Source organism: Kribbella sp. DT2 (genome assembly GCF_049844575.1).
Taxonomy (GTDB): Bacteria; Actinomycetota; Actinomycetes; order Propionibacteriales; family Kribbellaceae; genus Kribbella.
In genome coordinates this window covers 1,606,932-1,659,317 of record NZ_JBNCLH010000001.1, presented here as the reverse complement: position 1 = coordinate 1,659,317, position 52,386 = coordinate 1,606,932, and the positions used below count along the sequence as shown (strand labels likewise).

The following is a 52,386-nucleotide window of genomic DNA, read 5'->3' as shown; positions in this document are numbered from 1 at the left end:
GATCGGCCGCGGTTGCCCAGCCGCCCAAGCGGAGCAGCGCCTCGCCAGCAGATTCCATCCAGGGAATGGTGCCGAATCTGCCGGTCCCGTGCGCTGCGTTGTCCACAAGGTACCGAGCGACAGGATGTCTGCCCGCCAGCCGGATCTCGCAGGCGGGTGGTAGCAGCCCGGAGCGGCCGAACTGGAGACACTTCCTGTCGGTCGGTACCGAATCCCAGCGGTCAGAGCGAGCAGTTCACCAGAACCGGCTCGTTCACGAGCGTGATGCTGAAGGCGTGCTGGACCTGGGCCCGCACGTGGGCGGCCAGGGCCAGGAGCTCCTTCGCCGTCGCGTTGCCCTGGTTGGTGAGGGCCAAGGTGTGCTTCGAGGAGACCGCGGCGTTGCCGATCGCGAAGCCCTTGGAGATGCCGGCGTGCTCGATCAGCCAGGCGGCGCTGGTCTTGACGCGGCCGTCGGGCTGAGGCCACTGCGGCGCACCAGCCGGTACGTCGGCAGTGGCGTCGAGCAGCGGGTTCGTGAAGAACGACCCCGCGCTCCACGTGTCGTGGTCCTCGGCGTCGAGGACCATGCCCTTGCTGCCGCGCAGACCGAGCACGGCCTCGCGGACCGCCGTCATGGGGGCGCGCGCACCGGGCTCCACGTCGAGGACGCGGGCGAGCTCGGCGTACTCGATCGGGGCGGACAGGTTGCCGAGCTTCAGCTGGAAGGCGACCTCCAGCACGACGTACCGGCTGGGGTCGGCCTTGAAGCGGGAGGTGCGGTAGGCGAAGCCGCAGTCGGCGGCGAAGATCGTGCGGAGCTCGTTGTCGACGCGGTCCCAGACGCGGACCGACGCGATCGACTCCGACACCTCGTGGCCGTACGCGCCGACGTTCTGGACCGGCGTCGACCCGGTCAGGCCCGGGATGCCGGACATCGACTCCAGGCCGACCCACTCCTCGGCGATCGCGCGCTGGACGACGGCGTCCCAGTCCTCGCCGGCCTGCAGGTGGATCATCGCGCCGGAGCACGCGTCGGCGTCGACCTTGACGCCCTTGGTCGCGATCTTCACGACCGTGCCGCGGAAGCCCTCGTCGCCGATCACCACGTTGCTGCCACCGCTGAGCAGCAGGACCGGCTCCTTGGCCGCGTCCGCCGTCCGGACGGCGTCGACCAGCTCGGCCTCCGTCGTCACCTCGACCAGCTTGTCGGCCGGTCCACCGATCCGCAGCGTGGTCAGGTCGGCCAGCCGCAGGTCCGTCGTCTGCTGGGTGTTCACCGGACGCGCACGACCGCTCGCGCCCGGCCGAGGACTTTCTCCTCGCCGGCGAGCGCGGTGATGTCGATCTCGGCGAGACCGTCGGCGACCTTGTCGACCTTTGCCGAGAACGTCACGGTGGCGCCCTTGTCGTCATCCGGTACGACGATCGGCTTGGTGAAGCGGACGCCGTACTCGACCAGGTCGGTCGGGTCCTCCAGCCAGTCGGTCACGACCCGCGCGGCCGAGGCCATCGTCAGCATGCCGTGCGCGATCACGCCGGGCAGGCCGAGCGCGGCCGCCATCCGGTCGCTCCAGTGGATCGGGTTGAAGTCGCCGCCGGCGCCGGCGTACCGGATCAGGTCCTCGCGCCGGAAGGTGACGGTCAGCGCCGGCAGCTCGAAACCTGCTTCAACGGCATTCATGAGTCCGCCCGGTTGTGCGTGACGGTGGCGGTCGAGGTGACGAGCTGCTCGCCGTCGCCGCTGGTCAGGACGGTCTCGTACATGATCACCTCGACGTCACCTGCCTTGCGCACGGTGGTGATGGTCGCCGTGGCGCCCACCTCGTCACCGGCCTTGATCGGGCGGACGTAGTTGAACTTCTGCGCGCCGTGCACGGTCCGGTCCAGCCGCAGCCCGAGGTCGGGGTCGGCCAGCAGCAGGTCGAGGGCGGGCGCGCTCAGCACGAACGCGAACGTCGGCGGTGCCACCGCGTCGTCACCGGCGTACGCCGGGTTGGTGTCACCGATGGCGGCGGCGAACTCCTGGATCTTCTCCCGGCCGACCTGGTAGGTCTCGGCGGCCGTGTAGCTCCGGCCGACCATCGTGGCGTCGATCGTCATGTCCAGTAACCCTACTGGCAGTATGGGCGAGCGGGTGCCGCCACCCACTCCGCGAAGATCACTGGGGATCTGACGCAGGAAGGGCACGACTGTGACGGCAGTGGCGGCGTTGAGCCGGTACGCACCTCGTTACGCGCTCCGGATCGGAGTGCCGAGCGGGTCGGAGTGGTTGCGGGTCGACCACGTTCTCGAGCCGGACGGCCCTGAGCTGACCGAGCTGCTGAAGCGCGACCACGACGCCAGCGGGCACACGTCCGCCCACGCGAACGCGCTCAGCCTGATGTCGTTCTACGCCGGCCGCGCGCCCGCGACGGCGCTGCTGCTGTGGGCGCTGGAGGGCCGGGTGCTCGACATCCGGCCGGAGAACCTCTGGGTCCGGCCGCACGACGGCCACGGCCTGGCCGAGGTCGCCATCCGTTCCGCGACCTTCCTCCCGGGCGGCCTGCAGACCCTGTACGACGTGGTGCTGACGCAGCACCTGCTCCCGCTCTCGGCCGAGCTGCACCGCCGGACGCGAGCCGGGCTGCGGCAGCTGTACGGCGGGGTCGCCGCGGGCTGTGCGATGGGGTTCTGCGCGGCGACGCGCGAGGAGGAGACGGTGTCGCCCGGGTTCCTGCTGGAGCGGTGGCAGACGTTCGTCGCGAAGGCGCCGGGTGGGCTGGCCAGGCTCGGGGAGGTCACCGAGGCCGGCGGGAAGCTCGTCTACCTGCGGAACACGTGCTGTCTGTACTACACGAGCGACAAGGGCGCGGACACGGTGTGCGGCTCGTGCTGCCTGACGCCGCGGGCGGACCGGCTGGCGGCGTACGAAGCCGGGCGCCCGATCATCACCGTTTGAGGGCACAGCGAAGGGGCCGCTCTGGTGTCCAGAGCGGCCCCGACGCGAAGTCTGCTGAAGGTCAGCGGGTCTCGCGGTGGTCGGTGTGGTCGTTGCAACGAGCGCAGTACTTCTTCATCTCCAGGCGGTCCGGGTCGTTGCGCCGGTTCTTCTTGGTGATGTAGTTGCGCTCTTTGCAGACGGTGCACGCCAGCGTGATCTTCGGGCGGATGTCCGTTGACTTGGCCACTGCTGCCTCTTCTTCTCAGGAGCGCGTCCCGGTCGGGCCGCGCTCACACATTGCCGTTTGGTGGGTAGCGGGGGCGGGAGTCGAACCCGCGACACCACGATTATGAGCCGTGTGCTCTAACCACCTGAGCTACCCCGCCAGAGAGTCCGTCACCCCACCCGGCGAACCGGGTGGTGCAGCGTTTCTCAGAGCCCCTTTACGGAATCGAACCGTAGACCTTCTCCTTACCATGGAGACGCTCTGCCGACTGAGCTAAAGGGGCGGGCCGAGGAGAGAGATTACACGGTCCGTGGCCCCGATGTGAAATCGAGCCCCGGCCAGGTCTTCGCCCTCTGTCCGACCAGAGAATCATACCGGTTCCCGGGAGTGCTTCCGACCACTTTTCTCAGCTCCACACCCGGCTCGGGTAGGTCGCCCGCAGGACCGGCAGCACGTCCGTGACGAAGGTCTCGACGGACGTCCGGTTCTCCGCGTCCGGCAGGCCCGGGACCTCCAGCGAGACGCCGGACAGCTCGTGCCCGAACGCCTCCTGGTACCGCCCGAGCTTGTCGATCACCTCCTCCGGCGACCCGACCAGCACGGACCCGTCGGCCAGGAACTCCTCCAGCGTCCGGAACGGCAACTGGTTGTGCTTGGCACCCGGTGACTCCATGAACGCGTCGAACACCGGCCGGTACCCCTCGACCGCGTGCTGCGAGTTCTTCCGGACGTAGAGCCCGTTGAACCCAGCGCCCACCACCGCGTCGGCGGGGTCGTGCCCGTACGCCGCCCAGCGCTCCCGGTAGTGCCGGATCAACCCGGCGTACTTCTCCATCGGGTGGAAGCCGTTCGCGGAGAACAGCGGCTCGCCCCACTTGGCTGCCAGCTCGGTGGACTCCGTGGAGCTGGCTGAGCCGTGCCAGATCGGGATGCTCGGTTGCTGGAGCGGTCTGGGCTGCGTGGTCGCGTCGACCAGCTCCGGCCGGTACTGCCCGCTCCAGCTGACCCCCGTCTCCCGCAGCAGTCGCCGGAGCAGCTCGTACTTCTCTCTGTTGCGGTCCCACTGCCCGTCGAGGTCGTAGCCGAACAGGGCGTTCTGGTCCGGGTCGTTGCCCTTGCCGATGATGATGTCCAGCCGCCCACCGGACAGCTGGTCCAGCGTGGCGTAGTCCTCAGCGACCCGCACCGGGTCCAGCAGCGACAGCACGGTCACTGTCGTCAGCAGCCGGATGCGGCTGGTCGCCGCGGCGATGTAGGCGAGCACCACCGGCGGCGACGACGAGATGAAGAGCTGCGCGTGCCGCTCCCCCACGCCGTACCCGTCGAAGCCCAGCTCCTCGGCCCACTGCGCCTGCTGGACCACGTGCTGGAACCGCTCGTACGTCGTGAGTTGCCGGCCGGTGACCGGGTCGGGTGAGTTGTCGATCAGCGTGTACGTGCAGAACTTCACCGCGGCCTCTTCTCTCCCGCGGTGACGGGCAGGGCCAGCCGGTTGCCGAGGGCGGGTGCCGGACAGATGCCGTGGGCGGTGAACGCCGACGGCGGGTTGATGGCTCGGTTGAAGTCGACCAGGACCGAGCCGTCGGGCTGCAGCTCTCCGACGGTCAGCGTGCGCCAGCGAGCGGTCTCGTCACCGTTCGTCTCGTCGTGGAAGGCCAGGTTGAGCCTGCCGTCCCCACCGGCGGTCACGGCCAGCTCGTACGCCGTACCGCCGAGTGCCAGGTGGACCGCACCGACCATCTTCACCTTGGCGCGCAGGTCGGAGCGGGCTGTGTCCACCTCGGCGTGCTCGACCTGGCTGTACGGCGTGTAGTGGCCGGTGATCACCCAGGCTGGGTCGACCGGGTAGGTCGGTACTCCGCTGAAGCTCGCCCTGGTCGCTGCAGCCGGGTCACGCTGCCGGAGCGCGTACCGGCCGTCCCTGACCAGCAGCTCGACCAGCACCTCGCCGTACAGGAGCCAGCTGAGTGAGGCGCCCTCCGGTACGCCGGCTGACGTCGTACCGACCAGGGGCTCGTTGTGGAGGGTCAGCTCGCCACCTGCACGGACATGCGCCTGGCCGTCCTTCACCCACCAGGTCCCCGGTAGGCCGGGGATGCGAGTTGGGGTGTCGGTCAGCCAGTCGAAGGCGGAGACCGTGAGCCAGCCGTACTTGGTGGCCAGCTCCTGCTCACGGGTGGTGTGCCAGTCCTCCTGGGTGGTCACGGTCATGAGGCCAGCTCCTGCCGGGAGTCGCCGCCGTCGGCCGCCTGCCCTCCGGCTGCGCCGGCTTCCCTGCGCGCGACCTCTTCTCTTACCAGGGGGATCACGTAGCGGCCGAAGTCGATCGCGTCGTCGTAGATGTCGTAGCCGCGGGCGGAGAAGATCCGGACGCCGAGGTCGTAGTAGTCGAGCAGCGCGGCGGCGACCGTCTCCGGCGTACCGACCAGGGCGGTCGAGTTGCCGCCTCCGCCGGTCAGGCCGGTGGGTGCGGTCCAGAGGGCCCGGTCGTGCCGCTCGCCCGCGTCGACCGCCGCGAGCAGGCGGCGCGAGCCGGCGTTCTCGGGGGTCTTGCCCGGATCGCGGCGACGGTACGTCGTACCGGCCTGGACGTCCTTGATCCGGCCGAGGATGCTCTCCGCCTTCTCCCAGGCAAGCTCCTCGGTCGGCGCCAGGATCGGCCGGAACGCGATCTGGATCGTGGGGCGATCGGACCGCCCGGCCTTCGCGGCCTCGGCGTCGATCGTGGCCAGCTGCTCCTTGGTGCCGGCCAGCGGCTCGCCCCAGAGCGCGAAGATGTCCGCCTCCGCGGCGCCGACGGCGTACGCCGCGGCCGACGAACCGCCGAAGGAGATCCGCGGCCGCGGCTGCTGCAGCGGCTTGATGTCGGCCACGAACTGCTCGAACCGGTAGTGCTGACCGGCGAAGTCGAACCGCTCGTCCGACGTCCAGGCCTGCTTGAGGATCTGGATGAACTCGCGCGTCCGCCCGTACCGGTCGTCCTTGGGCAGGAAGTCGCCCTCGGCCGCCTGGTCCGCGGTCGAGCCGCCGGTGATCACGTGCACCTCGAACCGGCCGTCGCTGATGTGGTCGAGCGTCGCGAACGTCTTCGCGGTCAGCGTCGGGTAGGCGACATTGGGCCGGTGGGCGACGACCAGGTTGATCCGCTCGGTCCGGGTGGCGACGTACGCCGCGACCGTCGACGGGTCGGGCGCACCGGAGTGGTAGGCGAACAGGATCCGGTCCCAGCCGTTGTCCTCGTGGGCGCGGGCGAGTTTGCCGGTGTACTCGAGGTCGAGCGGGCCGCCGGTCCGCGGGGTGACCTCGCTGGCCGGGTTCGTCCCGGCGATACCGAGGAACTCAACTGCCATGGTGACCTGCTTTCGTCGAGGTGGTCAGGAGCTGGAGCAGGCGCCGGGCGACCGCGTCGTTCTGGCGGAAGCCGGGGCCGTTGAAGTACGGACGGGAGAACCCGGACGACCCTGCCGAGCCGGAGACCGACGGGCCGAGCAGGAAGAGCTCGTCGTGCACCGAACCGTCGGCGCGGATCGCCCGGCACTGGCTGTCGGCCTTGAGCTGACCGCCGCCGAGGCTCGTACCGTCTCCGGCGATCAGCTCGTCCGCCGCGAGCAGGCCGGTGTCGAGCAGACCCGTCAGCAGCGGATCGGTCGAAGCCAGTACGTCGGGACGCGGGAGCCGGGCCTCGACGAACGCGCGGGCGCGGATCTCGCCGGGCACGGCCGGGCTGCTCCCGACGAACTGGTCGTTGTCGAGGGCAACTGTCAGGTCGGGGCCGGCGAACCTGATCAGGCCGGCGCGGTGGAGGGCGAGCAACTCCTCCAGCCGGCGCGGCGGTGGGCCGCTGGCGACGAAGGAGAAGAACCCGTGCCAGTCGGTCTCGACGTGCCGGACGCGGTCCTCGTCGGACAGCCTGCCCTCGGTGATCGCGACCGAGAGCACGCTGTAGACGCTGAGCAGGGCGTTGAACACGGCGAGATCGGGCGAGTGCTGCGGGTCGGCCCTGCGCAGCAGGTCGTTCTCGATCAGCTGTACGACGGTCTGGTCGAGCTGCGCGCGGCCGGTGAACCCGACGCCGGCGAGCGGGCGGTCGACGGCGGCGAGGTCGAAGTGGTCGGCCTCGGCCGGGACGGCTTGGGCGGCCGCCCTACGGAATGCTTCGTCGGTCGGGACGGTGCGGTCGAGGACGGTGAAGAACTCTTCCCAGGTCCAGGTGGTTCGCTCGGGGTGGGCGGCGAAGAGCTGGCGGTAATGCGCGTAGGTCAGCTCCTTGTCGATGAGCGGGCGGATCTGTTGCGTGTAGTCGAGAACGCCGTCACCGAGCTGTTCCAGGGCTTCCTTGGTGAGGTAGCGCGTGGGGACCGGGGTGGTTCCGGCGACGGTGTAGCCGAGCTTCGCGTGGTACGGGACGCCGCGGCGGGAGCCGGCGTACAGGATCGGTTCGTCGCCGCTGGGGTGGTAGGTGAGCAGGCCGGAGCACTCGTCGTACCAGCCGCCTCGGCCTTCGGTCAGGAGCACCAACAGGTCGATGAACGCCTGGCCGAGTCCGCGGACGATGACGTTCTCGCCTGGCTTCAGGTCGGACAGGTCCACGTCGGCCGTGTAGCCCGGGCCGAGGTACGTCAGCCCGCGCTCCTCCGCGACGTTGCCCCAAGCAACCTCTTCCTCGGTCGGTCGTCGATCCAGATAGCCGAGCGCAAGCACCACAAGATCCGCCTGGATCTCCTGCCCCGACTCCAGCCGTACGACGTGCTCCTCGCTCAAGTCGACAGCCCGCTCGAGGTGCGTCTCCACGGTCACGGTGCCCGGCAGTGACTTCACCACCCGGTCCCACACCCAGGCCAGGTACTCCGCCTGCACCAACCGAGGCGGAAAGTCCATCGCCCCCGGCGGCTCGATCCCCGCCTCCTCCAGCACGGTGGCGCCCGCCCCCACCACCCACTGATCCAACGCGGGCCCCGCCACCACCGGCCCCTCGCACTCCACCGACTCGTCGGTGAAGATCGTGACGTCCGAGGCCATCGAGTTCATCCACAACAACCGCGACTGCGCCCGCCGCCAGATCCTGCCTCCACCCGCCGGATACGGATCCACCACGTGCACCCGCACCGGCCGGCTCCCCAACAGCTCGTCAGCACTGGCCGCAAACCGCTCCAACACCCCCACCGCCCGAGGCCCACCCCCAACAAACACAACAGTTGCAGGGGTGGCTGTCGAACTCAGCACGTCCAACGGAGCTGTGGTCGTCATCTGCTCAGCCCCAGGTGGTCTCGGAGCGTGCTTCCTTCGTACGTCGTACGGAAGACTCCTCGTTCCCTCAGGAGTGGGACGACCTGGTCCACGAAATCGTCCAGGCCTCCCGGCGTCAGGTGAGGGACCAGCACGAAGCCGTCCGCAGCGTTTTCCTGGACGTGGTGGTTCATCGCCTCGGCGACCGTGGTGGGGCTGCCGACGAAGGTCTGGCGGTTCTGCTGGTTGATGACTGTTTGCCTCAGGGACCACCCGTTGGCAGCAGCCTGGGCTCTCCACTCGGCGACGATCGGGGCCGGATCGTTGTAGCCGACTCGCCCCTGGGTGACGTTCGAGCCGACGACAGGATCTTCGACCGGAAGCGGCCCGTCCGGGTCGTACGTCGAGAGGTCCCGGCCCCACAGCAGCTCCGCCAGGACGATCGCGGTGGGGCCGGAGACCTGTTGTTCGCGGATGTGTTGGGCCTTGTCGATCGCCTCGGGGTCGGTGTCCGCGACGACGACCGTGACCGCGGGCATGATCTTCAGCGAGTCCTCGGACCGGCCGTGCCGGGGCAGCCGGGACTTGACGTCCTTGTAGAAGGTCTGACCGGCCTCGAAAGCACCATGCCGGCTGAAGATCACATCAGCACCAGCGGCAGCGAAGTCCCGGCCGGCCTCGCTGTCGCCGGCCTGGATGACGACCGGATGCCCCTGCGGCGACCGCGGCAGCCCGAAGCGCCCCCGGATCGTGAAGTGGTCGCCGTCGTCCGTGAAGGCCCCAGCGCCTTCACGGGCGAAGACCCCGGCGTCCTGCGCAAGCACCAAGTCGTCGTCACTCCACGCGTCCCACAACGAGCGAACGATCCGTAGCGACTCCTCCGCCCGGACGTACCGATCGGCCTTGTCGAGGTACCCGCCGCGCCGGAAGTTCTCCCCCGTGAACGCGTCCCACGACGTGACCACGTTCCACGCCGCGCGCCCGCCCGACACGTGGTCCAGCGTCGCCAGCCGCTTGGCCAGCTCGTACGGCTCGTTGAACGTCGAGTTCACCGTCGCCGCCAGCCCGAGGTGCGTGGTGACGGCCGCCAGCGCGCTCAGCACGGTCAGCGACTCCGGGCGCCCGACCACGTCGAGATCGTGGATCCGCCCCTTCACCTCCCGCAGCCGCAACCCCTCGGCCAGGAAGAAGAAGTCGAACGTCCCGCGCTCAGCCGTCTCGGCCAGGTGCCGGAACGACGAGAAGTCGATCTGCGACCGCGACTCCGGGTCCGACCACACGGTCGTGTTGTTCACTCCCGGGAAGTGCGCCGCGAGATGGATCTGCTTGGTCATCGCCGGCTCCCCTCATAACGGTTGGCCGGCCGAGGCAGCCCAAGCCGGCTCCGCAGACTCCCCGGCCGAGCAGCACCGACGAGCTTGCGCTCCCGCAGCAACGGCAGCAGCGCGTCAGCGATCAGCGGTACGTCGAGCTCGAGCGACGCCGGCCGCAGGTGCACCCCATCGATCCCGGCCGCCGCCCACTGCTCGATCAGCTCCGCCAACCGTGCCACTCCCCCGATGTGGTCCAGCTCCTCAGCCCCATCAGCACGCCGTACGGCGGAAGTCGTGTCCTCGTCCAGCAGCACGCTCACCGACAGCAGCACCCGCCCCGCCCCAGCAGCCCGTACGGCGGCCACCCGCGCCTCCACATCAGTTGCCCCCGGCAACATCACGAGATCCACGTCCCCGACGGCCTGCACCGCCTCCGGGGACGAGACCCGTACCGCCGTCACCGGATGCCCCTGCGGCGGCCGCGGCACGATCGACGGTCCCTTCACCGAGAACGACGGGCTCTCGAAGTCGACGTAGTGGATCCGTTCCCGGTCCACGAACCGCCCGCTCGGCGCGTCCCGGATGATCGCGTCGTCCTCCCACGAGTCCCACAGCCGGCGGCTCACGTCGACGACGTACCGGGCCTCGCGCCAGGTGTCCGCCTCCGGCGCCGGCGACCGCCGTCCGATCACCGCGGCCGCCTCCGCCGAGGACGACACGTCGACCAGCCATCCCGCCCGGCCGTTCGACACCCAGTCCAGCGTCGCCACCGACGCCTGGACGTGGAACGGCTCGGTGTGCGTCACGGTGATCGTCGGCACCAGCCCGATCCGCTCGGTCGCCGGCGCGATCCGCGCCGCCAGCCCCAACGCGTCGAGCCGCACGCTCACCCGCTCGGGCCCGTCCGCGGGCGCCTCCAACGCATCGGCGAACGTCGCGAGATCGACACCCGCCGCCTCCGCGCGCTGCACCGCATGCAGCGCCAGCTCCCCGGTGAGGATCGCCGATGGATCCACCTCGGCACCACGCCAGGCTGCCGGATGCCCGCCGGCGCCATCGATCTCAAGAGCAGTGATCAGAAAGCTCATGACGCCACCTGCAGCCGGAGCCCCAGATCCTTCACGAACGGCAACGGCCCGATCGACTCCGGATCCGCCTCGACGTCGAACCGCGGCTCGAACCCCACCGACAGGTACAGCGCCGCCGCCTCAGGCTGCCGCGGCCCGGTCGTCAGGTACAGCTTCCGGTAGCCGAGCTCAGCCGCCGCCCGTTCCAACTCTTCCAGCACCCGCCGTCCCAATCCCTGCCGCCGATGCAGGTGCGAGGTCCACATCCGCTTCACCTCCGCCGTCTCGTCGTCGTACCGCCGGATCGCCCCACCCGCGACGGTCTGCCCGCCGTACCGCAGCAGCACGAACGCGCCGCCCTGCTCGCGGTGGAAGTCCGACGCGGGGACCTCGGTGAGCTGCGTGTTCTCGTTCGTCTGCCCGTACCGGGTGCTGTACTCGACGACCAGGTCCGCCAGCAGCGGCGCCGCCTCGGGATCCTCGGGTCGCGCCAGCACGGTCTCCAGCGCGGCGGTCTGGATCGGCGCGCTCTCCACGACGGTCGAGCCTTCGACCGTGGACAGGAACGCCTCGGTCACCTGGTAGAGCGGCGCGGACGCGGCCTGGTCGAGCAGCAGCCCGCCCCCGTCGTACAGACGAACGTGCGACGACAGCACGAACCACCCCTGGCCGATCGCCCCCGCGCCCAGGCTGGTCAGCACCGGCCGCAGCGCGTAGTCGATCACCAGCACGTGCGCCGGCGTACCGCCTGTTGCCAACGGCAACACCGTCTTGCCCCGCAGCGCGTACTGCGGCAGCAGGTCCAGGAAGACCTTCAGCAACCCCGAGTACGCCGCCTTGTAGACCGGAGTCGTCACCACCACGGCGTCAGCCGCAGCCAGTACGTCGATCGCGGTCTGGATCACAGGATCGTCGGCGCGCCCGCGCAGCAGCGGCTCGGCCGGGAGGTCGCGCAGCACGATCGGCGTCACCGTGTGCCCGTGGCTCAGCAGCCGCTTGGTCACGTACGACAGCACCGCGTCGGTGCGGGAAACCTCGGAGGGACTGCTCGAAATGGTTGCAATGGTCGCCATTCAAAAGCCCTTCTACTTCTGCCCAGTTGTTGATTGCGCCGTCTTGGGCAGCCCGGGCGGATTCACCAGCGATTTCTGCACGGCCTCGGCCTGCAGGCCCCACCGGGCCAGGACCTTCCCGTAGCTGCCGTCGGCGATCGCCGCGTTCAGCGCGTCGGCCAGCGGCTCGGCCAGCCCGGCGTCCTTCTTCGTGGTGATCCCGACCAGGCCCTGCACCGGGTAGCTGGACGAGACCGTGCCGACGATCTCGGTCTTGCCGGCCGTCGCCACGTGGTACGTCGACGTCGGGTTCGGCCCGAGGTACAGGTCGATCCTGCCCGACTCCAGAGCGAGGTAGTAGTCGGTCGCCGACTGGTAGTACTTCGGCGTCGCGGGCTTCAGCCCGGCCGCGACGTTCTGCTTGTTCCAGTCGAGCAGGATCGCCTCCTGCAGCGTGCCCGAGCTGACCGCGACCGTCCTGCCGGCGATGTCCGCGGGTCCCTTGACGGTCAGGCCCGAGCCCTTCTTCGCCTCGAAGGCGTGCAGCCCCAGCCGGTACGTCGCGAAGTCGTACTTCTCCTTGCGCAGCTCGGACACCCCGATGTTCGAGATGCCGGCGGTGTACTTGCCGGAGTCCAGGCCGAGGAACAGGTTCTCCCAGCTGGTGGTCTGGATCTCCGGCCGCAGGCCGAGCACGCCGGCGACCAGGTAGGCGATGTCGATGTCGACACCGATCGGTGTCTTGTTGTCGTCGGCGGTGAACCCGAGCGGCGGCAGCCCGCCACCGGCCGTACCGCTGCCGACCACCAGCTTGCCGCTCTCGCGGACCGCGGCCGGAAGCTCGGCGGCGATGCTGTCCACCTTCGCCGAGGTCACGCGCTCCTGGTTCGCCGAGGTGTCGAACTTGACCGCCGCGGCTCCCCCTTCGCCCGGCGGCCCGGCGGCCGGCTCGGTGACCGGGTCCGCACAGCCCGCCAGCACGAGCAGGGCGGCGACAGCAACGATTGCTCTGTTCTTCATGGAGGTTCCTCAGCTAGTCAGCGGGAGGCCGGGCGGATTGAGCTCGGACTTGGCGATCGCCTCGGTCGAGACGTTCCAGCGCTCCAGGACCTTGGCGTAGCTGCCATCGGCGATCACCGCGTTCAACGCGGCCTGGTACGCCGGCGCAAGGCCGCTGTCCTTCTTGGTCGTCGCGGCGATCAGCCCCTGCAGCGACGGACCGGCGCCGGAGAACTTGCCGATCGTCTCGGTCTGACCGCCGGTCTTCACGTGGTACGCGATCGACGGGTTCGGCCCGAGAAAGGCGTTGATCCGGCCGGAGCTCAGCGCCAGGTAGGTGTCCGGCTGGTTGTTGAAGTACTTGATCGTGGCCGCCGGCAACCCGGCCTTGACGTTCGCGTCGTTCCAGTCGACCAGGATCTTCTCCTGGTTCGTGCCCGAGCCGACCGCGATCGTCTTGCCGGCCACGTCCTTGCCCTCGGTGACTTTCCAGTCGCCGCCCTTCTTCGCCTCGAACGCGATGTCGTCCTTGCGGTACGTCGCGAAGTCGTATTTCTGCTTGCGCTTCTCGGTCACCGTGATGTTGGAGAAGCCCGCGTCGTACTTGGCCGAGTCGAGCCCGATGAAGAGGTTCTCCCAGCTGGTCACCTGGATCTCCGGCGTCAGCCCGAGCGCCCCCGCGACCAGGTGGGCGATGTCGACCTCGATACCGATCGCTGTCTTGTTGTCGTCGGCCAGGAACCCGAGCGGCGGATTGCCGCTGCCGAAACCGGCGCCGACGATCAGCGTGCCGCGCTCCCGGATCTTCGCCGGGACCAGCGCGGCGGCGGCGTCGTTCTTGGTGGTGGTGACGCGCTGCTGGTCGACGGAGGTGTTCACTCCGGAGACCGCGGCGTTCTCGGTCTGCGGATCGGCGCCGCACCCGGCGACCAGGACAGTGGCGGCCGCGACCGCCGCGAGCAGGAGTCTCATCACAGGACCTTGGAGATGAAGGCGCGGGTGCGCTCGTGGGTGGGGTTGTCCAGCACGTCGTACGGCGGTCCGGACTCGACGATCACGCCGGCGTCCATGAACACCACGGTGTCGGCGATCTCCCGGGCGAACCCGATCTCGTGGGTGACGACGACCATCGTCGAGCCGTCGCGGGCGAGCTCCTTGATCACGTCGAGGACCTCGCCGACCAGCTCCGGGTCGAGCGCGCTGGTCGGTTCGTCGAACAGCAGCACCTTCGGTCGCAGCGCGAGCGCGCGGGCGATCGCGACCCGCTGCTGCTGGCCGCCGGACAGCTGCCGGGGATAGACGTCGGCCTTGTCGCCGACGCCGACCCGCTCGAGCAGCTTGCGCGCCTCGGGCTCGACGTCGCGGCGCTTGCGGCGTTGCGCCGCGACCGGTGCCTCGACGACGTTCTGCAGCGCGGTGAGGTGCCCGAACAGGTTGAAGTTCTGGAAGACGAAGCCGACCTGGGAGCGCTGGTGCAGGATCTCGCGCTCGCGCAGCTCGTGCAGCTTGTTGCCGCGGCGGCGGTAACCGATCAGCTCGCCGTCGATCCGGACCAGGCCGCGGTCCACCTTCTCCAGGTGGTTGATCGACCGCAGCAGCGTCGACTTGCCCGAGCCGGACGGGCCGAGGATCACCGTGACGGTGCCGGCCTTCACCTCCAGGTCGACGCCCTTGAGCACCTCGAGCGTTCCGAACGACTTGTGCACACCCTTGAGATCCACCATCACGGTCATCCGCCGGCCCCCGATCGCGCCGTGGCCTTGACCGTCAGGCCCTGCCAGGTACGCCGGACGCGCTGGATCGGCGTCGGCGGCAGCTCACGCTGGGTGCCGCGGGCGAAGTGCCGCTCGACGTAGAACTGGACGACCGACAGCAGCGTGGTCAGCACGATGTACCAGACCGTTGCCACCATCAACAAAGGGACGACCCGGCTGTTGCGGCCGTAGATCACCTGGACCTGGTAGAAGAGCTCGGGGATCGCCATCACCGAGACGATCGACGTGCCCTTGAACAGGCTGATCACCTCGTTCGCGCCGTTCGGCAGGATCGCCCGCATCGCCTGCGGCAGCACGATCCGGAAGAACTGCCGCAGCCGCGGGATGCCGAGCGCGGCGGCCGCCTCGGTCTGGCCCTGGTCGACCGAGAGGATGCCGCCGCGGATGATCTCGGCGGCGTACGCGGCCTGGTGCAGCGCCAGCCCCAGGACGGCGGCACCGAGCGGGCCGAACAGGTTGTTGGTACTGAAGTGCACGAACTCCGGGCCGAACGGGACGCCCAGGCTGAGCTCGTTGTACAGGTAGGCCAGGTTGAACCAGAACAGCAGCTGCACGATCAGCGGGATCGAGCGGAACGCCCAGATGTAGCCCCAGGCAACTACTTGCAGGAACGGGCTGCCGGACAACCGCATCGCGGCGACGACGCCACCGAGCGCGAAGCCGAGCACCGTGCCGTACACGGTCAGCTGGATCGTCACCCACAGGGCGGACAGCACCGTCCGGGTGGTGAAGAACGCGAAGAAGGTCGGCCAGTCCCAGCCGGGGTTGGTGATCAGGCCGTGCACGAACATCGCCAGCAGCGTCAGGACGACGGCGACACCGACCCAGCGCCAGGGGTGCCGGTGGCCGACCACCGGCAGGTCGGCGTCGGCCAGGAGGCCGGAGTCAGGGGGATCGGCCGCGCGGGCCGACGTCAACGGGCTCAGGGACACGGTCTACTCCAGGGCGGTGGGCAGGCGGCAACGGGCGCGCGCCCGGTCTTCGGACACAGCGCGGCAGACGTCCCCGTAGAGAGGACGCCGTGAGGTTCGTCGGCTTCGTCAGACCAGTATCGAATGTGAAGTAAGTCGGTCGACTAACTTCTCATATCGTGGACGCGCTATAGCCGATCCTGCGGCCTGCTGAGCGCCATGACGGCCGTGATGCTAGTCACTAAGATTTTCAACTACTCGACCGTCGGTTTCACGCTCAGAGGCGACGCGCGGGCGACCATCACTCACTCTGCGTAGCCGAAATCAGTGATCCGGTCGCAATGTGCGTTTGAGGCGTTCGTGATCTCGTCGTTATGGTCGATGGGCTGCCACGGGCTCCGTGGTGGCGAGCTGCTGCGGGTATCCGTGGCGGCGACTCGACTTGGAAGGCCCCTCCCCGTGTCCCCTCACCATGACGTGCCGGAAGCAGAACGGCCGGCACCTCGTCGCCCGGCCGCTCCCCGTCGGGTGGCCAAGCACCGTTCCGCCCGGCGAAGTCCGGTTCGTGGCTTGCAGCGCCCCGGGCGTGCCGTGCAGCTGGTCGGCCTGACCGCCGCACTGGCCGCCGCGGCCGGCACCGCCGCCGCCGGCCTCGCGGCCCCGACGAGCCCGGCGTCGGCCGGCAGCTCGCTCAACCCGGCGCAGGCAGAAGCCCTCAGCGCCGCTCGGATCGAGCGGCGCGACCTGGGCTCCCGCGACATGTCCCGCTTCGAGCTCTCGCTGTCGTCGACCCAGAAGGCGACGCAGGAGGCGAAGGCGGCGCAGGTCGCCAAGGCCCGGGCCGCCCAGCTGGCCGCGAACGCGACCATCACCGAGCGGCGTGCGCTCGCCCTGGCCGCCGCCAAGGCGACCGCTGCGAAGAAGGCCGCCGCCGCGACCAAGGCAGCCGCCGCGGCGAAGGCCGCGGCCCTCGCGAAGGCTGCCGCCGAGGCGAAGGCCGAGCAGCAGGCCGAGGCCAAGGAGCGCTCCGCCGCCACCTCGATGCGGATCACGCTGCCGACCACCGGGTACCACCTGACCGCGCACTTCGGTCAGGGCGGCAGCCGCTGGGCCAGCAACCACACCGGCCTCGACTTCGCCGCCCCGATGGGAACGCCGGTGCGCTCGGTGCTCCCGGGCGAGGTCATCCAGGCGGAGTTCGCCGGCGCCTACGGGCGTCAGGTGAAGGTCCGCCACTCCGACGGCACCGTCACGTCGTACGGGCACATGGCGGAGTTCTCGGTGAACGTCGGCGACGTCGTCGCGGCCGGGACCCAGGTCGGCGCGATCGGGATGTCCGGCAACACGACCGGCCCGCACGTGCACTTCGAGGTCCTGCTCGGCGGCAGCGACCAGGTCGACCCGGAGCCGTGGCTGCGGGACCACGGGGTCAACCCGTAACTCAGTAGTTCACAGGAACAGGGCCAGGTCGAGACTGTCGACGTACTGGCCGTCGATCAGGAACTCTCGTGGGTGAGTTCCCTCGACGACGTAACCGTGGCGCTCGTACAGACGCCTTGCGACGGTGTTCACACCGTGCACGTGCAAGGCGATCTTGCGGGCGCCACGGCGTTTCGCTTCCGCGGACGCGGCCTCCATCAGCACCGAGCCGACGCCCTGCCCGCGAGCGTCGACCGCGACGGCGAGCCCGTTGATCGAGAGCACTCCCGCACCTTCGGGGAACGGGTACTTCTCCTGCAGCCGGAGGTAGCCGACCACCCGCCCGTCCAACTCGGCGACAATGAACGCCTCCGGCCCCCACCGCTCGGCGAAGAAGGTCGTCCGGTCCCCCGCGGTCAGCGACGGAAAGCCGGAGGTCGCGTCCCAGGCCGTCAGCTCGAGGTCGAGCAGGGCGGCTTCATCGGCCGCCACTGCCCGGCGTACGGTCACACGCTTGTCGCTCACGTCTCCATCTTCGGACGACGAGAGGTCAGACGGTTTCTTCCGGCGGATCCTCGGCGACGGCGAGCGTTCGCTGGGCCCAGGCGACGTCGTGCCAGCCACCGTTCTTCCAGCCGATCCTGCGGTAGGTGCCGATCGGCTCGAAGCCGAGGGCGGCGTGCAGGCCGACGCTGGCGTCGTTCGGCAGCGTCATCCCGGCGATCGCCGTACGGAATCCTCGCTCGGTCAGCCGCTCGAAGAGCGCCTCGTACAAGGCTCGTCCCCCGCCGGTACGACGGCGGCCGGGCTCGAGGTAGACGCTGACCTCGCACGACCACCGGTACGCCGCCCGCTCCTTCATCGGCCCGCCGTACGCGTACCCGACGATCCGCGCGGTGTCGTCCTCCAGCACGAGCCAGGCGTGCCGCTTCTGCGCGGCGACGATCCGCTCGGCCAGCTGCGCCGCGCTCGGCGGCTCCAGCTCGAAGCTGATCGCTGTCTCGCGGACGTACGGGGCGTAGATCGCCGCACAGGCCGCCGCATCCTCGTGCGGCAGCGCATCCCTGATCCTCATGCCACCATAGTAGCCACACCTGCCGCTATAGTGGCAAGCATGGATCAGCTCTCCGCCTCGCTCGCCGCGACCCTGCAGGCCGCGCGCCACGACCGGGACCTGTCGGTGAACGCGCTGGCCGAGCGCTCCGGCGTCTCCCGCGCGATGATCGGCAAGATCGAGCGCGGCGAGGCCCAGCCGACCGCCGTACTGCTCGGGAGGCTGTCCGGCGCGCTCGGCATGACTCTGTCGGAACTGGTCGCCCGCGCCGAGCAGTCCGACGGCGACGACGGTCGCGTACGCCGTACCGACGACCAGCCGGTCTGGACCGATCCCGCGACCGGCTACCGCCGCCGCGCCGTCTCCCCCGGCACCGACTCGCCGCTGGAGCTGGTCGAGGTCGAGCTGCCGCCCGGCGCGTCGGTCACGTACCCGGCCGACGCGTACATCTTCAAGACCCAGCAGCTCTGGGTCCTGACCGGACACCTGCGCTTCCACGAGGGCGACCTCGTGCACGAGCTGAACGCCGGCGACTGCCTCGAGCTCGGCGTACCGTCGCCGACCACGTTCCACAATCCTTCGACGGCCGTCTGTCGCTATCTCGTGGCACTTGTGAAGACTCGTTCCTGACCGGGGCCTGCTCGTGGTTGAGTACGTCCATGGAGGTTTCACCGCTGGTCTGGATCCTGACGATCGCCGGCATCCTGGGGCTGCTTGCCTTCGACTACTTCTTCCACGTCCGCCGCGCGCACGTGCCGCAGCTGCGCGAGGCCGCGCTCTGGTCCAGCGTGTACGTCGGGATCGCGCTGCTGTTCGGCGTCGGCACCTTCGTCCTCGGCGGGACCGCGATGGGCTCGGAGTACTTCGCCGGGTACGTCACCGAGAAGGCGCTGTCGGTCGACAACCTGTTCGTGTTCCTGATCATCATGAACAGCTTCCGGGTGCCGCGCGAGGACCAGCAGAAGGTGCTGCTGTTCGGCATCATGTTCTCGCTGGTCGCGCGGACCGGGTTCATCCTGCTCGGGTCGGCACTGATCAACACCTTCGCCTGGGTCTTCTACCTGTTCGGCCTGGCCCTGCTGCTGACCGCGGGCAACATGCTGCGCCCGTCCACGGAGGAGTCGCACTCCGCGCAGAACATCGTGGTCCGGCTGAGCCGCCGGCTGTTCCCCACCACCGAGACCTACGACGGCGACAAGCTCTTCACCCTCGTCGACGGCAAGCGCGCGATGACCCCGATGCTGCTGGTCATGGTCGCGATCGGCGGCACCGACCTGATGTTCGCCCTGGACTCGATCCCCGCGATCTTCGGCCTGACCCAGAACGTCTACATCGTCTTCACCGCCACGGCCTTCAGCCTGCTCGGCCTCCGCCAGCTCTACTTCCTCCTCGACGGCCTGCTCGACCGCCTGATCTACCTGTCCTTCGGCCTGGCCGCGATCCTCGGCTTCATCGGCGTCAAACTCGTCCTGCACGCCCTGCACGAGAACAACGTCCCGTTCATCAACGACGGCGACCACATCGAGGTCGCCGAGATCAGCACCGGCCTGTCCCTCCTGGTCATCCTGGTGGTCCTCGTCATCACCGTCCTCGCTTCTCTCCTCAGCACCCGAGGCCGCACCCAGACCGCCATGGCCAACGCCCGCCGCGACGCCACCACGTACCTGGACCCCGAGTACACCGACGACCCGGTAGAACGCGAACGCATCTACCGCCGCCTGATCGAGTCCCGGGACCACATCATCGAACTCGGCCCGAAGGCAAAGCAGATCGTCAAGAACGAGCCCGAACTCCTCGAGCTCTGCGGCCGGGCCGCCCTGAGCCACGACGCAACGATCGCCAGCGGGCAACACCCGGACGACGCCGTACTGGGACCAGACCCCACCCCGTTCTCCGACCCCCGAAGCGCCAGCAACCCCAAGCACGGGTCGACTAGCGCCTAGTTCCACGACTGCCGCGGTGTACGGCGTCAGTCGTCAAACACGGCATCAGTCAAGCTCGACATGAGTCGATCCTCCCCCGGCCCGCACTCGCACGCTGCATCCGGCACCACGTAATCAGCCAGCCAAGCAATCGCGCTCTCGTCTCCAGCCGGAACCACCTTGTGCACCGGTCAGCCATCGGGAGGCCGCACGCATGGCTGAGTCGTGCACAAGGTCGTGCTCTGGACTTCGGCGGTGGACAGCGTGGGAGGAAGGGTCAGCCTTTGACGGCGCCGGAGGCCAGGCCTGTTACGTAGAAGCGTTGGAGGCCTACGTACAGGACTACGCAGGGGATCATCGCGATGACTGAGCCGGCGACCAGGGAGCCGAAGTTGACTTCGCCGTAGGCGCCTGCCTGGACGTTTACCAGGGCTACGGGGAGGGTGTAGAGCTCGTCCTTGGTGAGGAACGTGAGGGCGCCCAGGAATTCGGTCCACGCGGCGAGGAAAGCGTAGAGGGCGACTGTGGCGGCGCCGGGGGTGACCAGGGGGCGGAGGACCGAGGCGATCATGCGGAGGGTGCCGCAGCCGTCTACGTGGGCGGAGTCTTCCAGCTCGGCGGGGACCGACGAGAACGAGTTGCGCATGACGAAGACGCCGAAGGGCAGGTTCATCGTGGTGTAGAAGAGGACCAGGCCGAACAGGCTGTCGGTCAGGCGCATCACGTTGAGCTGCAGGTAGAGCGGGGTGAGGATCGCCTGGAACGGGATCATCATCGACACGACCACCAGCGCGAACAGCAGCGGCCCGGAGCGGAAGCGGAACTTGGCGAAGCCGTAGCCGGCGAGGGTTGCGAGCAGAGCGGTCAGTACGGCGGTGCTGAGGGCAACGACCAGGCTGTTGCCGACCGCCCGCAACAGGTTGCCGGGGCCCTCGACCAGGGTGCGGAAGTTGTCCCAGGTCAGGTGGAAGAAGGTTGCCCGGTCCGGCGCGGCGACGATCACGTCGTTCGGTTGGACCGAGCGGAACAGGGCCCACAGCAACGGTACGGCGAAGACCAGCAGCGCGCCGGCGCCGCCGACCACGTAGAAGACGTTCTTGAGGCGCGGCATCGTCAGTCCCTCTCCCGGAGCAGCCAGAACTGCGCCGCGGTGACCAGGCCGACGACGACCACCAGCACGATCGACAGCGCGGTGGCGGCGCCGAGCTGGAGCTGCACGAAGGCGCGGTTGTAGATGTACTGGACCACCGTGGCGGTGTCCGTGCCCGGTCCGCCGCGGGTCAGGATGTAGAACTGCGAGAACGCGAGCAGCGAGCCGACGACCGAGATGATGACGGCCATCGCGATCGTCCGGCGGAGGATCGGGATGGTGATCTCGCGTTCCTGCTGCCACCAGGTGGCGCCGTCCAGCTCGGACGACTCGTAGAACTCGCGCGGGATCGCCTGCATCCCGGCCATCAGCAGCATCATCGTCAGCCCGGAGACACCCCAGATCACCAGCACGCAGATCAGCCCGGTGGCCAAGGGCCCGTCGACCAGCCAGGCCGTCGTACCGTCGGTGATGCCCAGGCCGCGCAGCAGGATGTTGATCGCGCCGCTCTCGGGCTGGGCCTCCAGGACGGTGACGAAGCTGAGGGTCGACAGCCCGACCACGAACGGCAGGAAGAAGATCGTCCGGAGCAACGTCGAGCCGCGCCGCTTGCGCCGTACGAGGACGGCCAACGCGTAGCCGAGCACGAGGATCGGGCCGGTCACGATCACCGTGTAGAGCAGGGTGTAGAGCACGGACTTGGCGAACGCCGCGTCGGAGACGATCGCGGTGTAGTTCTTCAGACCGCTGAACCGGACCTCGCCGATCAGCGGCCAGTTGGTCAACGAGATCACCAACGCGAAGCCCAAAGGCACCAGGACGAACACACCCACGAACAGCACCGCCGGTGTGACCAGCAGCAGCCCGGTCCGCGGCGGGTGGGTCAGCGACGCGCGGCTCATGCCTGGCCCTGCGCAAGGATCCGGTCGTACGACTCCTGGGCTTCGGTCATCGCGGCCTCCAGCTCGCCGTCGAACACGGCCCGGCGGAACATCTGCAGCCACGGCCCGTCCGGCTGGTTGTAGAGCAGGTTGTACGACAGGGTGGTCGGCGCGAAGCCCTCCTCGATCCGCTCCAGCGGCAGCGTGGCGAGCGGGAACTTCTTCGCGAACTCCGGTGTCGCGACATCGGACCGGACCGGCGTGTACCCGCCCGCGGGCAGGTCGGTCTGCTGCGGCACGTCGAGCGCGAACCGGACGAACTCCCAGGCACCCGACGCGTTCTCGGCGCCGCGCGGGATGCACATGTTGTCGCCGCCGTCGAAGAACGCGGACCCGCCGTCCGGTCCCGAGAGCAACCGCGGCGTCACCTTGGCGTGGAACGACGGGTCCGAGCCCGAGACCACGACGCTGTAGTTGGACGGGAAGATCCCCACGGCACCGGCCCGGAAGTCGCTCCCCCAGCGCGAGGCGTCGTCGGAGAAGTTTGCCCTAGGCACCAATCCGTCGACCCAGAGTTGCCGGTGCAGCTCGAGCATCCGCCGTACGACGTCGTTGCCGACGATGTTGCCCTCCTGCTGCCCGACCTCGCCACGGATCAGGTCGGTGTCCGCAGCCCAGATCATCGGCTGCACGACGAACCCGAGCGCGCCCGCACTGTTCGCCGGGAAGCTCCAGGCGTAGATGTCGTCGCCGAGCTTGCGTAGCCGGCGCGCGGCCGCGAGCAGTTCGTCGTACGACGTGACGGCCTGGTCGGGATCGACGTCCGCGCGGTCGCAGAGCTCGGTGTTGAACCAGAACATCGAGTTGTCGGCCAGGTACGGTACGCCGTACGCGCGACCGGCGCGGGTCGCCAGCCGGAGATGCCCGGGACTCAGCTTGGCGCGGAAGTCCAGCGCCTCCAGGGCTTCGGTGAGATCGGTGAACGCGTCGCGGTAGATGAACAGCATCGAGTTGATGTCGTCGATGTCGACCAGGTCCGGTACTCCGCGGCCGCGGATCGCGGTGGCCAGCTTGGTCACGTACTGCGCGTCGAGCACCGGCGTCAGCTCGACCACCAGCCGGTCCTGCGACGCGTTGAACTTCTCCACCAGGCTGGTCAGCCCGGTCTGTGTCGCCGCCCTGCACCACACCTTCACCGTCCCGGTGGCGCCCGTACCGAAGCCGGGCGCCGCGACGTCCGGCTCAGGCAGGACCGAGCTGCAGCCCGAGATCCCGGCGAGCGCGGCCGCCGTACCGAGGAATCGCCTCCTGGTCAGCATGGTCAGCCACGCGGCAGCCAGACCCGCATGGCGCCGATCTCGCGATTGGCCCAGGCGTAGTACGGGACGGCCTTGATCTCGGTCGGCGAGTCCACGCGACCTCGGGTGGTGAGCACGGTGACACCGTCGAGCAGGTCCGGCTCGTGGTGGGACGTGATCGGCGCATCGAGCAGGTGCAGGTCGTCGACGTTCACGTCCTGGTCGACCTGCTCGACGGCGTACACGAGTGGACCTCGCTCGATCGCGACACAACCCCGTACGGCGTCGACGCGCGGCGCCGCGGTGACGGTCCGCGGGGTGAGTGGGATCTGGAGGTCGACGGTGTCGCCGGGTGACCAGGTCTGCTCGACGTGGGCGTAGGAACCGGCGTCGACGGGCTTGCCGTTGACGGTGGCGCCTTCGGCCCAGGCGGGGATGCGGAGGTCCAGAGACCAGGGGGTTGGCGGGGTTTTGGCGACGGTGATCCGGATGGTGCCGTCCCAGGGGTAGTTGGTGTCGACCCGGAGCTCGGTGGTGTCGGTGGTGATCGTCGACTCGGCGTACTGGTGGACCTGGATCGCCGTGTCGGAGGTGGTCGCTAGATAACCGTCGAGGCTGGCGAAGGTGCGCATGATGTTGGGCGGGCAGCAGGCGCAGTCGAACCAGCCACGGCGGCCGCGGGCCGGGCTGCGACCGGTGTCCGGATGAGCATTTCCCCTTAGCTGCAAGGGATTCACGTAGAAGTACTCACTGCCGCCGAGCGATACGCCGGCGAGGAAGCCGTTGTAGAGCATCCGTTCCAGAGCGTCGGCGTAGAAGGCGTCGTTGGTTGCCAGCAGCATCCGGTGCGCCCACTGGATGCCGCCGATCGCCGCGCAGGTCTCGGCGTACGCGCGGTCCGGCGGTAGCTCGTGCTCGTCGCCGAACGCCTCTCCCTCCCAGCGCGCACCGAGGCCGCCGGTGACGTAGGTCTTCGTGGCCCACAGGTGGGCGAACTGGCCCTTGAGCGCATCGAGCAGTGAGGTGTCGCCGGTCTCGACCGCGACGTCGGTCGCGCCGGCCGCCAGGTACACGGCCCGTACGGCGTGCCCTTCGACGGTCGTTGCCTCGCGCACCGGACGGCGGTCGGAGAAGTACGTCGGCTCGTGCCCGTGGCCGGCGATGATCCCGTGACCGCGCGCCTCGACGAACCAGCGCGCGAGGCCCAGGTACGCCGGCGTACCGGTCTCGCGGTAGAGCTCGACCAGCGCCATCTCGATCACCGGATGGCCGTCGACGTCGCGGATCTTGCCGTCCTCGAGATCTCCGAAGGTCCTCACCAGATGGTCGGCCAGCTTCACGGCGACGTCGAGCAGCGCGGTGTCGCCGGTGCAGCGGACCTGCGCGACCGCGGCCTGGATCAGGTGCCCGGCGCAGTAGTGCTCGTGGCTCCAGACGAGCTTCTGGTACCGGCCCTCGTCCCGCAGCTGGACGACCGAGTCGAGATAACCGTCCTCCTGCTGAGCGGCGGCGACGAGCGCGGTCACCTCGCGCTGGCGACGGAGCAGGTCCTCGGACGGGTTGCGCCCGTACTCCCACGCGACGGCCTCGAGCCACTTGTACACGTCGGAGTCGGCGAAGACCGGTCCGATCGCCTCGCCCTCGCCGATACCGGCAGCCAGCCTCAGGTTCTGCAGGTTGCCCGCCGTCTCGAGCTGCTCCTGACCGGACGGGATGGCGTTCTCGGCGTTGCGCTGCTGGCGCGGGGACCAGAAACCACCGGTGATCCGGGCCCGGCCGAGACCGATCGGCCGGAGCACGGCGCGGGTGGTGGCGGCTGGCGAGAGCTGGTCCTTCGGCATCGAGCGGCTCCTCACGGAAACGGACGGAACACGTTTTCCTCATTGACCGTAGGCACCCGATTGCCCTTGGTCAAGGGCATGCTGGGCTACTCTGACGGAAAGTCCGGAAATGCTGGGAGGGTGGCAGATGGCGTCACGGGGACCGGTCGTGCCACGGATCACCGACGTCGCCGCTCTGGCCGGCGTCTCGACCAGTACGGCGTCCAAGGCGCTCAACGACACCGGTCAGCTCCGCGAGGAAACCCGGCAGCGCGTACGACGTGCGGCCGAGCAGCTCGGCTTCACACCGGACAGTCGCGGCCGGGCCCTGTCGTCGGGTCGCAGCTACACGGTCGGCCTGATCACGACCGACAGCTCGGGGCGGTTCAGCATCCCGATCATGCTCGGTGCGGAGGACGCGTTGAGCGCGGGCGAGATGGCACTCGTCCTGTGCGACACCCGGGACGACGCGCTGCGCGAGTCGCACTACCTGAAGTCGCTGGTCGCCCGCCGGGTCGACGGGATCATCGTGACCGGCCGGCGGATCGAGGCGCGCGCGCCGATCGACGTCCCGATGCCGGTGGTCTACGCGTTCAGTCCGTCGAGCGATCCCACCGACACCTCCGTGGTGATGGACGATCACGGCGGCGCGGCGTCCGCCGTACGGCACCTGCTGTCGCTGGGACGGCGGCGGATCGCGCATGTCACCGGGCCTGCGACGCACCGGAGCGCGGTGGTGCGGGCTGCGTCGACGCGCGAGGCTGCCGGGGACGCGTGGGTGGGCGAGCCGCTGCACGGGGAGTGGAGTGAGCGGTGGGGACGGCACGCGGTCGACGTCCTGCTGCGGACAGCTCAGGTCGACGCGATCTCCTGCGGCAGCGATCAGATCGCCCGCGGGGTGTGCGATCGGCTGCGAGAGTTGGGGCGCCGAGTGCCCGACGACGTCGCGGTGACCGGGTACGACAACTGGAGCGTGATGGCGCTCGCGAGCCGGCCGCCGCTGACGACGGTGGATCTGCAGCTGGAGGAGCTGGGTCGGCGGACCGCTCAACTGCTGCTGGAGATGATCAGCGGGGCGGCGCCGTCCGGGCTGCTGTCGATGCCGACGGAACTGGTACCGCGGGAGTCGACGCTCGGGACCTAGACCTAGGTCGTCAGCGACTCGATCAGGCCGAGCTGGTTGCCGTCAGGATCCTGTACGACGGCCAGCCGCTGCCGGCCTCCGGAGACGACCTGCGCGTCGGACGACGCGATGCCCTGGCCCGACAGCGTGGACAGCGTCGCGTCGAGGTCGTCGACCGTGAGGTTGACCGCCGTACGGCCTGCTCGGCCGGGATCCTCGAAGACCTGCACGACACCGAGCTCGCTGAGGTGCCACTCCGCCAGGGAATCCATCGGGCGGGTGTCGGCCGCCCGGCCGAAGAAGCCCTCGTACCACTGGACGGCCTTCTCGATCTCCGCCACCGGCACCACGGCCAGCACAGCACGCATCGTCACGTCGTTGTCTCCTCACTTGGTGCCCTGTCCTGTGCCCACAGCGAAACCCCGCCGGGCGTTCCTCGTACTGTTGGGCGCTATGGCGACGCGGGTCAGTAGTCGGAATGCGCGGTTCCAGGTGTGGCAGGCGCTGCTGGGCAACCGGAACAAGCGGCAGCGGGCCGGCGAGTTCCTCGTCCAGGGCGTGCGGCCGATCAGCCTGGCGGTCGAGCACGGGTGGACGGTCAACGCGCTGATCCAGGACGCGTCGCGGGTGCCGTCGCAGTGGGCGCGCGACCTGCTGCAGAGCCAGCGACAGGCCGAGCGTGTCCTGATGGAGCCCGAGCTGCTGGCGGAACTGACCGAGAAGTCCGAGGCCGAGCTCGTCGCCGTGGTGGCGATGCCGCCGGACGAGCTGTCGCGGATCGCGGTCGAGCGGGACTTCCTCGGCGTCGTGTTCGACCGGCCGACCGGGCCGGGCAACATCGGGTCGATCATCCGGTCGGCGGACGCGTTCGGGGCCGACGGGTTCGTCGTGACCGGGCACGCGGCCGACATCTACGACCCGAAGGCGGTGCGGGCCAGTACGGGCTCGTTGTTCGCGCTGCCTTCCATCCGGGTGCCTTCGCAGCGTGAGGTGATGGAGTGGGTCGCCGAGCAGCGGGCGGGCGGCGTACCGGTTGTTGTCGTCGGCACCGATGAGCACGGGTCGGTGGACGTGTACGACTTCGACTTCACGCGGCCTACGTTGCTGCTCGTCGGGAACGAGACGTCCGGGCTTTCGGCGGCGTGGAAGGAACTCGCCGACGAGCTGGTGCGGATTCCGATGGGTGGGGCGGCCAGTTCGTTGAACGCTGCGAACGCGGCGACCGCGGTGCTGTACGAGGCTTCTCGGCAGCGTGCCCATTCGTCCAAGACTTCCGCTGGTGGGCCGGTTTAACGTCGCTGGTATGACGCTTTCGGTGAGACCGCAGCCTTTGCTCGCAGTACGGGACGTGGAGAAGAGCAGTGCCTGGTACTGCGGGGTGCTGGGCGGCGTCAGTGCGCACGGCGGGCCTGAGTACGAGCGAATCACTGTGGACGATCAGTTGGTGCTGCAGCTGCACAAGCTGGAGGTCGGGCATCACCACGGGAACATCGGTGATCCGGAGCTGCCGTTGGGGAACGGGGTTGCGGTGTGGTTCGAGGTGGATGACCTGGACGGTCTCGCCGGACGGGTTGCTGCCGGTGACGTTCAGACCGCGGTGCACGAGAACCCGAACGCCGGGCATCGGGAGCTGTGGGTGCGGGACCCGGACAACTACCTGGTGGTCTTCGCGGGGAAGTGAAACCGGCCCCCGATCTGCTACTCGGGGGCCGGTTGCTCTAGGCAAGGATCAGCTTTCGCAGCCGATCCCGTCGTTGTCTCGGTCGAAGCCGTGCGGGTCAGGGTGGATGACGACCCGGAAGTTCACCAACGGCAGCACGTCTTTGCAGGTCTTGTTCGGCGGCGGCGGTTTGATGCAAACGTCCGGGTAAGCAGGCGAGCAACCGGTCGGCGGCGGCGGCTTTGGCGGGTTCACCTGCACCTGGTACCGCAGGTACCAAGTCCCGTTGGACGGGCGCCAGACGCCCTGGTCGGTCGCCGTCGTACCGGCGTAGTTCCCGGCGTACGGGCGGTCGCCGTTCTGGCCCCAGGTGACAGTGCCGGCGCCGCGGATGAACCAGACGCCCCGCCGGAAGACCGTGAGGTCCGCCTTCGCGGTGCCGACGAAGTTCGCGGCGGCCGGTACGTCGCCGTTCGCGCCCCACACGATCTGCGCGGCCCCACGGATGAACCACCGCCCGAGCGACGGCCGGAACACGGCGAGGTCGCTGTGACCGTCGCCCACGTAGTCGGCGGGTGCGGGGACGTCGCCGTTCGCACCCCAGGAGATCTGAGCGGCTCCCCGGATGAACCAGCGACCGAGCGACGGGCGCCAGACGGCCGCCTCGGCGCGGCTGTCGCCGACGTAGTTCGACGCGGCCGGTACGTCGCCGGCCTGGCCCCAGACGAACTGGCCGACGCCGCGGATGTACCAGTAGCCGTTGGACGGACGGAACACGGCGAGCTCGGCGCGCCCGTCACCGTTGTAGTCGGCCGGGACCGGGATGTCCCCGGCCTGGCCAAACTTGATGTTCGTCCAGCCGCGGATGTACCAGGTCCCGTTGCTCGGCCGGAACACGGCGAGCTCGAGCTTGCTGTCACCGACGTACGAACGCGGTACGGCGACGTCGCCGTTCTGCCCCCACTGGATCGCCGACGTGACCACCTTGGTCGCGGCGACCGCCGTACTGGTTGTGCTCTGCAACGACCGAGCCTCGGCCGGCGCGGTGAGGCCGATGGCAGCGAGAGTCGCCACCGCCAGCCCCAGCGCTGCGGATCTGTAACGCATGAAGTTGTCCCCCTCGGACGTGAGAGGCGGTCGTGACGCCGGCCCTTCCCTCCCCAGGGCCCCCGGCCGGCGTACCGCCAACACCCCTCTATCGACGTCCCGAGCCGATCGTTACACCGAGTAGCGATCTTGGTCAGGCGATCGCGACGATCTCGCCGTGCAGCAGGCTCAGGAAACCGTCCGGTGCCGCGGCCCACGCCCGCCAGGCGGCCGAGATCCGTTCCAGAGCCTCCTCCGGTACGCCGAACGCCCGCGCCTGGTCGGCCATCGCCGACTGCAGCACCCGGTCGGCCCACATCCCGCCCCACCAGTCGCGGTCCTCGACGTTCGCGAAGGTCCAGTTGCTCGCCGTCGCCTCGATCTGCTCGAACCCGGCCGCGCGCGCCCAGGACAGCAGCCGGCGGCCCGCGTCCGGCTCGCCCTGGTTGGCGCGGGCCAACCGCTGGTACAGCTCCATCCACTCGTCGAGCTCCGGCAGCTCCGGGTACCAGGTGAACGCGTGGTAGTCGGAGTCGCGCACCGCGACGATCCCGCCCGGCTTGCAAACCCGGCGCATCTCGCGCAGTGCCTGGACGGGATCAGCGACGTGCTGGAGGACCTGGTGGGCGTGCACGACGTCGTACGAGTCGTCGGGAAGGTCGAGGCGGTGCACGTCCCCGACGACGAAGTCGACCTCGATCGCCGGCTCGTCGGCCCTCCCCGCGGAGGTGTCACCCGCGGCGGAGCTCGGCGTGATCCCGCGCTCGGCGAACGTCGCGCGGGTGATGCCGAGCGCGGACTCGTTCGCCTCGAGCGCGGTGGTCCGGCCGGGCGCGACCAGTGCGGCGAGCTCGGCGGTGATCGTGCCGGGGCCGGCGCCGACGTCGAGCAGGCTCATCCCGGGGCGCAGCCGCGGCAGCAGGTAGCCGGCCGAGTTCTCGGCGGTGCGCCAGCGGTGCGACCGCAGGACGGATTCGTGGTGGCCGTGGGTGTAGACGTTGTTCATCGCGGGACTCCTTTGTCTCGCGCTCAGACTAGCTCTAAATCTTACCTATTGAGACCTTGCGTCTTGCATAACGAGACATTCTGTGGCTGCAGGCAACCAGCAGAGCCCTCACCGAACCGCTAAGGTGCGGCGGGTGCTGCCGATGGTGATCGTGATGAGTGGACCGCCGGGAACCGGCAAGACGACGCTGGCCCACCGGATCGCGGCCGGCGTCGGCTGCCCGGCGATCTGCCGGGACGAGATCAAGGAGGGGATGGCGCACGCCACCCCGGACTTCGTGCCCGGCCCCGCCGATCCGCTGACGATGCGCACGCTCGCGACGTTCTTCGACGTGCTCGGCCTGCTCGTCGGCCGCGGTACGTCGGTCGTTGCCGAAGCAGCCTTCCAGGACCGGCTCTGGCGGCCGGGCCTGACGCCGCTGATCGGGCAGGCCGAGTTCCGGATCGTGCACTGCACGGTCCCGGCCGCCGTCGCCTTCGCGCGGATCACCGACCGCTCCGGCAGTACGCCGACGCGGGCCGCGCACGAGGACACCCAGCACGACGAGCAACGGCGTCGTACCGTGCACGAGTCGTTCGACCCGATCGCGCTGCCGGCGCCGACGCTCACCGTCGACACCAGCGACGGCTACTCCCCCGGGCTCCCGGAGATCCTGCGGTTCCTGGCGCGTTCGTAGTACGGCGGCCGTCTGGCGGCGTATCGATCGGCTGATCAGGGTCGATCCTCGACCTAGGGGAGGCCTCATGAAGCCGGACGAGTTGACCGCGCGGTTCGCCGAACTGACCACGGCGCACGTCGCCGACGCGTGCCTGCGGGCGAAGGTGACGGTGCGGTGCGTGGGCCTGACCGCGGCGCTGCCGGGACGGCCGGCCGGGCGGGTGCTGCCGGCGCGGCACGTCGGGAGCGTCGACATCTTCCTGGAGGCGTTCGGCCAGGCCGAGCCGGGCGACGTGCTGGTCGTCGACAACGGCGGCCGGGCGGACGAGGCCTGCGTCGGCGACCTCGTCGTACTGGAGGCGAAGACCGCTGGTCTTGCCGGGCTCGTGGTGTGGGGGTTGCACCGGGACTCGGCCGACATCCGGGCGATCGGCGAGGAATAGGCTGTGCGGATGCCTGAAAACCTTTCCGCGGCTGCCGCGGGTACCTGGAAGCTGGGCGACTTCACCGTCAACCGACTCGGGTTCGGCGCGATGCGCACGACCCCGAACCCCGATCGCGCCGTCGCGATCGGCGTACTGCGCCGAGCCGTCGAGCTCGGTGTGAACCACATCGACACTGCCGCCTTCTACGCCTCTCCCGGTGGGACGCTGCAGGTCGGCGACGGGGCGGTCCGCTACGCCAACGAGCTGATCCGCGAGGCGCTGTCGCCGTACCCGGAGGACCTGGTGATCACCACCAAGGTGGGGCCGGGATCCACCGCGGAGCGTGCTTTCTACAACGCGACCACCGCCGCCGAACTGCGCGAGCAGGTCGAGCTCAACCTGCGCCAGCTCGGCAAGGACGTGCTCGACGTAGTCAACCTGCGCATCATCAAGAAGCCCGGCGAGGACTCGGTCGCCGAACGTTTCGGCGCGCTCGCCGACCTGGTCGACGCCGGGCTGATCCGGCACCTCGGACTGTCCAACATCCGTCTCGACCACCTGGACGAGGCGCAGCCGATCGCGCCGGTCGTGTGCGTGCAGAACTCCTACGCCCTGGACACGCATCGCGACGACGACACGTTCCTCCCGGTCTGCGGTGAGCGCGGCGTCGCGTACGTCCCGTTCTTCGCGATCGCCGGGCAGGCCCGTGAAGGCACGGCAACCACCGACCACTCCGACGCCGTACGACGGATCGCCGCGGCCAAGGACGCGTCGGAACAGCAGATCCGGCTGGCCTGGACGCTGCACCAGGGCTCGCACGTGCTCGCGATCCCGGGCACCGGCAACCCGGCGCACCTGGAGGAGAACATCGCCGCCGGCGCGATCGAGCTGTCGGCGGAGGAGCTCGCCGAACTGAGCTGACGCCGAGGCTCAGGAGGTCGCGGCCCGCACCGCCGGCGCGATCTCCTGGGCCCACCGCGCGGCCGAACTCTCGTACGACGCGTCGCCGCGGGGGAAGTAGGTGAACCCCGCGGCGCCGTGCTCGAGCACCGCGCCGGTCAGCTCCTCGACCCACTGCGCCACCGACCCGCCGATCCACCGGCCCTCGTCGTCGCGGGTGCGATCCAGGGGACGGTCGGTGATCGCGCCCGGGAAGTTGTAGATCGTCGCGACGTCGCCCGGCGTACGACCGACCGCGAGAGCCGCCGCGTCGATGATCGGCCGCGCCGTCCTGTAGGTCTCGCTGAGCCAGTCGGCCGCGTGGCCGGGGATCCAGCCGTCCGCCCGGCGCCCGGTCGCCGCGAGCGATCGCGGGCCGTTGGAGCCGGTCCAGATCTGCAGTCCCTGGGCCGCGACCGGCGGGATCGCCTTCACCGGGTAGCGCGGCCCGGCCGACGTCACCGCCGGGCCGGCCGTGGTCAGCGACCGGATCAGGACCATCGCCTCCTCGAACGCGTCGACGGCCTCGCGCGGCGTCTGCTGCCGGCCGCCCATCGCGCTGATCCGGTCGGGTGCGCCGCCGGCGCCCAGACCGAGCACGAGCCGACCGCCCGACAACGCGGCCAGCGTGGACGCCGTACGGGCCAGGATCGGTGCCGGGCGCAACGGCAGGTTGGTGACGTTGACCAGCCCGTTGATCCGCTCGGTCCGCGCCAGCACCCATCCGATCGCGGCGTAGGCGTCGAGCGCGCGGGCGCCGTACGGGTGATCGGCGATCGACACGTGGTCGAGCCCGTCCCGATCGGCCTGCTCGGCCGCTTGCAGCAGGTCGGGCAGCGTCGCCGGGACGCCGATTCCGAGGACGACGGTCATCGCGGTTCCTCCCAAGTAGTTCGTAGATCTAAATAGTAGTACATCGAACTATCGGGCCTGCCGACAGTTCGAGGAGCGGACTACGATGGACCCATGGCCGCACAGGACACGGAGCTGGTCGGCGCGCTGGTCCAGCTGATGCACAAGCTGCAGGACCTGTACGCCGAGTCGAGCCGGCCGCTCGGACTGACCCCGCAGCAGGCGCACCTGCTCTGCGTGCTGCTCGCCGGGCCGTTCGGGATGACCGAGCTGAGCCGGATCATGAGCATCGAGCGGTCGAGCCTGACGAGCATGGTCGACCGGCTGGAGCGGCGCGAGCTCGTCGAGCGGCAGGCCGACCCCGGGGACCGGCGCGCCTGCCGGATCGCACTGAGCGCGCCCGGCACGAAGCTCGCGCACCAGGCGCACTCGGCGTACACGGATCGCATCGCCGAACTCACGGCCGGTCTTCCGGCGACCCAGCGCAAGGCCGTCGTGGCAGCCGTTGGAGCTATCACGACTGAGTGATCGATGTCTCAAGTGAGACGGACTTGTCTCAAACGGGACAATCATGTCTACTGGACGCATGCTGACACGTGCCCAGGTGCTTGATGCCGCGCTCCGGCGGCTGAACTCGGACCCGACCACCTCGATGGCCGACCTCGCGGCCGCGATCGGCATCGGGCGGGCGACCCTGAACCGCCACTTCGCCTCCCGGGACGCGCTGCTGCGTGAGATCGGCGAGCGCGCGCTCGACCACTGGGACCGCTCGCAGATCGAGACCGGGATGGTCGCGGCCGGCGAGTCCGGCGACGCCGAACGGATCCGGGCCTGCCTGGGCGAGCTGGTGACCTGGTTCGTCGACAACGCCGACGAGTTCGCGTACGCGCTGGCCAACAACCGGATGGAAGCGATGCGGGAGCTGACGACGCGGACCAACGTGCTGATCGAGCGCGAGGTCGAGTTCTACGCGTGCGCGCAGCGGGCCGGCGTCCTGCGCGCCGACCTGCCGGCGCGGTGGATCGAGCACACCGTGTACGGCCTGATGATCGCGGCCCGCGAGGCGCTGCGCCGTGGCGACGTGGCCCGGCGCGACCTCGACGCGCTCGTCTTCTCGACCTTCCTCACTGGCACCGCGACCCCGACTGGAGATTCCCGATGACCGCCGGTACGACGTACTCGCCGCCAGCAGCGACCCCGAGCGCACGGCGGCGCTGGGGTGGGCTCGCGGTGCTGTCCGCCAGCCTGCTGGTGGTCGTGATGGACATGACGATCCTCAACCTCGCGCTGCCCGCGATGGGCGAGGACCTGCGGCCGAGCTCGGTCGAGCAGCTGTGGATCGTCGACATCTACTCGCTCGTGCTGGCCGGGCTGCTGGTCACCGCCAGCGCGCTCGGCGACCGGCTCGGGCGGCGGCGGATGCTGGTGACCGGGTTCGTGATCTTCGGCGCGGCCTCGCTCGGCGTACTGCTGGCCGACAGCCCGGCGTCGGTGATCGCGATCCGGGTGCTGCTCGGGGTCGGTGGCGCGATGATCATGCCCTCGACGCTGTCGCTGATCCGGTCGCTGTTCCCCGACGCTCGCGAACGCGCGACCGCGCTGGGGATCTGGGGTGCGACCGCTGCCGCGGGTGGCGCGCTCGGGCCGATCGTCGGTGGTGCGCTGCTGCAGAACTTCAGCTGGCACTCGGCGTTCCTGTTCAACGTGCCGGTGATGGTCGTCGCTGTCGTCGCCGCGCTGATGCTGCTGCCCGAGAGCCGGTCGGACCGGCCGGGACGGCTTGATCCGTTGGCGACCGGGTTGTCGATCGTGGGGATGGTCGGGCTGGTGTACGCGATCAAGGAGCTCGGCAAGGACGGCATCACCGTCGAGGTGCTGGTCATCGGGTTGGTGGGAGCCGCGCTCCTCGCAGGCTTCGTCCTGCGGTGCTTGCGCGCGGCCGAGCCGATGCTGGAGATCCGCTTGTTCCGTGGGCGCGGCTTCACCGCCGGTGTCCTCACCGCGCTCATCACCAGCTTCGCGATGGTCGCCGCGCTGCTGCTGATCTCCCAGTGGCTGCAGCTCGTCCAGGGCTGGTCGCCGCTGGCCTCCGGTGTCGCGCTGCTGCCGATGGCCGTCGGCGGTCTGGTCGGCTCGCCGCTCGCTCCGGTAGTTGCCCAGCGCATCGGTCCGCGCACCGTCCTGGTCGGCGGCCTGGCCATCGGCGCCGTCGGCTTCCTGCTGCTCTTCCTGCTCCCCCAACCGCTGTCGTACGCCGGAATCGCCGCGTCCCTGACCCTGATCGGCATCGGCACCGCTCCCCTGGCCGTCGCCTCCGCCGTCATCATGGCCGGAGCCCCCGTCGACAAGGCCGGCAGCGCCGCCGCCATCGAGGAGAGCAGCTACGAGATCGGCGCCGCCCTCGGCATCACCGTCCTCGGCAGCCTCGCCGCCGCCGTCTACCGCGCCGGCCTCCCCGCCGACGCGCCCGCCCAGGCCCGCGAGTCCCTCGCCGGCGCGCTGACCCTCGACAACCCGACCCTCGCCGGAATCGCCCGAACCGCCTTCACCGACTCCCTCACCTGGTTCGGCCTCTCCGGCGGCGTACTGATGCTGGCGGTCGCCGGCCTGGTCCTCTACCTGACCCCACGCACCTTGGACCTGTCCGCGACGCACCACTGACGCGCAACTTCCCCACTCTCACCCGCATCGAGCAGGTGAGAGTGGGGTGGTCCTGTGCGGACAGGGGCGGTGGCTGCGGTCTTGGGGTTGTTGGTGGAGGTCGGGGTGGCGAGTCCGGCCCAGGCGGCTGATCGGGCGCCGACGAACGTGAAGGTGGCGTGGGCGAACGCCGCGCACACGCACGTCCGGGTGACGTGGAGCGAGACGGGGTCGGTGCCGAACCAGGTGTTTCCGCAGTACGCCGGGGGGCTCGGTGGCGGGAAGGCGGTGACCGCGGCCGCGGGCAATCAGTTCACGATGAAGTGGCACGCGGGTGCCGATCCGGTCGATCCCAACCCAGGTGATCCGCTCGATCTTCCGCTCGGACCGCACCGGTTCCAGGTGTACGCGAGTCTCGCGAACGTCACCATCTCCGATCTGGTGGCCGACGCCGGGGCCGCGACGTCCGCCACCTTCACGCCGCACGACGCGGCGCCCATCGCGATCGGCGTGCGCGACTCCAACGAGTGGTCCAACTCGTTCGCCACGGACGGTGTCGACGTCGACGTCGAGCGGATCGGCGGCGTGTCCTTCCCCGTCGCGACGATGTACGGGCAGCCGACGGTGATCACCGGGGCGCTGCAGCGGCTCACCCGTCGGTGCGATCCCGGGCCGTGCTGGGCGGAGCCGATCGTCGAGCCGTCTCGCCCGGTCGTACTGCAGGCGCGAGCCGACGCGGCCTCGCCGTGGTACGTCGTGGGGATCGTCCAGAGCGCCGGGGGAACGTTCCGGTTCGCGCCGGTCGCCTGGGGAACCCGCGAGTACCGGGTCGCCGTACCGGATCAGTTCGCCAACGGGAGCCTGGGGCTGGGCGTGATCAGCGGCGCTTCGACCACGCTGACCCGGCCGGGCGTCACCGGCGGCTTCACCGACTCCACCGCGACGTACGGGCAGCAGGTGACGACCCAGGTGAAGCTGGCGCCGCCCGCGAACGTCCGACGACGCTGCAACGGTGGGACGGCCAGGCCTGGCGCGACCTCAAGTGGGTCTCCACCAGCAACGGCGCCGGCAGCTACACGTTCACCGCGACGCAGCGCGGCCGCTTCGCGTACCGCTACCTCGTCCCGGCCTTCTCGTACGGCGGCCGCCCGTTGAGCTGGCAGGTGTCCGCGAACTTCGTGCTGACCACCACCTGAGCTGAGCGCGACCCAGAGTGGGCCGCGCTCGGCGGCGACCTACGGCATGGTCGCGATGCTCGTCGGGCCCGAGTCGGCGCGAGCTGCCGGGCCCGCGGACGTCGCGGCGAGGTACAGGCGGAGGATCGTGTCGTAGTCGACGACCTCGACCGACGACGCCGTCTTGGCAGCCTGCGGGAAGTCGGCCGCGGAGTCCTGCGTGCCGACGACCAGGACGGTACGGGGATCGGTGATCTCCACGCCGTACTTGGTCTTGGCGAAGGCCTGGTTCTCCACGGTCGTGAAGTACTTCTGGTACGCCGCCAGCCGCGTCGCGCCGGCCGCGAGGTCGAGGGAGCGGCGGTGCTTCTGGCCGGTCTCGCGCAGCGGCAGCGCCAGGTCGCCGACGACGTGACTGCCGTCCTCGCGCTCGAGGATGAAGTCGGGGGTGACAGTGCCGTCCGACGACTCCAGCGACGGCTGGACGATCAGGCGGGTCGCGTCGAACGCCGACAGCAGGACGCCCTCGTGCTGGGTGAGGAAGTCACTCGTGGTCAGCTTCGCGAGGCCGTGCGGGTAGGTGCTCGCGAACTGGTCGGCCTTGAGGGCCTTCTCGACGCCCTCACCGCGCGGTACCGCGAAGGCGCCGACCGGGTCGAGGTGCTCGGAGTTGCCGACCAGGCGCTGCAGGAAGTCGAGGTACTTGGCCGCGGGCTCGGAGCGGTGGATCGCGATCGTGAAGAAGTTCCACTTCAGGCGGACCGCGAGGCCGGACGACTGGGCCAGCAGGACACGGTCCAGTACGGCGTAGTTGCCGGGCTGGAACTCCAGCAGCCGGTCGCTCGGGCCGACCATCTCGTTGCCGAGCAGGCTCTGCGTCGCGGGGTACGAGTCCGAGAGCGCGTTCTTGCCGCGCTCGCTGGCGATGGTCGCGTCCTTCACGACGCTCTCGTCAGGCAGCGCGACGACGGCGGCCGCGCCGGCCGTCGTACCGAAGTACTCGTCGATCCCGGCGGCCTTCTGGCGGCGGACCTCGAGGGAGCGGTACTCGCGGCTGACGCCGGCCAGCTCCAGGATGTTCCAGTCGGGAGTCTCGGTGAGCAGCATCAGCCGCGGGTAGAGCAGCGGGCCGGGCAGTTCGCGCGAGTGGCTGACGGGCAGGTGCTCGCTGACACTCTTCAGGTGCTCGCCCCAGAACTGAGTGTTCACCTTGACGAACTCGGTGGGTTTCATCGCCCGCTCTTCTCCTCGATCACGATCGGTGGTGCTCTCCACAACCAGCAACTCCGGTCCGCCCGTCGCCTATTCCCGGAATCGTGCGGCAGGATGCGTGTCATGGATGCGCAGGGGGATCGTACGACGAACGGCCGGACCGCGAAGGCGCTGTGGGAGGACTGGAAGGAAGCCGACCGGGTCGGCGACGCCGCGGCGGCGGGGCGACTGGCCTCCGAGATGACCGCGGCGCTGCCCGGCTTCTCCGCGATCTGGTTCGAGGCGGGGATGTACTCCAAGGCCCGCGGCGAGTGGGCCGAGTCGGTCGTCCGGAACCAGCGCGCGGTCGACCTCTTCACCGCTGAGGACGCCGCCGAGTACGGGGGCGAGAACCCGGCCGCGTGGAACCTGGGCATCGCCGCGACCGCGATCGGTGACTGGGCGACCGCGCGACGCGCCTGGACGGCGTACGGGATCGACGGCGTCGAGGCGGGGACCGAGCCGATCGACATGAATTTCGGTTACGCCCCGATCCGGGTCAACCCGGACCGCCCGAGCCTGCCGCACCAGGTCGTGCCGGCCTTCGGCGACACCGAGGTCGTCTGGTGCCGGCGCCGCAGCCCCGCCCACGCGGTGATCTCGAGCGTCCCGCTACCCGCGTCCGGGCATCGCTTCGGCGACGTCCTCCTGCACGACGGCGAACCCAAGGGCACCCGCCAGCTCGGCGAGCAGGAGGTCGCGGTCTTCGACCAACTGGCCCGGCTGTCGGAGTCGGACCTGCCGACCTGGCAGGCCCAGCTCGTCGGCGCCACCCCCACCGACCTCGACGCCCTCGCCGACCTCGTCGCCCCACGGGGCCTGGGCATCGACGACTGGTCAGGCATCCACCTCCTGTGCGCCGACTGCTCGCATGGTTCCCCGGGCGCCGGGGACAGTGCCCACAACCACACCCCCGCGGCAACCGACGCCGCCGTCCTCGGCCTGGCCGGCGCCGAGGCCGACCTCCGCGCCTGCCTCGACACCTGGCTGGCCGCGCGGCCGCACGTCGTACTGGCTGAGCTCACGTTCCTCTGGTGAACGGCCTCGACTAGCTGGCGCCTCCACGGAGGCCCGAGTAGATCAGCGCAGCCCGGCTCTCGGGAAAGTCCAGGCACTCGGCCTCTCCGGTGTACAGGGCCACGAGCGAATCGGCGTCTCGCCACCAGGTGTCGGCCAGGCCCTGCACCTCGACCACTGGCTCGTAGCCGTTCAGGTCGATGCCGTCGGCCTCGTCGCCGACGTACCTGGTGATCTGTCGCGCCCAGGTGGAGGCCTCATGCGCGAGTGCGAGCGACTCGACCCAGCCCTCGACACTCGCATGAAGCGGTGTCCACCGGTCCGCTCGGAGGCCGAACTCACCGGACGGACCGATCACGAACGCGTACGGAACTGAGACCCGCTGCGGCCCGGCGTCGAACCACCACCCGCCCGGGCCGGATTCCGGCGCATCCGGAGTGAGGGTGGCCGGCCCTCCGTCGTACTGGGTCGACGGAGGCAGGAGCATATCGCGCCAGCGCCGCTGGTAGGTCGCCATGCGGTCGACCACCTCTGCGGGGATGCCGTGCTCGAGCCACCGCGCGCGGTGATCTTCGACGGGCCGGAAGGCACCCCTGGATCCGTTGACGCCGACAAATCGTCGGGCTCGTGGAGTCAGGCCGTCGGGCACGTCGTCGTCGGAGATGCTCACGAGGAGGACGCTACCCAGCAGACCGGGTCTGGCCTCGGAACAGCGAAACGGCTCCTGATCCGGAGACCAGGAGCCGTTCCAGGCCCTGTGGCAGGTGCAGGGTTCGAACCTGCGTAGGCATAAGCCGACAGATTTACAGTCTGCTCCCTTTGGCCGCTCGGGCAACCTGCCAGGGTGATGCCGGTTCGTGAACCGGCGTGAGAGACGATACAACAGACAGTGCCCCTGACAGCAAATCGGAAAGACAGCAACTCGGAAGGGAAGTGCCCATGGCTTCGGAGTCCTCCTTCGACATCGTGAACAAGGTCGACCAGCAGGAGGTGGACAACGCCGTGAACCAGGCGGCGAAGGAGATCAGCCAGCGGTTCGACTTCAAGAACGTCGACGCGGGGATCAAGCTGACCGGCGAGGCGATCGACCTGCAGGCCAACACCGAGGAGCGGTGCAACGCCGTACTCGACGTGCTGAAGGACAAGCTGGTCAAGCGGCAGATCTCGCTCAAGGGACTGGAGGCCGAGGACCCGAAGCTGTCCGGCAAGATCTACAAGATCAACGCCACGATCAGCGCGGGGATCACCCAGGAGAACGCGAAGAAGCTGTCCAAGCTGATCCGCGACGAGGGCCCGAAGGGCGTCAAGGCGCAGATTCAGGGCGACGAACTCCGGGTCTCGAGCAAGAGCCGCGACGACCTGCAGGAGGTCCAGTCGCTGGTCAAGGGCCAGGACCTCGACTTCGCGGTGCAGTTCGTCAACTACCGCTGACCTCCGCGGGAGACGCCCGGCCAATTAGCTCGCCGAACCGCCCTTGGCCGGGCATCCTGGCGCCGTGACGACACCGGCGCTGACGACCTGGCTGTACGACGACCACGGACTCGATGTGGTCGAACTCACGCGCGTCCACGCGGGCACGGACCTCGCCGCTGAGGTGTGGAAGGTCGAGGCGCGAGTCGCCACGGACGCGGCCGGGCCGGGCGGGCTGCACTCGTACGCCGTGAAGTGGTCCGGCGGCGGGACGGGTGCTGGGACGTCGGTGGGCGCGGAGCTGGCAGGCGCGGGCGTCTCCGGGGTTGCCGGCCCGGTGCCGACAACGGCGGGTGGGCTGTGGAGCACGCGCGACGGGCGTCGGCTCACCGTGATGCCGTGGGTCGACGGTGAGCGGGCGGGCGACGTGGGGCTGAGTGACGCCGAGTGGACGGCGTACGGCGTACTGCTTGCGCAGGTGCACGCGGTCAAGCCGTCGGACGAGCTGCGGCAGGTGCTGCCTCCGCTGAATCCCGTGAACGCCCGGATGCCCGGGCTGATCAGGGAGCTGGACGAGCGGCTCACGCAGCAGACACCGACCGACGATGTCGAGGCGGAACTGGCCGCCGTCTGGCAGGAGCATCGCGACCCGATCCTCAGCCTGCTCGAGCCCGTTGACGGACCGCGGGGCGAGACGGTGATCTGCCACGCGGATCCGCACCTCGGCAACGTGATCGCCGGCGACGGCGTGCACCTGATCGACTGGGACGACGCCGTACTGGCTCCGCGCGAACAGGATCTGCTGTTCTTCCTCGGCGGGATGGGCGCGCTCGGCCCAACCACCGACGGACAGCGCGACGCCTTCTTCGCCGGGTACGGCGAGGTCGAGCTGGACCCCGTCAATCTCCGGTACTACCGCAACGCGCGCGTCCAGGAGGAAGTCGGCCTCTGGGCCGAGCAGGTCGTCACGGGCCCGGACCGCGAGGACGCACTGGGTTATCTGCGCGACGTACTCGGGCCCAAAGGGATGCTGCTACGCGTGACGGACCCAGATGTTGGGCTCGGTGTAGGTGCCGACGCCGTCGGCGATGGTGAGGGTGGAGAGGCCGGCGGGGATCGTGTAGGTGCCGGGTGAGGGGAAGACCATGCCGGTCCACTTCTCCCACTCGTCGACCGAGCCGGTGATGGTCTGGGAGGCCGGGGCCGGTGCGAGGACTGTCGCACCTAGGCGGACGTGCGTGCGGAGCCAGGGGTCGAGCGGGAGGCCGTCGGAGCGAGTCCAGGTCAGGTACGTCGCGATGTCGGTGAGCGGGTAGCGCGTCTTCAGGGTCGGGCGGAGGGGCGCGATCACCTGCGGCAGCCCGGCGGCGACGGCTCGGTCGCGGACCGCCGTGATCAACGCCGCCGCGGTGCCCTGGCCCTGCTGGTCGGCGCGGACGGCGGCGGCCATCAGCACGAAGGTGTTGGGTTCGATGCCTTGCTCGTACGACGTGACGCAGCGGGCGACCGCGTCGCTGTAGCCGCCGGGAAGGTCGGCGATCGAGGCGTCCCAGGCGAGCGGGACACCCCAGCAACCTGCGAGCAGCCGCCGTTCAGGAGACATGAAGTAGAAGTTCCACCCCGGCGAAGAACCTGTCCCGGCGCTCGGCGTACTGCTTGGCCAAAGCGTCGTGGAAGATGAACTCCGGCCACCCCTCGGCGAAGACCTTCGAGGCCTCCTCGTCGAACTCAGGGGCGTCGGTGACCGGAATCAGCATGAGGCTAGGTCGTGCCGCCCCCGGCGACCACTGCATTTCGGACCGCGCGCGGTGAGCCGCCGAGCTCCCGGTGGCAGGCCTTGTTGAAGGCCTGCAGGTCGGGGATGCCGACCGACGCGGCGACGGCGGGGATCGACAGGGTCGAGGCGACCAGGAGGTGCCGGGCGCGGGTCAGGCGGCGGCGTCGCAGGTACGCGATCACCGTCGTACCGGTCTCCGCGTGGAAGAGCCGGGTGAGGTGGTTGTGCGAGACCCCGGCTGCGCGCGCCAGCTCGGGGACGGTCAGAGGGCGCGCGAGATTGGCCTCGATATAGGCGATCGCCGACGCGACCGCCGGATGGGTGCCGCGTTCGGAGTCCGGAGCCGACAGCTCGGCGATGCGCCAGAGCGCCGTCCACACCTCGGAGACGACCCGCGCGGAGCCGGTCGCCGACGCCTCGAGGGCCGAGCGGAGCAGGTCGGCGAGCACCGGCGCGGCCGCTCCGGCGTCCTGGACCTCCGGCACGTACGACGGCTCGCCGCCCGGCGACGGGCGGAAGTGCACGTACAGGTGCTCCGAGCGGCCCCGGTAGTCGAACTGCACCGGCACCCCGGCGGGCGTCAGGCTGACGAAGCCGGGCGCCACCGCGTACGTCGTACCGTCCAAGGTCAGGTCGGCCGAGTAGCTGTAGAGGTGCAGCTGCCAGAGATCCGGCAGGCGGAACACGTCGCGGCGCCGGTGCACGCCGTGCACGCCCGCGCCGACGTTGACGACCTCCGGAGGCTGAGCCAAGGCTAACCGAAGCATGGTGAGAAATTACCACCAGTGGTGATTCAGGCCGACGCGAAACAAGGGCGCCGGAACCTAGCCTGGACGAGTAGGAACCACCAAGGACCAGTCGCCCCGAGAGGGAGAGACATGCCCCACCCCCATCACAAGAACCTGCTCACCTCGGTCCAGATGGCTCATTTCGTCGCCACCGGCGCGTTCCGGATGGACGCGGTCGTCCCGGACGAGATGAACCAGCACGCCCTCGACGTGCTCCAGGCCGGCATCCCCGGCGTCCCGTACGGCACGCCGCTGTCGGAGGCGTTCGTGGACAGCGAGTTCGTGCAGCGGCTGGTGCAGCTGCCCGAGATCGCCGGCGCGATCCACAGCCTGGTCGGCCCGGAGCCGACCGTCGACCACCACGCCGTGCACATCCGCAAGGCCAACGAGGGCGAGGCGCAGAACCTGCACGGTGACGCGATCATCGACGTCCGCGAGGACGCCTTCGACGTGCAGCTCATGTACTACCCGCAGGAGGTGACGCTCGAGATGGGCGGCACGCTGAGTGTGCCCGGCAGCCACCTGCGCCGGACGAACGAGTCCGACACCGGCCGCTACCAGAACCTGGCCGGCCAGACCCGGCTGACCTGCCCGGCCGGCACCGTCGTCTTCCTGCACCACGGCATCTGGCACGGCGGCCGCAAGAACGACAGCGCGATCGACCGCTACATGTTCAAGATCCGCTTCAACCCGACCGTCCGCCAGGTCCGGCTGTGGGACCTCGAGGACCTGTACGACGAGCAGGTCGCGAACGAGCTCAAGCAGACGTTCCCCTGGTACGAGAACGCGACCGGCCGGCTGGAGATCTACAACCGGGTCAAGCTCTGGCAGGCGCTCACCGGTGACGACACCTTCGATCCCGACTACTGGGTCACCCGCGTCTCGAACCGCCCGCAGCGCGTGATCTCCCAGCGCAGCCTCAACCCGCACGCCGCCAAGAAGGTGACCGCATGACCACCACCGTCCCTGACCCGACCCGGACCACGGTCCGACAGCAGGTCCTGGTGCTCTACCTGGCCTCGTCCGCACTCGACGCGCGCACGGTCGGCTGGTCGACGTACGACGGCACCGGCGCGACCTCGCCGACGACCGGCGACAGCGACGTCCCGCCGTACGCGAACGGGCTGGAGGCGCTGAAGGACGGCTGGCGGCTGTTCCAGGCCGCGCAGCTGCTGCCGCCGCAGCACGGTCACGAGTACGACGTGTCGTTCCTCAAGCACGAGTTCTTCTTCGAGAAGCTCGTCACGGTCTGAGCTGGTGCAGGCTCAGTGAGTTGATCCGCAGCGGGCCGTCGGTGGCGAGTTCGATCTCGTCGCCGACGGCCTCGCTGTCGAAGTCGACGTTCAGGCAGGTGTAGGCGAGGCCGGAGAAGATCGCGAGCTGGCCCCGGTCGACGAGGAGCCGCAGGGTTTCATCGGGGGCGACCGGTACGTCGTAGTAGCCGCGCAGGCGCAGTGTGCAAGGCCGCGAGGCGCCGGCGATCTCCAGCTCGAAGGTGCGGCCCGAACCGAGGACGTGCCGGCCGGGCCCGAAAGTTGCCTCCGGCCACGTCTGGCTCTCGCTGCGGAGAGTCCGGATCTCCTCGACCGGGCGGCTGATGATCCGGGGGCCGTCCGGGATGGTGACCAGCTCCTGCTCGACGGGGAAGCTGGCGTTGCCGGTCCAGACCGAGCCCTTGTTGCGGCCCTGCCAGGCCATCGTGACGACGCGGCCGTCGGGGGTGTTGTCGAAGGACTGGGCCGCGTAGTAGTCGCCGGCCGCGGGCCCTGGGTTGCGGGTGATCGTCTGCGGCTCGGTCCACGTCGTGCTGAAGGTCCGGCCGTCGAAGTCGCCGACGACGTACGAACCGCGCGCGTCACGGAGGACCCACACGGTCTCGCCGTCGAGCTGCATCGGGGTGAAGTCGGGGCACTCGAAGAACCAGCCGGCGGCGTACCGGCCGGTCCGCTCCCACGTCCGCAGGTCCGGCGAGACGAACACGTCCACACCGTTGCCGTCGGCATCGGAGGACCAGACGACCATCGCCCAGCTCGCCGTCGGTTCGTGCCAGACCACCTTCGGGTCGCGGCTCTCGTGCCCGCTCGGCTGCGCGATCACGCGGCCTTCGTCGTACGGCGTGAAGGTGAAACCGCCGTCGAGGCTGTAGAACATCCGCACGCCCTGGGTCCCGGAGAAGACCACGATCGGGTCCTCGTCGCCGTCCTTCAGCCCCGAGGTGTTGCCCAGGTCGACCACTCCCCCACCGGACCACAGGTCGCCGGGATGAATCGCCGGGTCGAGCGCGTTCGGCTGTTGCGTCCAGTGCACGAGGTCCGGGCTGGTCGCGTGACCCCAGTGCATGGTGTCCCAGACCAGGCTGTCCGGGGCGTGCTGGAAGTAGAAGTGGTACGTGCCGCGGTAGTGCAGCAGGCCGTTGGGGTCGTTCATCCACCCGGCGCGGGGACTGAAGTGGACCTGACCGCGGTTCGGTTCGTCGTACGGCATCGGGGCTCCTCAGCGGGGACGGCGGTGGGCGCGGGGCGGCATCGGGAAGTAGCAGTTCGTCCCACCGGTCGGGGCGACGACGATCGGGACCGAGGTGACGAGCGCACGCTGGCCGAAGCCGTTGCAGAGGAAGTCGCCGAGCGGGACCTCGACGGCCGGCCCTTGCGGGACGGGCCGAGCGCGGACGCCGTCATCGCCGCCTGGCCGGGCGCACCGGCCGGGTTCTCGGCGAACGAACGGCTCCGGCTGCGGCCCGGAGCCCTGGTCAGGGCTGTCCAGTCGGTCACGGCGTCCTCCTGACGGCGTACGGCGTGCTGCGTCCGGACTGACGGCCGGCGTCAGAGCGGCAGGATGCAGACCGGCTTCGGCCAGGACAGCGGCGTCCCCGTTGCGGTGAGGGCGCCGCTGGACTGGTCGATCGTGAACACCGCGACGGCGTCGGAGCGTTCGTTGGCGGCGTACAGGTGCTTCAGGTCGTTGCTGAAGGCAAGGTGTCGGGGCCAGTTGCCGCCGGAGGGGATGGATTGGATGAGCTCGACGCCGAGGCCGTCGGCGTCGGTGGCGAAGACGGCGATGGTGTTGTCGCCGCGGTTGGAGCCGTACAGGTAGCGGCCGTCGGGCGTGATCAGCAGTTCGGCCGGGGCGTTCTCGCCGGTGGCGCCGTCCGGGCGGGTCGAGACGGTCTGCGTGACGGCCAGCTTGCCGTCGGTGTAGCTGCAGATGGTGAGCGTCGAGTCGAGCTCGTTGATCACGTACGCCGCCCCGCCGGCCGGGTGGAAGACCAGGTGCCGCGGTCCCGCGCCCGGGTGGACCTGGAGCCGGCTGACGTCTTCGAGCCGGCCGTCCGCGGTCAGGGTGTTGACGTAGACGGTGTCCGAGCCGAGGTCGACGTCGACGGCGTACGCGCCGTCCGGGTCGAACGTGACCTGGTGCGCGTGCGGGCCTTCCTGGCGGTCGGCGTTCGGGCCGGTGCCCTCGCGCTGCAGGAACTGCGTCGCCGTACCGAGGGAACCGTCGGCGGCGATCGGGTGGATCGCGACGGAGCCGGAGCTGTAGTTGGCGCTCAGCAGGTAGTTGCCGGAGGGGTCGATCGTGAGGTGGCACGGGTGCGCGCCGTCGGTCGGCTGATCGTTGAGAAACTCCAGCGAGCCGTCGTCGCCGATCGCGAACGCACTGACGCGGCCGGCCTCGAGCTCGTTGGTCGCGTACACGAACCGCCCGTCGGCCGACCTGGTCAGGAACGACGGGTCCGTCGTCTCGACCGCGACCACCAGCTCCTCGGCGGTACCGAACCCGATCCCGGTGCCGCCGCCGTCCTGGCTGGTGTAGCTGCCCACATAGATCCGCTCCGAAGTCATGTCCCCTACCCTGCCAGGTCAGCGACTTGGTGGCACCTGCTGTCCCAGCATGCAACGCGTCGGGACCGTGAACACCAAGCGGGGAGCTCGGACAAGGTATGTGGTGTTCAAGGTGCCCGTTTGGTGTTCAAGGTCCCCTGAGGTGGCGCGTCAAGGCCCGTCGCTGGGCCGCCTTCGGTCGTACGCTCGTCACATGACGACCTCGGAATTCCTGCGGCGGATCGGGCTGGAGGAGGCTCCGGCGGGGCCCAGCGTGGAGGGGTTGTTCGCGCTGCAGCGGGCGTTCGTGGTGTCGGTGCCGTACGAGTCGATCCAGTACCAGCTCGGGCGCGGTGGGCCGCTGGATCAGCGGGCGGTCGTCGAGCGGATGATCACTCGCGAGGCAGGCGGCTACTGCTTCCAGATGAACGGCGCGTTCGGGTGGTTGCTCGATGAACTCGGGTACGACGTGACGATGCACCGCGGCGGCGTACAGACGAGGACGGCTCCGGAGCCGCGCGTCGACAGCACGCACCTCGTCCTGACCGTCACCGGCCTGCCCGAGGAGCCGGAGCGCGTCTGGCTGGTCGACGCCGGGCTCGGCGACGGGTTCCTGGAGCCGATGCCGCTGGAGGTGGGCGCTACCAGCCGGCAGACGCCGTACGGCTTCAGCCTCGGCCCGTCGTCGATCACCACCGGCTGGCGGCTCGAGCACGACGCGCGCAGCGTGATCGCCGGGATGGACTTCGAGGCCGCGCCCGCGACGATCGGCGACTTCGCCGAGCAGCATGCGTACCTGTCGACGTCGCCGAGCTCGCCGTTCGTCCGCGTGGCGTCGGCCTTCCTGCGCCGCCCGGAGAGCGCCCTCGCGCTGCGCTCCACCGAACTCGCAGAAACCTTCGCCGACCGGATCGACACCACCCTCCTGGAGACACCAGCCGAGTACTACGCCGTGCTGGCCGACGTCTTCCAGCTCCCGCTCCAGCACCTGACCGCCGCCGACCGCGACCAGCTGTGGCGCCGGGTCGTCGAGCAGTACGAGTCGTACCAAGCCCGCATCGCCGCAGCCGGTGACCAGCCTGGGCAGGTCTGACCTCGACCGACTCGACCATCAGCTGGATCAGCATGGTCCGCAGGAACTCGGGCACGACCTTCGCGACGACCTCGGGCGACGGACTCGCGGATCGGCGCGCAGGTGGTCTGTTGCCTAGGGCGTGTCTGGCAATTGTCGCCGTAGCGAGCAGGTGCTCGGTGCGGTAGCTCGGAGTGCTGGAGTGAAGCCCTCGATGTTTTTCCATCGTGGGCTTTGCTCCAGTGCTCCGAGGTGCCGTGCCGAGTGCCGCGCAGTAGGCGAGAATTGCCAGACACACCCTAGGTGAGGAGCTCGGTGCGGTTCATCGGCTCAGCTGCATTCCGTACAGGGCAGAGTCGGGGGTGAGGTTCGGGAGCAGGACCTGCCAGCCTTTGCGGCGGTAGAGCCTCGGGGCTGGGCGGTCGCCGACGTACGTGCTGAGCAGGGCCTTGGTGTGCGGGAGGCCGGCCAGGAGTACGTCGTGCAGCGACGCGCCGACGCCGCGGCCTTGGGCCTCGGCGACGACGGCCAGTTCGACGAACTCGAAGTGGCCGCCGACCCACTCGTCGGCGATCTCCGGCGCGGCCTCGGCGATGCGGTCGGACCACCACTGGCCGCGCTCGCCCGTGTAGCCGTAGGCGAAACCGGTGGCCTCGGCGCCCGAGCGGGTGAGGACGAGTTTGAAGCCCTCGCGGGCCGCGTGGGTCGGGAGCTGCTCCTCGACGAACTGGTCGGCGCGCTCCGGTGGTTCGTCGTAGCCGGGGGCTCCGAAGGCCGAGAGGTAGATCCGGCGCAGCTCGCCGGCCGCCGCGAGGGCGGCGGCCGGGTCCAGGGTTTCGGTCACACCACGAGGTTAGAGCGCGCCGGCGGTCAGCGGGACGGGTTGGTCCAGCCTTCGCGCGCGCGTGATCAACCGAGCGGCGTCGCCGGGAGCAGGTCCCGTGCAATGGCTTCCGCGTCCGGCGTGCTGACCAGTACGACGTCGTAGCCGGTCACATCGGCGCCCTCGGGCGTGAGCATGAGGCGCACCGCCGGTCGGTTGCGGCGGACGCTGACGAAGTGCCGCACGCCGGTGCCGAGCCCCCAGCGGCCGACCTTGAGGACGCCGGTGATGACGATGCCGGAGCGGGCGCCGGGTGTCGCCGTCCAGCGGGTCGGCTGTTCGACGACGCCGATCGTGGCGATCGCGTCGAGCGGGATCACCAGCCGCGGGCGGCCGGCGGCGAACAGGCGCTCCCACCAGCTCAGGCCTACCGTCACCGTCGTGTCGTTCGCACGTACTGTCGCCATGTCGGGTCCTCCGCTCCTAGACTATTTCCATTACTGGAAATATTACCAAGATTGGAAACGAAAGGCCAGATGACCTCCCTTGTCGACCTGCTGCACCACCCGCTGCGCTGGCGGATCACGCAGCTGCTGATCGGCCGCCCGCTGACCACGCGCGAGCTGGCCGAGCTGCTGCCGGACGTCGCGACGACGACGCTCTACCGCCAGGTCGGCGTACTGGTGAAGGCCGGCGTCCTCACCGTCTCCGAGGAGCACCAGGTCCGCGGCGCGATCGAGCGCACGTACACGCTGAACCTCCAGGCCGGCGACGCGGACCACACCGAGATCGGCCACGACAAGCTGCGCACGATGTTCACCGTGTTCGTCGCGGGCATCGGCGGGCACCTCGACCAGTACCTCGCGCGCCCCGAGATCGACCCGATGGCCGACGGCATCAGCTTCCGCCAGACCGCGCTGAACCTGTCGGACGAGGAGTTCGTCGAGTTCGTCACCGCGTACGGCGAACTGCTCAGCCGGTACGCCGGGAAGCCCGACGCCGCGGAGCGCAGGCGCCGGATGCTCTCCACGCTGATCGTCCCGGACTAGGGTCTCGTGGGTGATCACTGACCAGCAGCGACGAGACCGCGGACTCCGGACGATCGCCGAGATCCTCGAACTGGCCGAGAGCGGAACGGTGGTGCTCGATCCGTACTCGGTGCTGATCGGCGCCGGCGTCGTCCTGGGCAAGGAGAACGTCCTGTACCCGGGGGTCGTGATCGAGTGCGCCGAGGACGGGACCTGCGTGCTGGGCGACCGGAACACGTTGCTGCCCGGAACCTTCGTCTCCGTCGGCCCCGGCGGATCTGTTGCTATTAGCAACGACGCGAGGATTGGCGAGGGCGGCGCCCGGATCGTCGCTGCCGGCAACGAGGTGACGATCGGGAACGGTGCGAGGTTGAGCAGCGGTGCCCTGGTGGTCGCCCCCGTCGAGCTCGGTGACGGCTGCCAGGTCCTCGGCCAGATCACCGCGCAGGACGTCGTCCTCGCCGGCGGCATGGACCACACTCACCCCGACCCGGACCACCGAGGCGCGGTCCTCAAGGGCTTCGGCAAGGCGCAGGGCGTGCAGCTGGGTGTGGGCGAGGTCGTCAACGGCGCCGGCAACTTCGACGACGCTCCCGTCGAACGCCAACGCCACTACCACCCGAACGCACCCCACCTGAGCGAGCCGACTGCTAGTTGAGCAGCGCGAACAGCGTCGCCGGCAGCACCGAGAACACCACGGCCACCGCGGTGCACGCGGTGATCACCGTGACGGCGGAATTCTCGATGTTCACCGAGAACGGGGTTTCCGAGGGGCTGCGGAAGAGCTCGGCGACCCAGCGCAGGTAGACCGCCAGGCCGATCATCACGTTCACGGCCATCACGATCGCCAGCCACAGCAGGTTGGCGTCGATCACCGACTGGAACGCCGCGAGCTTGGTGAACAAACCCGCCAGGCCCGGCGGCAGGCCCGCGAGGACCACCAGGAAGAAGACCAGCGCGGCCGCCAGGCCGGGCTCGGAGCGCAGCATGCCTTGGTAGTCGGTCAGCAAACCGGCGGGCCGGTGGCGTTGGACCACGGCGACGGCGCCGAAGGCTCCCAGCGTGACGACGACGTACGCCGCCAAGTACGCGACGACGGCTTGGGCGTCACCGACGGCCAACGGCGCGAGCAGGAAGCCGACCTGCCCGATCGACGACCAGGCGAGCAGCCGGACCGCGTAGCGCTGGCGGAGAGCGGCCACGTTGCCCACGGTCATCGTGACGGCGGCGAGGATCGCCAGCGCGAGGCGGAGGTCGACGCCGCTCGGCGCGATGCCGTAGATGACCAGCACCAGAAGGCCGGCAACACCCGCCGACTTGGAGACGACCGCGAGGAACGCCGCGACCTCGACGGGCGCGCCGGCGTACGTGTCGGGAAGCCAGCCGTGGAACGGCACCGCGGCGATCTTGAACGCGAAGCCGACCACGACGAACAGCACCGCCACGAACGCGACCCGGCGCAGCGAGGGATCGAGGCCAGGGACGCGCGCGGCGAGGGTCTGCAGGTAGAGCGTGCCGGTCACGCCGTACAGGTACGAGATGCCGAAGAGCATCACCGCTGTCGACAGGACCGAGACGAAGAAGGCCTTCAGCGCTCCCTCGGAGCCGCGACGATCCCGACGAAGCGCGACCATCGCGAAGCTCGGCAGCGAGACGACCTCGAGCGCGATCACCATCGTCGCGAGGTCACGCGCACCGGCGAGCACGGTCGCGCCGACCAGCGCACTCAGCAGGAGGAAGTGGTACTCCCCCACCGGGATGTCGCGATCGAGCAGCTGGTACGCCGAAAGCCAGACGACCCCGAGCCCACCGATCAGCAGCACGGCCCACAGCCCGGCGGTCAGCGGCTCGAAGATCAGGCTGCACTCGGCCGGCCCCTCGACCGCCGGACGGCAAAAACCAGGGCGGAACTCGTTCTGCTGGGTGACCACGAAGGCCAATCCGAACAGGATCGCTCCGCTGCTCACCAGCGAAAGGCTCAGGTGCCGCCAGCGCGACGAGCCGGCACCCCAGAAGCTGTCGATCATCAGGACGGCGACGGCGCCGAGCGCGAGGACCAGCGGGACGATGATCGCCTGCCAGTCGGTCCAGGTCATCGTCATAGGAACGTCCAGTGGTCGAGCAGCAGCCAGGGACACAGCCCGAGCACGACGGTCAGCACGACCAGCGGCGCCCAGGTGACGAGCTCGATCCGGCTCAGGTCGACGGCGAACGCGGTCGCCGGGTGCTCGGCCGGGTCGCCCTGGCAAAGGGTGCGGATCAGGCGGAGGAAGTACGCCGCGGTCAGCACGGTCCCGAGTCCGGCGATCACCATCATCACCAGGTACGTCGTCCGCGGCAGCCCGTCGGCGGGCCGGAACGCGCCCATCAGCGCGAGCATCTCGCCCCAGAACCCGGCCAGCCCGGGCAGCCCGAGCGAGGCCAGGCAGGCGAACGTCAGCAACCCGCTGATCCGCGGCAGCCGCGCGTACAGCGCCCGGCCGATCGCGCGCAGGTCGCTGGTGTCGTGCCGGTCCTTGATCGCGCCGGCCAGGAAGAACAGCAGGCCGGTGATCACGCCGTGCGCGATGTTCGCGAACAGGGCGCCGGCGACGCCCTCGGGCGACATCGTCGCGATGCCGAGGCCGATGAAGCCCATGTGCCCGACCGAGGAGTAGGCGATCAGCCGTTTCACGTCGGTCTGCGCCAGGCAGGCCAGCGAGCCCGCGACGATCGCCATCGTGGAGAAGCCCGCCAGGTATGGCGCGATCGTCGCGGTCGCGTCGGGCAGGACGGGCAGCAGGATCCGGACCAGGCCGTAGCTCCCGAGCTTCAGCAGTACGCCGGCCAGCAGGACCGAGCCGACCGTCGGCGCCTTGGCATGCGCGTCGGGGAGCCAGAT

At 69.7% G+C, this 52,386-nt stretch carries 60 protein-coding genes and 3 tRNA genes (2 of these 63 running past the window's edge); 22 read left to right on the top strand and 41 right to left on the bottom strand.

Annotated elements, in window-relative coordinates; genetic code table 11:
* The 4 genes from ACLQ2O_RS07920 to ACLQ2O_RS07905 form a co-directional block, all read right to left on the bottom strand.
* On the bottom strand, positions 1 to 58 hold the beginning of the coding sequence (locus ACLQ2O_RS07920) for a type IV toxin-antitoxin system AbiEi family antitoxin domain-containing protein (protein WP_425828734.1). Its footprint begins 812 nt before the window's first position; the window shows 58 of its 870 coding nt (coding positions 1-58); the start codon lies at positions 56 to 58; the stop codon falls past the left edge of the window.
* 163 nt (positions 59 to 221) lie between these two features.
* Positions 222 to 1,259, bottom strand: coding sequence for a UDP-N-acetylmuramate dehydrogenase (locus tag ACLQ2O_RS07915; RefSeq protein WP_425828732.1), 1,038 nt, complete (start codon positions 1,257 to 1,259; stop codon positions 222 to 224).
* Positions 1,256 to 1,663, bottom strand: a complete 408-nt coding sequence (locus tag ACLQ2O_RS07910; RefSeq protein ID WP_425828730.1) for a MaoC/PaaZ C-terminal domain-containing protein — start codon at positions 1,661 to 1,663, stop codon at positions 1,256 to 1,258. The genes ACLQ2O_RS07915 and ACLQ2O_RS07910 overlap by 4 nt, the downstream gene beginning before the upstream one ends.
* Positions 1,660 to 2,082, bottom strand: a complete 423-nt coding sequence (locus tag ACLQ2O_RS07905; protein ID WP_425828728.1) for an FAS1-like dehydratase domain-containing protein — start codon at positions 2,080 to 2,082, stop codon at positions 1,660 to 1,662. The genes ACLQ2O_RS07910 and ACLQ2O_RS07905 overlap by 4 nt, the downstream gene beginning before the upstream one ends.
* A 91-nt stretch (positions 2,083 to 2,173) precedes the next feature.
* On the opposite strand from ACLQ2O_RS07905, the gene ACLQ2O_RS07900 reads away from it, so the two are divergent.
* Positions 2,174 to 2,920 carry a (2Fe-2S)-binding protein gene (locus ACLQ2O_RS07900; RefSeq protein ID WP_425828726.1) on the top strand — a complete coding sequence of 249 codons (747 nt, stop codon included), beginning with the start codon at positions 2,174 to 2,176 and terminating at the stop codon, positions 2,918 to 2,920.
* Positions 2,921 to 2,981: 61 nt separating this feature from the next.
* Here ACLQ2O_RS07900 and rpmG read toward each other — a convergent pair whose 3' ends face one another.
* From rpmG to ACLQ2O_RS07830, 14 genes are all read right to left on the bottom strand, one after another.
* The gene (rpmG, locus tag ACLQ2O_RS07895) at positions 2,982 to 3,149 is read right to left on the bottom strand and encodes a 50S ribosomal protein L33 (protein WP_012923742.1); all 168 of its coding nucleotides are present in this window, start codon (positions 3,147 to 3,149) and stop codon (positions 2,982 to 2,984) included.
* A 65-nt stretch (positions 3,150 to 3,214) separates the two neighbouring features.
* Positions 3,215 to 3,288: transfer RNA gene (locus ACLQ2O_RS07890), tRNA-Met, on the bottom strand.
* Between the two features lie 50 nt (positions 3,289 to 3,338).
* Positions 3,339 to 3,411: transfer RNA gene (locus ACLQ2O_RS07885), tRNA-Thr, on the bottom strand.
* 123 nt (positions 3,412 to 3,534) lie between these two features.
* Positions 3,535 to 4,578: an LLM class flavin-dependent oxidoreductase gene (locus ACLQ2O_RS07880; protein WP_425828723.1), complete on the bottom strand. Its 1,044-nt coding sequence runs from the start codon at positions 4,576 to 4,578 to the stop codon at positions 3,535 to 3,537.
* Positions 4,575 to 5,339 (bottom strand): DUF1684 domain-containing protein, encoded by a 765-nt coding sequence (locus ACLQ2O_RS07875; protein ID WP_425828721.1) that lies wholly within the window; start codon positions 5,337 to 5,339, stop codon positions 4,575 to 4,577. Before ACLQ2O_RS07875 ends, ACLQ2O_RS07880 begins: the two co-directional genes overlap by 4 nt.
* Positions 5,336 to 6,478: an LLM class flavin-dependent oxidoreductase gene (locus tag ACLQ2O_RS07870; RefSeq protein WP_425828719.1), complete on the bottom strand. Its 1,143-nt coding sequence runs from the start codon at positions 6,476 to 6,478 to the stop codon at positions 5,336 to 5,338. Before ACLQ2O_RS07870 ends, ACLQ2O_RS07875 begins: the two co-directional genes overlap by 4 nt.
* A complete protein-coding gene (locus ACLQ2O_RS07865) occupies positions 6,468 to 8,375 on the bottom strand; it encodes an FAD/NAD(P)-binding protein (protein WP_425828717.1) in 1,908 nt (635 codons plus the stop codon). The genes ACLQ2O_RS07870 and ACLQ2O_RS07865 overlap by 11 nt, the downstream gene beginning before the upstream one ends.
* Positions 8,372 to 9,688, bottom strand: a complete 1,317-nt coding sequence (locus tag ACLQ2O_RS07860; RefSeq protein WP_425828715.1) for an NtaA/DmoA family FMN-dependent monooxygenase — start codon at positions 9,686 to 9,688, stop codon at positions 8,372 to 8,374. The genes ACLQ2O_RS07865 and ACLQ2O_RS07860 overlap by 4 nt, the downstream gene beginning before the upstream one ends.
* Positions 9,685 to 10,755, bottom strand: coding sequence for an LLM class flavin-dependent oxidoreductase (locus ACLQ2O_RS07855; protein WP_425828713.1), 1,071 nt, complete (start codon positions 10,753 to 10,755; stop codon positions 9,685 to 9,687). Before ACLQ2O_RS07855 ends, ACLQ2O_RS07860 begins: the two co-directional genes overlap by 4 nt.
* On the bottom strand, positions 10,752 to 11,807 hold the full coding sequence (gene ssuE / locus ACLQ2O_RS07850; RefSeq protein WP_425828711.1) for an NADPH-dependent FMN reductase: 1,056 nt from the start codon (positions 11,805 to 11,807) through the stop codon (positions 10,752 to 10,754). Before ssuE ends, ACLQ2O_RS07855 begins: the two co-directional genes overlap by 4 nt.
* 12 nt (positions 11,808 to 11,819) lie before the next feature.
* Positions 11,820 to 12,806: an ABC transporter substrate-binding protein gene (locus ACLQ2O_RS07845; RefSeq protein WP_425828709.1), complete on the bottom strand. Its 987-nt coding sequence runs from the start codon at positions 12,804 to 12,806 to the stop codon at positions 11,820 to 11,822.
* Positions 12,807 to 12,815: 9 nt separating this feature from the next.
* The gene (locus tag ACLQ2O_RS07840) at positions 12,816 to 13,757 is read right to left on the bottom strand and encodes an ABC transporter substrate-binding protein (protein WP_425828707.1); all 942 of its coding nucleotides are present in this window, start codon (positions 13,755 to 13,757) and stop codon (positions 12,816 to 12,818) included.
* Positions 13,757 to 14,509 carry an amino acid ABC transporter ATP-binding protein gene (locus ACLQ2O_RS07835; protein WP_425829097.1) on the bottom strand — a complete coding sequence of 251 codons (753 nt, stop codon included), beginning with the start codon at positions 14,507 to 14,509 and terminating at the stop codon, positions 13,757 to 13,759. Before ACLQ2O_RS07835 ends, ACLQ2O_RS07840 begins: the two co-directional genes overlap by 1 nt.
* 5 nt (positions 14,510 to 14,514) lie before the next feature.
* Positions 14,515 to 15,492 carry an amino acid ABC transporter permease gene (locus ACLQ2O_RS07830; RefSeq protein WP_425828705.1) on the bottom strand — a complete coding sequence of 326 codons (978 nt, stop codon included), beginning with the start codon at positions 15,490 to 15,492 and terminating at the stop codon, positions 14,515 to 14,517.
* A gap of 549 nt (positions 15,493 to 16,041) precedes the next feature.
* On the opposite strand from ACLQ2O_RS07830, the gene ACLQ2O_RS07825 reads away from it, so the two are divergent.
* Positions 16,042 to 16,911 carry a M23 family metallopeptidase gene (locus tag ACLQ2O_RS07825; protein WP_425828703.1) on the top strand — a complete coding sequence of 290 codons (870 nt, stop codon included), beginning with the start codon at positions 16,042 to 16,044 and terminating at the stop codon, positions 16,909 to 16,911.
* A 9-nt stretch (positions 16,912 to 16,920) separates the two neighbouring features.
* On the opposite strand, the gene ACLQ2O_RS07820 is transcribed toward ACLQ2O_RS07825, so the two are convergent.
* The gene (locus tag ACLQ2O_RS07820; RefSeq protein WP_425828701.1) at positions 16,921 to 17,415 is read right to left on the bottom strand and encodes a GNAT family N-acetyltransferase; all 495 of its coding nucleotides are present in this window, start codon (positions 17,413 to 17,415) and stop codon (positions 16,921 to 16,923) included.
* 25 nt (positions 17,416 to 17,440) lie between these two features.
* Positions 17,441 to 17,965, bottom strand: a complete 525-nt coding sequence (locus ACLQ2O_RS07815) for a GNAT family N-acetyltransferase (protein WP_425828699.1) — start codon at positions 17,963 to 17,965, stop codon at positions 17,441 to 17,443.
* Positions 17,966 to 18,004: 39 nt separating this feature from the next.
* Between ACLQ2O_RS07815 and ACLQ2O_RS07810 the strand changes: the two genes are divergently transcribed.
* Positions 18,005 to 18,574, top strand: a complete 570-nt coding sequence (locus ACLQ2O_RS07810; protein WP_425828697.1) for a helix-turn-helix domain-containing protein — start codon at positions 18,005 to 18,007, stop codon at positions 18,572 to 18,574.
* A gap of 29 nt (positions 18,575 to 18,603) precedes the next feature.
* On the top strand, positions 18,604 to 19,887 hold the full coding sequence (locus ACLQ2O_RS07805; RefSeq protein WP_425828695.1) for a TerC family protein: 1,284 nt from the start codon (positions 18,604 to 18,606) through the stop codon (positions 19,885 to 19,887).
* A gap of 256 nt (positions 19,888 to 20,143) precedes the next feature.
* Here ACLQ2O_RS07805 and ACLQ2O_RS07800 read toward each other — a convergent pair whose 3' ends face one another.
* From ACLQ2O_RS07800 to ACLQ2O_RS07785, 4 genes are read right to left on the bottom strand one after another with little or no spacing between them, the layout of a single operon-like run.
* Positions 20,144 to 20,977, bottom strand: a complete 834-nt coding sequence (locus ACLQ2O_RS07800; RefSeq protein WP_425828693.1) for a carbohydrate ABC transporter permease — start codon at positions 20,975 to 20,977, stop codon at positions 20,144 to 20,146.
* 2 nt (positions 20,978 to 20,979) lie between these two features.
* Positions 20,980 to 21,858 (bottom strand): carbohydrate ABC transporter permease, encoded by an 879-nt coding sequence (locus ACLQ2O_RS07795; RefSeq protein WP_425828691.1) that lies wholly within the window; start codon positions 21,856 to 21,858, stop codon positions 20,980 to 20,982.
* The gene (locus ACLQ2O_RS07790; protein WP_425828689.1) at positions 21,855 to 23,156 is read right to left on the bottom strand and encodes an extracellular solute-binding protein; all 1,302 of its coding nucleotides are present in this window, start codon (positions 23,154 to 23,156) and stop codon (positions 21,855 to 21,857) included. The genes ACLQ2O_RS07795 and ACLQ2O_RS07790 overlap by 4 nt, the downstream gene beginning before the upstream one ends.
* Positions 23,157 to 23,158: 2 nt before the next feature.
* Positions 23,159 to 24,976 (bottom strand): glycoside hydrolase family 127 protein, encoded by a 1,818-nt coding sequence (locus tag ACLQ2O_RS07785; RefSeq protein WP_425828687.1) that lies wholly within the window; start codon positions 24,974 to 24,976, stop codon positions 23,159 to 23,161.
* A 127-nt stretch (positions 24,977 to 25,103) separates the two neighbouring features.
* Here ACLQ2O_RS07785 and ACLQ2O_RS07780 point away from each other — a divergent pair, with 127 nt between their 5' ends.
* Entirely contained in the window at positions 25,104 to 26,099 is a 996-nt protein-coding gene (locus ACLQ2O_RS07780) for a LacI family DNA-binding transcriptional regulator (RefSeq protein ID WP_425828685.1), read from the top strand.
* A 2-nt stretch (positions 26,100 to 26,101) separates the two neighbouring features.
* Here the strand turns inward: ACLQ2O_RS07780 and ACLQ2O_RS07775 are convergent, their stop codons facing one another.
* Entirely contained in the window at positions 26,102 to 26,452 is a 351-nt protein-coding gene (locus ACLQ2O_RS07775; protein WP_425828683.1) for a VOC family protein, read from the bottom strand.
* A 79-nt stretch (positions 26,453 to 26,531) separates the two neighbouring features.
* Between ACLQ2O_RS07775 and ACLQ2O_RS07770 the strand changes: the two genes are divergently transcribed.
* Positions 26,532 to 27,371, top strand: a complete 840-nt coding sequence (locus tag ACLQ2O_RS07770) for a TrmH family RNA methyltransferase (protein WP_425828681.1) — start codon at positions 26,532 to 26,534, stop codon at positions 27,369 to 27,371.
* A 10-nt stretch (positions 27,372 to 27,381) separates the two neighbouring features.
* The gene (locus ACLQ2O_RS07765; RefSeq protein WP_425828679.1) at positions 27,382 to 27,759 is read left to right on the top strand and encodes a VOC family protein; all 378 of its coding nucleotides are present in this window, start codon (positions 27,382 to 27,384) and stop codon (positions 27,757 to 27,759) included.
* A gap of 48 nt (positions 27,760 to 27,807) precedes the next feature.
* Here ACLQ2O_RS07765 and ACLQ2O_RS07760 read toward each other — a convergent pair whose 3' ends face one another.
* Both ACLQ2O_RS07760 and ACLQ2O_RS07755 read right to left on the bottom strand, forming a co-directional pair.
* The gene (locus tag ACLQ2O_RS07760; RefSeq protein ID WP_425828677.1) at positions 27,808 to 28,845 is read right to left on the bottom strand and encodes an FG-GAP repeat domain-containing protein; all 1,038 of its coding nucleotides are present in this window, start codon (positions 28,843 to 28,845) and stop codon (positions 27,808 to 27,810) included.
* A gap of 133 nt (positions 28,846 to 28,978) precedes the next feature.
* Positions 28,979 to 29,830: a class I SAM-dependent methyltransferase gene (locus tag ACLQ2O_RS07755; RefSeq protein ID WP_425828675.1), complete on the bottom strand. Its 852-nt coding sequence runs from the start codon at positions 29,828 to 29,830 to the stop codon at positions 28,979 to 28,981.
* A 142-nt stretch (positions 29,831 to 29,972) separates the two neighbouring features.
* On the opposite strand from ACLQ2O_RS07755, the gene ACLQ2O_RS07750 reads away from it, so the two are divergent.
* The 3 genes from ACLQ2O_RS07750 (at position 29,973) to ACLQ2O_RS07740 (ending at position 31,833) form a co-directional block, all read left to right on the top strand.
* The gene (locus tag ACLQ2O_RS07750) at positions 29,973 to 30,506 is read left to right on the top strand and encodes an AAA family ATPase (RefSeq protein ID WP_425829095.1); all 534 of its coding nucleotides are present in this window, start codon (positions 29,973 to 29,975) and stop codon (positions 30,504 to 30,506) included.
* Positions 30,507 to 30,573: 67 nt separating this feature from the next.
* Positions 30,574 to 30,930 (top strand): hypothetical protein, encoded by a 357-nt coding sequence (locus tag ACLQ2O_RS07745; protein WP_425828673.1) that lies wholly within the window; start codon positions 30,574 to 30,576, stop codon positions 30,928 to 30,930.
* A 9-nt stretch (positions 30,931 to 30,939) separates the two neighbouring features.
* Positions 30,940 to 31,833: an aldo/keto reductase gene (locus tag ACLQ2O_RS07740; protein ID WP_425828671.1), complete on the top strand. Its 894-nt coding sequence runs from the start codon at positions 30,940 to 30,942 to the stop codon at positions 31,831 to 31,833.
* Between the two features lie 9 nt (positions 31,834 to 31,842).
* Here the strand turns inward: ACLQ2O_RS07740 and ACLQ2O_RS07735 are convergent, their stop codons facing one another.
* Positions 31,843 to 32,724, bottom strand: coding sequence for an LLM class flavin-dependent oxidoreductase (locus tag ACLQ2O_RS07735; protein ID WP_425828669.1), 882 nt, complete (start codon positions 32,722 to 32,724; stop codon positions 31,843 to 31,845).
* Positions 32,725 to 32,817: 93 nt separating this feature from the next.
* Here ACLQ2O_RS07735 and ACLQ2O_RS07730 point away from each other — a divergent pair, with 93 nt between their 5' ends.
* The 4 genes from ACLQ2O_RS07730 (at position 32,818) to ACLQ2O_RS07715 (ending at position 36,498) form a co-directional block, all read left to right on the top strand.
* Positions 32,818 to 33,231 (top strand): MarR family winged helix-turn-helix transcriptional regulator, encoded by a 414-nt coding sequence (locus tag ACLQ2O_RS07730; protein ID WP_425828667.1) that lies wholly within the window; start codon positions 32,818 to 32,820, stop codon positions 33,229 to 33,231.
* Between the two features lie 58 nt (positions 33,232 to 33,289).
* On the top strand, positions 33,290 to 33,865 hold the full coding sequence (locus ACLQ2O_RS07725) for a TetR/AcrR family transcriptional regulator (RefSeq protein WP_425828665.1): 576 nt from the start codon (positions 33,290 to 33,292) through the stop codon (positions 33,863 to 33,865).
* Complete coding sequence (locus tag ACLQ2O_RS07720) at positions 33,862 to 35,364, top strand: MFS transporter (RefSeq protein ID WP_425828663.1); 1,503 nt, start codon at positions 33,862 to 33,864, stop codon at positions 35,362 to 35,364. Before ACLQ2O_RS07725 ends, ACLQ2O_RS07720 begins: the two co-directional genes overlap by 4 nt.
* A 69-nt stretch (positions 35,365 to 35,433) precedes the next feature.
* A complete protein-coding gene (locus ACLQ2O_RS07715) occupies positions 35,434 to 36,498 on the top strand; it encodes a hypothetical protein (protein WP_425828661.1) in 1,065 nt (354 codons plus the stop codon).
* 80 nt (positions 36,499 to 36,578) lie between these two features.
* Here the strand turns inward: ACLQ2O_RS07715 and ACLQ2O_RS07710 are convergent, their stop codons facing one another.
* Positions 36,579 to 37,751, bottom strand: coding sequence for a hypothetical protein (locus ACLQ2O_RS07710; RefSeq protein WP_425828659.1), 1,173 nt, complete (start codon positions 37,749 to 37,751; stop codon positions 36,579 to 36,581).
* Positions 37,752 to 37,853: 102 nt separating this feature from the next.
* On the opposite strand from ACLQ2O_RS07710, the gene ACLQ2O_RS07705 reads away from it, so the two are divergent.
* Positions 37,854 to 38,807, top strand: coding sequence for a hypothetical protein (locus tag ACLQ2O_RS07705; RefSeq protein WP_425828658.1), 954 nt, complete (start codon positions 37,854 to 37,856; stop codon positions 38,805 to 38,807).
* A 10-nt stretch (positions 38,808 to 38,817) separates the two neighbouring features.
* On the opposite strand, the gene ACLQ2O_RS07700 is transcribed toward ACLQ2O_RS07705, so the two are convergent.
* On the bottom strand, positions 38,818 to 39,456 hold the full coding sequence (locus ACLQ2O_RS07700) for a hypothetical protein (RefSeq protein ID WP_425828656.1): 639 nt from the start codon (positions 39,454 to 39,456) through the stop codon (positions 38,818 to 38,820).
* Between the two features lie 88 nt (positions 39,457 to 39,544).
* Positions 39,545 to 39,627 (bottom strand) — tRNA-Tyr (locus ACLQ2O_RS07695).
* A 98-nt stretch (positions 39,628 to 39,725) separates the two neighbouring features.
* Between ACLQ2O_RS07695 and ACLQ2O_RS07690 the strand changes: the two genes are divergently transcribed.
* Both ACLQ2O_RS07690 and ACLQ2O_RS07685 read left to right on the top strand, forming a co-directional pair.
* Complete coding sequence (locus tag ACLQ2O_RS07690; RefSeq protein ID WP_425828654.1) at positions 39,726 to 40,217, top strand: YajQ family cyclic di-GMP-binding protein; 492 nt, start codon at positions 39,726 to 39,728, stop codon at positions 40,215 to 40,217.
* A gap of 64 nt (positions 40,218 to 40,281) precedes the next feature.
* Positions 40,282 to 41,331 carry a phosphotransferase enzyme family protein gene (locus ACLQ2O_RS07685; protein ID WP_425828652.1) on the top strand — a complete coding sequence of 350 codons (1,050 nt, stop codon included), beginning with the start codon at positions 40,282 to 40,284 and terminating at the stop codon, positions 41,329 to 41,331.
* On the opposite strand, the gene ACLQ2O_RS07680 is transcribed toward ACLQ2O_RS07685, so the two are convergent.
* Genes ACLQ2O_RS07680 through ACLQ2O_RS07670 form a run of 3 tightly spaced genes read right to left on the bottom strand, consistent with a single transcriptional unit; the run spans position 41,230 to position 42,740 of the window.
* Positions 41,230 to 41,799, bottom strand: a complete 570-nt coding sequence (locus ACLQ2O_RS07680) for a hypothetical protein (protein WP_425828650.1) — start codon at positions 41,797 to 41,799, stop codon at positions 41,230 to 41,232. The genes ACLQ2O_RS07685 and ACLQ2O_RS07680 overlap by 102 nt on opposite strands.
* Positions 41,789 to 41,953: a hypothetical protein gene (locus ACLQ2O_RS07675; RefSeq protein ID WP_425828648.1), complete on the bottom strand. Its 165-nt coding sequence runs from the start codon at positions 41,951 to 41,953 to the stop codon at positions 41,789 to 41,791. Before ACLQ2O_RS07675 ends, ACLQ2O_RS07680 begins: the two co-directional genes overlap by 11 nt.
* Positions 41,954 to 41,957: 4 nt before the next feature.
* Positions 41,958 to 42,740 carry a helix-turn-helix domain-containing protein gene (locus ACLQ2O_RS07670; RefSeq protein ID WP_425828646.1) on the bottom strand — a complete coding sequence of 261 codons (783 nt, stop codon included), beginning with the start codon at positions 42,738 to 42,740 and terminating at the stop codon, positions 41,958 to 41,960.
* 111 nt (positions 42,741 to 42,851) lie between these two features.
* Here ACLQ2O_RS07670 and ACLQ2O_RS07665 point away from each other — a divergent pair, with 111 nt between their 5' ends.
* Positions 42,852 to 43,715, top strand: a complete 864-nt coding sequence (locus ACLQ2O_RS07665) for a phytanoyl-CoA dioxygenase family protein (RefSeq protein WP_425828644.1) — start codon at positions 42,852 to 42,854, stop codon at positions 43,713 to 43,715.
* A complete protein-coding gene (locus tag ACLQ2O_RS07660) occupies positions 43,712 to 44,014 on the top strand; it encodes a hypothetical protein (RefSeq protein WP_425828642.1) in 303 nt (100 codons plus the stop codon). The genes ACLQ2O_RS07665 and ACLQ2O_RS07660 overlap by 4 nt, the downstream gene beginning before the upstream one ends.
* Here the strand turns inward: ACLQ2O_RS07660 and ACLQ2O_RS07655 are convergent.
* From ACLQ2O_RS07655 to ACLQ2O_RS07645, 3 genes are read right to left on the bottom strand one after another with little or no spacing between them, the layout of a single operon-like run.
* Positions 44,004 to 45,245 carry a glycoside hydrolase family 32 protein gene (locus ACLQ2O_RS07655; protein WP_425828640.1) on the bottom strand — a complete coding sequence of 414 codons (1,242 nt, stop codon included), beginning with the start codon at positions 45,243 to 45,245 and terminating at the stop codon, positions 44,004 to 44,006. The two genes, ACLQ2O_RS07660 and ACLQ2O_RS07655, sit on opposite strands and share 11 nt — an antisense overlap.
* Before the next feature lie 9 nt (positions 45,246 to 45,254).
* The gene (locus tag ACLQ2O_RS07650) at positions 45,255 to 45,524 is read right to left on the bottom strand and encodes a DUF2961 domain-containing protein (protein WP_425829093.1); all 270 of its coding nucleotides are present in this window, start codon (positions 45,522 to 45,524) and stop codon (positions 45,255 to 45,257) included.
* A 59-nt stretch (positions 45,525 to 45,583) separates the two neighbouring features.
* Entirely contained in the window at positions 45,584 to 46,603 is a 1,020-nt protein-coding gene (locus tag ACLQ2O_RS07645; protein WP_425828638.1) for a lactonase family protein, read from the bottom strand.
* A 193-nt stretch (positions 46,604 to 46,796) separates the two neighbouring features.
* Here ACLQ2O_RS07645 and ACLQ2O_RS07640 point away from each other — a divergent pair, with 193 nt between their 5' ends.
* Complete coding sequence (locus ACLQ2O_RS07640) at positions 46,797 to 47,675, top strand: arylamine N-acetyltransferase family protein (RefSeq protein ID WP_425828636.1); 879 nt, start codon at positions 46,797 to 46,799, stop codon at positions 47,673 to 47,675.
* Positions 47,676 to 47,976: 301 nt separating this feature from the next.
* Here the strand turns inward: ACLQ2O_RS07640 and ACLQ2O_RS07635 are convergent, their stop codons facing one another.
* Positions 47,977 to 48,498 carry a hypothetical protein gene (locus ACLQ2O_RS07635; RefSeq protein WP_425828634.1) on the bottom strand — a complete coding sequence of 174 codons (522 nt, stop codon included), beginning with the start codon at positions 48,496 to 48,498 and terminating at the stop codon, positions 47,977 to 47,979.
* Between the two features lie 65 nt (positions 48,499 to 48,563).
* Positions 48,564 to 48,944 (bottom strand): hypothetical protein, encoded by a 381-nt coding sequence (locus ACLQ2O_RS07630; RefSeq protein ID WP_425828632.1) that lies wholly within the window; start codon positions 48,942 to 48,944, stop codon positions 48,564 to 48,566.
* Positions 48,945 to 49,013: 69 nt separating this feature from the next.
* On the opposite strand from ACLQ2O_RS07630, the gene ACLQ2O_RS07625 reads away from it, so the two are divergent.
* Both ACLQ2O_RS07625 and ACLQ2O_RS07620 read left to right on the top strand, forming a co-directional pair.
* Positions 49,014 to 49,526 carry a helix-turn-helix domain-containing protein gene (locus tag ACLQ2O_RS07625; RefSeq protein WP_425828630.1) on the top strand — a complete coding sequence of 171 codons (513 nt, stop codon included), beginning with the start codon at positions 49,014 to 49,016 and terminating at the stop codon, positions 49,524 to 49,526.
* Positions 49,527 to 49,536: 10 nt separating this feature from the next.
* Positions 49,537 to 50,163, top strand: a complete 627-nt coding sequence (locus ACLQ2O_RS07620; RefSeq protein WP_425828628.1) for a hypothetical protein — start codon at positions 49,537 to 49,539, stop codon at positions 50,161 to 50,163.
* On the opposite strand, the gene ACLQ2O_RS07615 is transcribed toward ACLQ2O_RS07620, so the two are convergent.
* Both ACLQ2O_RS07615 and ACLQ2O_RS07610 read right to left on the bottom strand, forming a co-directional pair.
* Positions 50,156 to 51,607, bottom strand: a complete 1,452-nt coding sequence (locus ACLQ2O_RS07615; RefSeq protein WP_425828626.1) for an NADH-quinone oxidoreductase subunit N — start codon at positions 51,605 to 51,607, stop codon at positions 50,156 to 50,158. The two genes, ACLQ2O_RS07620 and ACLQ2O_RS07615, sit on opposite strands and share 8 nt — an antisense overlap.
* On the bottom strand, positions 51,604 to 52,386 hold the 3' portion of the coding sequence (locus tag ACLQ2O_RS07610; RefSeq protein ID WP_425828624.1) for a complex I subunit 4 family protein. 768 nt of this gene lie beyond the right edge of the window; the window shows 783 of its 1,551 coding nt (coding positions 769-1,551); the start codon falls outside the window, past its right edge; its stop codon occupies positions 51,604 to 51,606. The genes ACLQ2O_RS07615 and ACLQ2O_RS07610 overlap by 4 nt, the downstream gene beginning before the upstream one ends.

Excerpts from the sequence above, each read along its gene's own strand:
- ACLQ2O_RS07910 (WP_425828730.1), bottom strand. The coding sequence starts at position 1,663 with ATGAATGCCGTTGAAGCAGGTTTCGAGCTGCCGGCGCTGACCGTCACC.
- ACLQ2O_RS07905 (WP_425828728.1), bottom strand. The coding sequence starts at position 2,082 with ATGACGATCGACGCCACGATGGTCGGCCGGAGCTACACGGCCGCCGAG.
- ACLQ2O_RS07875 (WP_425828721.1), bottom strand. The coding sequence starts at position 5,339 with ATGACCGTGACCACCCAGGAGGACTGGCACACCACCCGTGAGCAGGAG.
- ACLQ2O_RS07870 (WP_425828719.1), bottom strand. The coding sequence starts at position 6,478 with ATGGCAGTTGAGTTCCTCGGTATCGCCGGGACGAACCCGGCCAGCGAG.
- ACLQ2O_RS07865 (WP_425828717.1), bottom strand. The coding sequence starts at position 8,375 with ATGACGACCACAGCTCCGTTGGACGTGCTGAGTTCGACAGCCACCCCT.
- ACLQ2O_RS07860 (WP_425828715.1), bottom strand. The coding sequence starts at position 9,688 with ATGACCAAGCAGATCCATCTCGCGGCGCACTTCCCGGGAGTGAACAAC.
- ACLQ2O_RS07855 (WP_425828713.1), bottom strand. The coding sequence starts at position 10,755 with ATGAGCTTTCTGATCACTGCTCTTGAGATCGATGGCGCCGGCGGGCAT.
- ssuE (WP_425828711.1), bottom strand. The coding sequence starts at position 11,807 with ATGGCGACCATTGCAACCATTTCGAGCAGTCCCTCCGAGGTTTCCCGC.
- ACLQ2O_RS07845 (WP_425828709.1), bottom strand. The coding sequence starts at position 12,806 with ATGAAGAACAGAGCAATCGTTGCTGTCGCCGCCCTGCTCGTGCTGGCG.
- ACLQ2O_RS07840 (WP_425828707.1), bottom strand. The coding sequence starts at position 13,757 with ATGAGACTCCTGCTCGCGGCGGTCGCGGCCGCCACTGTCCTGGTCGCC.
- ACLQ2O_RS07835 (WP_425829097.1), bottom strand. The coding sequence starts at position 14,509 with ATGGTGGATCTCAAGGGTGTGCACAAGTCGTTCGGAACGCTCGAGGTG.
- ACLQ2O_RS07815 (WP_425828699.1), bottom strand. The coding sequence starts at position 17,965 with ATGAGGATCAGGGATGCGCTGCCGCACGAGGATGCGGCGGCCTGTGCG.
- ACLQ2O_RS07810 (WP_425828697.1), top strand. The coding sequence starts at position 18,005 with ATGGATCAGCTCTCCGCCTCGCTCGCCGCGACCCTGCAGGCCGCGCGC.
- ACLQ2O_RS07805 (WP_425828695.1), top strand. The coding sequence starts at position 18,604 with ATGGAGGTTTCACCGCTGGTCTGGATCCTGACGATCGCCGGCATCCTG.
- ACLQ2O_RS07800 (WP_425828693.1), bottom strand. The coding sequence starts at position 20,977 with ATGCCGCGCCTCAAGAACGTCTTCTACGTGGTCGGCGGCGCCGGCGCG.
- ACLQ2O_RS07795 (WP_425828691.1), bottom strand. The coding sequence starts at position 21,858 with ATGAGCCGCGCGTCGCTGACCCACCCGCCGCGGACCGGGCTGCTGCTG.
- ACLQ2O_RS07790 (WP_425828689.1), bottom strand. The coding sequence starts at position 23,156 with ATGCTGACCAGGAGGCGATTCCTCGGTACGGCGGCCGCGCTCGCCGGG.
- ACLQ2O_RS07785 (WP_425828687.1), bottom strand. The coding sequence starts at position 24,976 with ATGCCGAAGGACCAGCTCTCGCCAGCCGCCACCACCCGCGCCGTGCTC.
- ACLQ2O_RS07780 (WP_425828685.1), top strand. The coding sequence starts at position 25,104 with ATGGCGTCACGGGGACCGGTCGTGCCACGGATCACCGACGTCGCCGCT.
- ACLQ2O_RS07770 (WP_425828681.1), top strand. The coding sequence starts at position 26,532 with ATGGCGACGCGGGTCAGTAGTCGGAATGCGCGGTTCCAGGTGTGGCAG.
- ACLQ2O_RS07765 (WP_425828679.1), top strand. The coding sequence starts at position 27,382 with ATGACGCTTTCGGTGAGACCGCAGCCTTTGCTCGCAGTACGGGACGTG.
- ACLQ2O_RS07760 (WP_425828677.1), bottom strand. The coding sequence starts at position 28,845 with ATGCGTTACAGATCCGCAGCGCTGGGGCTGGCGGTGGCGACTCTCGCT.
- ACLQ2O_RS07755 (WP_425828675.1), bottom strand. The coding sequence starts at position 29,830 with ATGAACAACGTCTACACCCACGGCCACCACGAATCCGTCCTGCGGTCG.
- ACLQ2O_RS07750 (WP_425829095.1), top strand. The coding sequence starts at position 29,973 with ATGGTGATCGTGATGAGTGGACCGCCGGGAACCGGCAAGACGACGCTG.
- ACLQ2O_RS07745 (WP_425828673.1), top strand. The coding sequence starts at position 30,574 with ATGAAGCCGGACGAGTTGACCGCGCGGTTCGCCGAACTGACCACGGCG.
- ACLQ2O_RS07740 (WP_425828671.1), top strand. The coding sequence starts at position 30,940 with ATGCCTGAAAACCTTTCCGCGGCTGCCGCGGGTACCTGGAAGCTGGGC.
- ACLQ2O_RS07735 (WP_425828669.1), bottom strand. The coding sequence starts at position 32,724 with ATGACCGTCGTCCTCGGAATCGGCGTCCCGGCGACGCTGCCCGACCTG.
- ACLQ2O_RS07730 (WP_425828667.1), top strand. The coding sequence starts at position 32,818 with ATGGCCGCACAGGACACGGAGCTGGTCGGCGCGCTGGTCCAGCTGATG.
- ACLQ2O_RS07725 (WP_425828665.1), top strand. The coding sequence starts at position 33,290 with ATGCTGACACGTGCCCAGGTGCTTGATGCCGCGCTCCGGCGGCTGAAC.
- ACLQ2O_RS07720 (WP_425828663.1), top strand. The coding sequence starts at position 33,862 with ATGACCGCCGGTACGACGTACTCGCCGCCAGCAGCGACCCCGAGCGCA.
- ACLQ2O_RS07710 (WP_425828659.1), bottom strand. The coding sequence starts at position 37,751 with ATGAAACCCACCGAGTTCGTCAAGGTGAACACTCAGTTCTGGGGCGAG.
- ACLQ2O_RS07705 (WP_425828658.1), top strand. The coding sequence starts at position 37,854 with ATGGATGCGCAGGGGGATCGTACGACGAACGGCCGGACCGCGAAGGCG.
- ACLQ2O_RS07690 (WP_425828654.1), top strand. The coding sequence starts at position 39,726 with ATGGCTTCGGAGTCCTCCTTCGACATCGTGAACAAGGTCGACCAGCAG.
- ACLQ2O_RS07680 (WP_425828650.1), bottom strand. The coding sequence starts at position 41,799 with ATGTCTCCTGAACGGCGGCTGCTCGCAGGTTGCTGGGGTGTCCCGCTC.
- ACLQ2O_RS07675 (WP_425828648.1), bottom strand. The coding sequence starts at position 41,953 with ATGCTGATTCCGGTCACCGACGCCCCTGAGTTCGACGAGGAGGCCTCG.
- ACLQ2O_RS07670 (WP_425828646.1), bottom strand. The coding sequence starts at position 42,740 with ATGCTTCGGTTAGCCTTGGCTCAGCCTCCGGAGGTCGTCAACGTCGGC.
- ACLQ2O_RS07665 (WP_425828644.1), top strand. The coding sequence starts at position 42,852 with ATGCCCCACCCCCATCACAAGAACCTGCTCACCTCGGTCCAGATGGCT.
- ACLQ2O_RS07660 (WP_425828642.1), top strand. The coding sequence starts at position 43,712 with ATGACCACCACCGTCCCTGACCCGACCCGGACCACGGTCCGACAGCAG.
- ACLQ2O_RS07655 (WP_425828640.1), bottom strand. The coding sequence starts at position 45,245 with ATGCCGTACGACGAACCGAACCGCGGTCAGGTCCACTTCAGTCCCCGC.
- ACLQ2O_RS07645 (WP_425828638.1), bottom strand. The coding sequence starts at position 46,603 with ATGACTTCGGAGCGGATCTATGTGGGCAGCTACACCAGCCAGGACGGC.
- ACLQ2O_RS07640 (WP_425828636.1), top strand. The coding sequence starts at position 46,797 with ATGACGACCTCGGAATTCCTGCGGCGGATCGGGCTGGAGGAGGCTCCG.
- ACLQ2O_RS07630 (WP_425828632.1), bottom strand. The coding sequence starts at position 48,944 with ATGGCGACAGTACGTGCGAACGACACGACGGTGACGGTAGGCCTGAGC.
- ACLQ2O_RS07625 (WP_425828630.1), top strand. The coding sequence starts at position 49,014 with ATGACCTCCCTTGTCGACCTGCTGCACCACCCGCTGCGCTGGCGGATC.
- ACLQ2O_RS07615 (WP_425828626.1), bottom strand. The coding sequence starts at position 51,607 with ATGACGATGACCTGGACCGACTGGCAGGCGATCATCGTCCCGCTGGTC.